We start from the raw sequence: 42,950 nt of genomic DNA, 5'->3' as shown, positions 1-42,950 counted from the left end.
TTCTGATCATTGCTTCCGCATTTGCTAGGTGACGCTCATTGTGGTTTACCCCTCTGTTTAGGTTGTAAGTTTCCCTCGATTTGTTGTTGTTTTACCAGTTTTTGGACAAGACTTTTGCTGACACCAAACGTGATGGATACTTTCCTAATTGACATTTTTTGAACCAAATGTGCTCTCACTATTTTTTTGCGGAGATCGAGGGAATATGTTTTCATTAGTTTTGAATACAAAATGATATTTTGTGATTATTTATTGTACCAAATTACAGCGGGAACCGCTGTAAATACTTGGCTTGCTGAATCCGAAATTTGATAACAATATTCCAGTCTTCGTTACGCTCTGCTAGTTGCTCAAATCCCTCCATGAAAGTAACGGCTTGTTTCCAGTAACCGTATTGTTCAAAAAAGGATTGAAGGCAGAGCCCAAAAGCATACTTTTCTTTCTTTTTCTTTTTGCTATTAGATGTTGTTTCGTGTTGTTGTAACCACTTAGCGGCCAGAATAATGTTGTTGAATTCTTCTGCAATGAATGAAGCGACAGAGCCTTCAAGTTCGCTCGACTTTACAAACTCAATCAAGAACTCAGCGTGTCGTGCTGTTGCCTCTTCCTCTAATCCTCGCTCAACCAGCAATTCACGAGCAAACAGGCGAATGAGTGGGTGAAAGACAAAACGATTTTCTCCTACTTCAGCATAATTGAGCAGCGACAGTCGGCAGAGATAATCGAGAGATTCCTGTGCGACGTACTCATCCTCACAACCACTCGCGGCCATTGCAGTCCGTCGGAAAAATCCATCTTCGGCAGAGACGCTCAAACAGGCGAATTTATCGATTTCCTCTGGCTCAAGCTGCTTCAAACTCAAAGAAAAGCAAGCCCGCAGATCCAAATGCTCGTCGCGTCGGACTTTCAACCGTGCCAGCCGCCGTTCCTCACTCAACGATGCTGCATAATCGGCAAGACTGCGCCTTTCGTTGAGCTTCAATCCCGCACCGATAATTTGCAGCGCCAGGGGTAAATTACCCACTAACTGAATTAGGTTACAAGCCACATCTAGTTCCGCCCCCACTCGCTCTTTGCCAATCAGAGTTTCCAGCAAACGCAGGGATTCCGGATCGGGCAGCGGGGGCAGGTCAATCCTGCCCTCATTCGGGATATCGAGTGAGATTGAGAGTCCGCGATCGCGCGTCGTGACAATCACCGCGCATCTGTCTCCACCGGGACGCAATGCCTGAATGCTTGACTCTTCCGCATTATCGAAAATCAACAGTATCCGACGGTAAGCAAACACCTCTTGCATGATGGTGCTGGCATCTCGTTCGTCTTCCGAGTCAATTTCCTCGCCGCACCGACGCGCAAATTCACGAGCAATCGCATCTAGATCTTTGCCATCCACGCGCAAACCAATCACACCATCTGGAAAATCATCTTTATGGATCGTGGCAAAGTGACAGGCGAGGGCAGATTTACCAATCCCTCCAACTCCAGCCAAACTGGCAATGCTGCATATTTTCGTCCCTTGGCGGTTTAACAGCAAGTCTTCGAGTTTTTGTAACTCTTCCTCCCGCCCGGTGAAGGTTGAAACATCTAACTGCGGCAACACAAATGGAATTTTCCGAACGATTGAGGTTTTTGGCTGTGTTGACTCAGCAGCATTCGCCGAACTTTTGCTAAGAACCAGTTTAATTTCGTCATCGGGTCTTCTGATTTGCGGTTGTTGAGGAATTTTGGATTCATCGTAGTATGCCTTTAATTTCTCCTCTACGGAATCAGCAAGTTTCCGATCGGTGATCCATTTATTTGGGGGCGTTATGTCGAGGTTCAGCCCTTCGATCAGCGCCCCCGATAGCACGCCATGCTTGCCATCCAACCGCTCGTAGGCGACTTCCGAACTGTGAGAAGCGGCAATTAAAAAGCGCTGGCGTCCGGGTACTCGCCCTAGTAAATCACTATCATTAAATTCCAGTAACTCGCCACTATGGCAGCTATCCAACCAAATAATCTGCTCTTGAACAGGACTTTGCCCTACGATTTCCCATAAATCTCTGAGCAGTATGCCATCCCATTTTTTGCGTATAGGGTTAGCATTGCTGGTTGCCAGCAGAATTTGTTTTGAATTTCCTAAAGGTTTGGGTAGCCCATGTCCAGCAAAAAACAGCAGCGCTGTATTTCGTCCATCTTTGGTCAAAAACAGTTTTTCAATTTCACATAACAGTTCATCAACCTCAACCAATTTATCTGGATCGACCTGTAACTTTCCATCGATCGCGCTACAAGGCAACCGTCGCACCTGGAAATTATTATTCGCTTCCAAGAGTTGCGCGATCGCCTCAGCATCTGACGCTGGGGTTCTTAGGTGTTTCGGTTGACCTGTTTTAGCATCCTCTAAAAAAGGATACTGATTGATCCCAACAACCAGTGCATTTCGCATTGTGAAGAATTTAAATTAAATTTTAAGCGCTATATCCTATTGCGAATGCACCCAAACGCGACTAAAACAGACCTGATGACAGCGATCGAGGTGAATTTCTGACTTAAACGCCTATTTTACTCTAACATAAACTTTAAATGACGATTTCACCTCCTAGGCTTTATGGCTGAATCTCCTCGAACCACTCTATTGGCGCTCCTACTCGCTCTGAAACAGCTAGAAACGCCACTGACCACTGACGAACGAGCGAAGCTGAAAACAAAGGGTCAACAACTCGCGCTAGATCCAGACGACTGGGATTATATTCAAGAAGGCTTGATGGCTGTCATCCAGCAAAACCCCTCTCTCGATCGACTTTTTCAGACTGCTAAACTTCAATTACAAGCGATCGACGGCAACATCCCGATCGAACTACTACCAACCCGAGAGGAAAAAGAAGCAGAATTATTCGTAGATGATAAACGAGAGCCTGTTTCCAGAGGCTATTTTGAAGGCGAACCCGATCGAGAAAGTGACGAAATTCTCAACACTGCTATTAATGTCTTGACTAAAGAAGATTCAGCAAAAACGGCTAAAAAGCTCAGTTTCCTTCAGCGAATGCAGAAGTATCTCCAAAAATCCAATTCCTGAAGGCTAAAGATAATGAGTGAGATTATTTATCCGACCCTAGATTTATTTCTGTACGACTTGCGCGACGGCTTGGGAGAAAATGCGGGCGAAATTGCTGATAATAAAGATCGTTTTCTCCAAAAACTACCCGCTCGAATCCGATCGGCGATCGAGCAGCGAGATGCCGCAGTGGAAGCCGAATATGTCGAATTACTAGGAAATCGAGGTAGAGAACAATTTAACAGTAGTTCCCAAAACTATACGTTAAAAGGATACTACTATCCAGTACGTTTAGGAGATAGTTACGGACTTTTACTCGATTGTTCTGTAGAACATTCTTTAGGACATCCCGATCGCAGTCAAACCGAAGCATTTCTAGTCAGTTGCTTTGCCGATCTTAAAGCAGAACTCGATCGAAGATTAGCTGACTCAAAGAGTACGATCGGGCAAGTCTGGATGGTATCGGGTCAAATTCCCAACTTTACCCCGGATCGAGCTGAATCTGTTGCCCAAGCTTGCTGCCAAATTCCAGAACTCGAACTCGATTGGGATCGGGATTTCCGAAGCAAAAGTCAGTTTGCCGGAGGAATACTATTTGAATTTTGGCGATATCGTTTCAATTCACCCGATCGCTCCTCTAATTCTGAGTCAAATCCTATTTGTAACATCCATCAGCTTCAGGATAACTACTTGGTTTTGATTGCCCTGTATCCCAACTCGGAAACCGCTAGAAAAGCCTCTGAAATTAACTTTGACTGGCTTCGCTTATTTGCCTACCGCAGTAAAATCCTCTGGGCTTACGGTCAAAGCCAATATCTGAGGCAGAAACTCAAATATCGTTTTGTTCTAATTCAGCAATATCTCAAAGATTTCGATCGAGCTAAGACTCGAAATCTCAACCTAAAACAGCTCCGTAAAACCTTGGTAGACGCTCAAAATACTCTGGCTAACTATTCGATAGACTTGAACTATCTGAATACTCAAAAACGGACGATCGAAGTGAATCTGCTCAACTACGGAAGACGCTTGAAGAGGATGAAGCAACGCTTGACAGAATTTCAGGCAGTCAGCGATATGGAATTCCTGAAGAAATTTAGCGATAATGTAGAAGCTCGATATCTAGTACAAATTGAGAGGGATTATGAAAGTTTTAGTCTAGGAGTAACCCTACTAGGAGAGTTAATTAACTCGATTCGTGGAGTCACTGAAATTGACCAATCAGAACGCGATCGCAACTTTCAAAATACGGTTGCCATTTTGGGCGTTGGACTGGCGGCTGGGTCAATTGTTGCGTCGATAGCGACACAATTTCCGGGCGCATCTGACCCCAAGGAAGCTGCCAAATATCCTCTAGGTTCCACACTGTCGCAACTAGGGATTCCAGATCCTTGGTTGGTTCCTGCTATCTCAACCACCGCCAGCCTGGGAATAGGAATTATGGCCGGACTTCTTACCGCACTGGTTATCAAACTGAGCTGGTTTTTCAGAAAGGACTAGCAGAACCCGAACTTCATATACTTTGTAGGGTGAGGGTTTGTCCAGAGCGATCGCCCAGGAGTAACAGGAGAAACAGGGGAAGGGCTTGATTGTAGTAGTCAAGGGCTTGCTGCCTGTCTGCTAATCTATTAGCAATAAAGCCCATTAGATACCTAATTAGATGGTATCATAATCGATCGCAGTTTGTCAGGTGTAATATTTTTAAATTGGCGGTCGCTCTCAACTCTACTATCTTTTCGGTACACTTTTATGAAAGCGAACAAAAAACAATTCAACATATCCATTTTTGTTTTTGCCCTGGGAATGCTCGGTGTTTTCCTCTTTTCCTTAAGTCTGCGTTTTTGGCAACTAGAGAGATTTAACACTTTAGTATTTGACGAGGTTTATTACGCTAAATTTGCCAACGATTATCTCACAAAAACTCCTTTTTTCAACGCTCATCCGCCTCTGAGCCAGTACATAATTGCGATCGGCATTTAGATCGGCACTCATCTTCCCTAATGAGTGGCGCGCTAAGCTTTGGTGCCGTTTCTTCTTAAGGAAGAAGGAAGACTGTTGAGTGTTGAGTGTTGACTGTTGTTCATGGCAAACCCAATGCCCGATGCCCGTATAGGTTTTATCAGCCATTAATCAAACTTAATATCATAACTGTTTTTCATAAAATTTATCGCCATTCCCCCTGAAGGTTAAAAGCCGCCCAATAATAAGGATAACGCCACTTTTCCTGCTTCCACATTTCCAGTTGTGCCTCCCTCAATGCCGCCGCTGGCGTTAACCCTTTTTGCAGCATTCCCTGATAGAAACTCGACATTAACATAGCTGTTCCTTCATCATCCACATTCCATAAACTCACCACAACTCGCTGAGCCCCCGCATACATAAATCCCCGCGTTAATCCTACCATGCCCTCGCCTTGAATGCTCTGTCCTAATCCGGTTTGACACGCACTTAACACTACTAAATCTGCTGCTAACTTCAAATTAAAAATATCAGTAAGTCGCAGAAATCCGTTTAAGGGATTGCCCTTTTCATCTACCAGTGACAAGATGATTCCCGATAGTTCCGGGTGAGTGCTATTCGCTAAACCGTGAGTGGCAAAATGAATGATTTTATATTGGCTTAAGTTCTGACTGGTTGCTGCGGCGCGGCTGGCGTCAAAATCCAAAGATTCGGTGCTAGAATTGGCAGGAACTAACGCTTGAATGATTTGAGCTTCTTGGCGTGTAAATTTTAAACGGCTCCACTGTATGTTATTGTCGCGACTAGAGCGGCTTAAACCGAGATTAACTGATTCTATTGCTTCCCGATTCGTGGCGGTTGACTCGTTTTTTACTCGTTCATCGTCAGCGCTAAAAACTGGATCGGCGAGCATTGCTAAAGTCCGAGTTGGGGGTTGTCTGTCATTGTAGTTTTGTCTTAAGATTCCCAAGGTGGAAGCGGAAGGCAGCAGCACGATTTCATGATCTACAATTAAAGGCGGATTCCGATTTTTAGCGGGTGTTTCGGGGATTGAGAGGGCGGCAAAGGGCAGGTAATTGAGAATGCCATCGCCAACTATCAGCAGGCGTTTTTGAGCGAGTTGTGCTGCTACGGGTTGTAAAATAATTTGACTGAGCGTGTTGTTAGCTTCAGCAACTCGATCGGGAATGTTTCGGTAGCGCGGGTTAGTCACAGCATCGCGGAAATTGCGGGCGGCTTTTTCGATGTCGATCCTAGGAGGTAATTCATAACTGGTGATGCTGGTTTTGGTGACAGCCCACAGATAGCTGCGCTTTTTCCCTAAAGAATACTGGAGTAAAATTGTATTGCGATCGAGAATTTGTTGTTGAATCTGTGCCAGGGTTAAAGGTTGCGGTTGGGTAAGGGCGGCGTACCGGGGACTGGTGGAGCGGATTTGGGCTTGAATGTCCTGATATTGTGCTATTAAAGTTTGCCGCTTTTGGTCTAATTCTGCTTTTTCTGCGGGAGTGTGGTTGGGGCGGCTTATAGTTTCGATTCGCCGTATTTCTAAGGCATCGAGTTGCTGTTGTAAATTGCGTTCTCGCTGCAATAATTCTGGGGCTACACCTTGGCGAATATCGGCGTTTGCTTCTTGAAGAAGTTCCAATAAAGTGCGGGCGCGGGAGCGTTCGCTAGCTTGAAAAGCTTTAGTATCGTAACCAGAATTGGGTTGCGTTTTGTGCAGTTGCATTAACAGGTCAATGTAGGACTGGTAATAGTCCTGCACGGTGGCAAAGTATGAGATGCGGAGCTCGTGGTTGGTAATTTTGGTGCGGAGATTTTCGATGATTTTGATGGAGGTTTCAATGTCAGTCAGGGCTGCGATTAAATTGCCTCGCTCGCCTTTGATATTAGCGATATTGTAGAGGGTGAGAGCTTCCCCAGGACGATCGCCCACAGCGCGAAACAGCGGCAGGGCTTGGTTGAAATATTTTTCTGCTTTCTGCTGTTGTCCCAATTCTGAGTAAGTAGTACCTGTATTGTTGAGGGTGAGGGCTTCTCCACGCCGATCGCCCGCTTTTTGTCTCAAATCGAGGGCTTGTTTGTAGTAGTCGAGGGCTGTTTGTTTTTCTCCCAAATCTGAATAGACTAAGCCAATATTGGTGAGGGTAGTGGCTTCCTTAGCCCGATCGCCCATAGCGCGGAATAAGGGAAGGGCTTGGTTGAAATACTCTTTTGCTTTCTGTTTTTCTCCCAAATCGTTGTAGGCTAAGCCGATGTTGTTGAGTGTGGTGGCTTCCGGACTGAGATCGTCCAAAGATGAGTCGCTGTATGCGGGTATGTTCGAGATGTTGCTGAGGTTGATACTTGCTTCAGCGCGATCGCCCATTTCCCGAATTAAGGAAAGGACTTGCTTATAGTAGTCGATGGCTTGCTGTTTCTCTCCCAAAGCATAGTAGACGGCGCCGATATTGTTGAGGATGAGGGCTTGCATATGGCGATCGGCTATAGTCTGATGCCAAGAAAGAGCTTGCTTGTAGTAGTTCAGGGCTTGCTGTCTGTCTCCTAATCTATTAATAATTAAGCCGATTTGATTCAGCGTGTAAGCTTCGTACTTCCAATTTCTAAGCATTCGATAAAGCGAACGCGCTGCATCAAACTTTTGCAAGGCCTCCTGGTAAGATGCTGCTGTTTCCTGAGCGAATAGTCGCCTAGCTTCCTGAAGCAATCGCTCGGCTTCATCTGTTTTTTGATTTAATCGTTGTTTGTTTTTCTGAATTAATCGCTCGGCTTCCCCATCCGGGATTTGATTTATACTGAGATCGAGGGTTGTCAGATTTACCAATCCCGCTAAAGGTTTGGCATCTGCGATTTGATTTCTACTGAGGTCTAGGGCTGTCAGATTTGTCAATCCCGCTAAAGGTTTGACATCTGCGATTTGATTTGATGCGAGGAAAAGCAGTATCAGATTTGTCAATCCCGATAATGGTTTCACATCTGCAATTTTATTGCCACCTAGATAAAGAAAATTTAACTCAGTCATTCTCGATAAAGGTCTCACATCTAGAATTTGATTAGATGCGAGAGACAGCCCTGTTAGATTAGTCAACCCAGCTAAAGGTTTTACATCTACGATTTGATTGGCTTCGAGGAAAAGCTCTGTCAGATTAGTCAGCCCCGATAACGGTTTCACGTCTGAGATTTGATTGAAATTGAGGACGAGAAATCTCAGATTAGTCAGTCCCGATAATGGTTGCACATCTGCTATTTGATTTAAACTGAGGTTGAGCTTTCTCAGATTGGTGAATTTTGATAAGGGTTTGATATCGACTATTTGATTGCGAATTAGGGAAAGTTCTGTGAGATTAGTCAGGGTTTTTTGAGCGCGATCGCACTCTTGTGTTTTTGCTTTTGATAGCAACACCTCAACCGTATGTCTGGCTTCCGGGGTCAAATTCTCTTTGTTGGTACAAAAATCAGCAAAACTTTCAAATGTCTGGGGATCTGGCGCGGCGGCAGATCCCATCAGGATAGTCGCACCTACAGCTAAGCCCCAACGCCCCCAAGTCGAAAGTATGGGATTCATAAGCACTCGCTCAAAAAAGACATGATTAGCTGCTATCATAATCTATCGCACCTTGTGATTCGCGCTTTTTCTTCCTGCTTGCCAATTAGATGGGGAGCATTTGGTGAAACAATAGTCGCTACTGCTTCTCGCTGCACTCTCCAAGCATTATTAGAAACCGGGTTTAAGAAACTGGGTTTTTCCAAAAAACCCGGTTTCTCCTCAAAAATTTGGTTTCTGCACAAGTCCTATTTTATGTTACTCCCAACTCAGGAATTTTAAATTAGCGATCTCTATAAAATCTAGCATCTACTATTTTCTGCTGTTTTATGAAACTCAACAAAAAACAATTCAACAGATCTACTTTGGTTTTTTGCTTAGGAATGTTCGCTGTATTCCTCCTATCTTTAACTCTCCGATTTTGGGAACTGGAGCGATTTAACACCTTAGTATTTGACGAGGTTTATTACGCTAAATTTGCCAACGATTATCTCACAAAAACTCCCTTTTTTAACGCTCACCCGCCTCTGAGCCAGTACATAATTGCGATCGGCATTTGGATCGGCACTCACCTTCCCTTCGGCAAAACAGCCGTCAACAGTATGGCTGGCTCCCTGCTTTCTCCTTGGGATTACCGCTGGCTGAATGCTCTTACAGGTTCCTTTATTCCGCTAGTTGTGGGAGGGCTAGCTTATCAGCTAGTTCGGCGCCACACCTTTGCTTTTCTTGCTGCTTTATTTATCGCCTGCGACGGTTTGTTTTTAGTTGAGTCTCGCTACGCGCTAAACAACATTTATCTGGTTTTATTTGGGATTTTAGGTCAGTTATTTATTTTAAAATCCGTAGAAGCAGAAGGCAAAAAGCGCTGGCTTTGGCTGGTACTCGCCGGAATAGGTTTCGGCGCATCGGCTGCTATCAAATGGAACGGATTGTGGTTTCTTTTCGGTACTTATCTAATTTTAATCTGTGCTTGGGCTGTTCGTGTAATCCAGGGTAACAGAGGAAATGAAGAACAAAGCCGCGAGGTAGATTCACCTCTAATTCCTGCCGAAAGTCCCGTACAAAAACTGACTAAACTCAATTTTATAGAACTCTGCTTAAGTCTAGCTATTATTCCTATTATAGTTTACAGCATCTCTTGGATTCCTCACCTGCACTTTAATCCAACTCCCAATTTCTGGCAGATGCAAACGGAAATTTTGACTTATCACCAGCGGATTAAAAGCGGCCCAGATGTACATCCTTACTGTTCCACGTGGTACAGTTGGCCTTTGATGCTGCGCCCCATAGTTTACTTCTACAAAACTGCTAGCAGCAATGCCCAACCAGATCCGGTTTTGCCACCTTTACCTGAAGGTGCAACTCAGGCAATTTTTGACGTTCACGCGATGGGAAATCCCTTCCTTTGGTGGCTGTCAACCTTAGCTTTACTGCTAGTAATAGGAGTTTTAGTTCACCGGATTTTGGTGTGGCTGCAAACGCGCAGCGAAGCTTCTGTTGACACCATAGAACAGCAGCGGCCGATTTTGTTTCCGCCGACTGCTGAAATGTGGCTGGCGTTATATTTAATAGTTAATTGGGCCGCTAATTTGCTGCCTTGGATGAAGGTAACTCGCTGCATATTTTTGTACCATTATATGGGCTGTTCTGTGTTTGCAGCCTTAGCACTTGCTTGGTGGGTTGACAGGTGGCTGCACAGCCCTCAAACTCGACTCCGAGGGATGGGGGTAACAATTATTTTTCTGGTTTTGGGTGCTTTTATTTTCTGGATGCCTATCTATTTGGGACTGCCTTTGTCGCAGTGGGAATGGAAAATTCGGATGTGGCTGCCGTCTTGGGTTTAAGTTAGGAATAATTCTTTTATTAACGGGCAAGATGCCCGTTCCACAAGAAAATTAAGTTTTGTGGAACAGGCAAGATGCCTGTTCCTAACAAAGGTGCAAGATGTAAGTTATAACATTTATTACCAAGGTGAGTTTGCAAAAGCGAGCATTATTTTTGATAGAGTGCTCGATAAACTGGTTCGCCCCGTTTCAGAGTAGCAATTTCTCTTTCTGTAGCCACAGGTAGGGGATTTTCTGCTAGCCAGTTGTCGCCGTTTTGACGTTTAAAACTAGGGTGAGATGAAAAGCGATCGCACATTTCCCTTTCTACTTCTTCAATATCTGACTGAATAAACACTTCACCGCCAATTCCCAGATAAATGGCCAATTCATTAACTAATTCCTGCTGCACCACCCGCCGTTTGTGGTGCTTTTTCTTGAACCACGGATCGGGAAATTGAATGCTAACTCGCTGCAAAGTGCCAGCGGGAAAAGTTTCTAAAATGGGCTTCAGGGAACTATTCGCATTGCAAAACAAATAGTGCAAATTTGTCAAGCCTTTTTCGTCCCGCCAAAGATTCGCCTCCTCTACCAAAGGTTCCCGAATTTCTAATCCTAGAAAGTTCCAGTCAGTTTGTACTTGCGCCATGTGCCACAAAAATCGTCCTCTGCCGCAGCCGATATCTAAATGCAGCGGTAAATTTAAGTCAGCATAAATTTTTGTCCAATCCGGGGGGCTTGCAGATGCTTGATATCTAATTGATAGGGGATTGACGTGTTCCCGCACTCTTACTCTTGCCAATTTTGCTGTCTCCTGAATGTATTTTTTAACCGCTGATGAAGGCTGATTAACGTGGATTTACGCTGAGAAATATTGAGTTTTGCGATGTTGTCTAATACTTTTTAGTTAATGAGCAATTAAAAATTGTCCCTCTGCAATTTTTAATTGCTGATTATTGCATTAGGCTTCTGGTTCAATGCCTGCTGCTCTTAACTGCGCGGCTAATCTTTCCGATCGTTCTCGTTCTTGTTCGGCTTGCTGTTGAGCGATATCCCTTTGTTGCCGTTCCCTTTCTACCATTTCAGCTCCCCACAATAACATCTCTCCGCTCTCATCCCACCACCGCAACCAATATCCGGTTCTTTCAGCTTTTGTTCCCTGCCAAACACCCAAAAATAACCCAACTCCTTCAATCCAATAACGATTGTTTGAATCCGGCTGCTGTACTTGATATCGTCCTGATGAATTCAACTGATAGACTTCGATAACTCCGGCGGCAGGTTCAAAAAGTGCATAGATTGGCACTCGCAATACTTGCTCGTAAAAAAACCATTTTCCCGGCGGATACGTGGGTTTTATTGAATATTCATCGTTGGCAGTAGCGGACAAAAATTCCATGACAATCGCCGGGACTTCTCCTTCTAAGTTGGGAGTGTAACTGCGACGAATTTCTTGACGGGAAAGCGGCTGGACGTTGCGGGCATAAAACCAATCTGGACCTTTGATTACTAGCTTGCTGTCTACTGTCGCACAAATTCCCATGTTTGGGGCAACTAATATTCCTGTTACAATTAGCCCTGCGATTTCTAAGATTTCCCGCAAGGCGGCAGCGAGCAAGGGTTGGTCGATATTTTCCACAGGTTCCTCGTCTAAAATGAAGCCGTCTGGCAATTTTTCCCAGGTAATTTTTAAGTCGGCTGTAGTGGCTGTCACGGTATTTTACCTCTTATTGAGACTGCTATTACTGAGACTGCTGGAGTGCGGTTTGCAATACTTGCTGGTGAAAGAGCGATCGCCCTACTATAAATTTTATCCTGTCTGGCGATAAGGCGTCGCCGTTGGCATAGTGTTCGATCCAGGTTTTGCTGATTAAATAAGGATCTTCTGGCAATTCTGATAATAAGTATCCCGGCATTTCTAACTCGTCCATCAATTGACTGACTTTGGGGTCGTAGCTGAGGGCAAAACAGCGGCATTCTTCGGATGCGGCCATAATTAAACTGTGGTAGCGCATCCCGATCGCCATTTCGACACCCCGGAATACTCCTTTCAATTTTCTGGGGTCGTCTAAACTGAGGATGCGACTCCTTTTGGGCAGGGCTTCGTGCAAATGTTGGGCAATTTCTAAGTCGTGAGACGCTTGAAAAGGCAGCAGCAAAATTAAGGTGCGAGTTGCTTTTTGAAAGTCAACTAAAGCTTGAGTTAAGATTGACAAACGCGCGAGAGTTAGTGTAGAGTGAGAACGCAAACAAACAGCAACTCTGGGCGCCGGTAAATCCCACAAACCCGACACAGGGGAATTCTCCAAAGCCCACACCGGATCGGGCGCTAAAGTAAAAGGAATTTTCCAATCTGCAAGTAAAGTAGCTGAACCTTTATCCCGCACGCTGACGGCGGTGCATCCAGCAAAACACCGCTGAGATAACTTGCGAGTGATTTCGTGCTTTAAAGGGCCAATTCCCTGAGCCCAGGCAACAGTTTTCAACCCCATCCGCTGCGCTATTCCCATCAAACCGCCATAATAGAAAGGGCTCGCAATGCTAGTAGCGTCTTGGATTAAACTACCGCCGCCCCAAATTAGCGCGTCGGAGGTGCGGAGTGCTTCGAGAACTTGGAACGCATTCATGCGATCGCGCGCAGCTACCCCGTAACGCTGATTTGTCTCGACAGGATTGCCAGACAGGACGATCGGCGTCACGCCATCTGGTAACATTTGCAGTAGCGATGCCAACAGCGCCTCGTCGCCGCCGTTGCCTTTACCGTAATAGCCGCACAAAATTGCTCGCATTTCTACTCTTTTCTTTGTTTGTGATGGGGAATCTAACTATTTTAGATTTTAGATTTTAGATTTTTTTGATATTTGAGATTTGATTCTACTACCAAAAAAATGCTACTGTCAGCAAGCTTCAAGGCTTTACGTCATCAGTCAGCTCAAATCGCAAATCTAATAAAATCTCAACTCGCTAATCTAAAATTGTATGACCAGCCCAAAAACAGGTACAAGCCCCGACTTAAGTCGTGGATGCTCCTAAAATTTTAGACCAAAGCTCAAGCTCCAAGATTCATCTGTGGAGTAAATCTAAAATCTAAAATCTAAAATCTAAAATCGACTGACTCATCATACTTTATATGACAGTTGCGTAAGTCCCGATCGATAAATCTTTCATCTTCGTTCACGATACAAAAAATGCACGCTTTGTCAATTCCCACCTGGATTATTCACATCTCTAGCGTCGTCGAGTGGATTGCCGCCATCTGGTTAATTTGGACTTACGGCGAAGTCACTCAAAACCGAGCTTGGTGGGCCCTTTCCGCCGGAATGCTGCCCGCTCTTGTCAGCGCTATGTGTGCCTGTACATGGCACTATTTTGACAACTCTCCCGCCCTAGAATGGATCGTTACCCTGCAAGCGGCGATGACTCTCATTGGCAATTTTACTCTATGGGCGGCGGCTTGGTGGATTTGGCGATCGGCGCAGCCAGCAGAGAAAATTAAAGATTAAAAAAGGGAGAAACTAAGTGAAAAATAGCACTACTTGGGTAAAATTTGCGGCGATTTTGCTTTTGTTGACAGCCGGATTTTTGCTTCCCAGCAAAGCCAGCAACATCCCTGTACAAGTCGCCCAACAGCCTAACTGCAAAAATCCTCAAACCACGCTAGAGATGAATGTCTGTTCCAGTCAAGAGTTTGAGGTTGCCGACAAAAAGCTCAATCAAGTCTATCAGCAACTGCAAGCAAAAATCAGCAGTAGACAAAAGCAGAGATTGACTGTGGCACAGCGTACTTGGATCAAATTTCGAGATGAAAATTGTGATTATGCAAAAGGACAGTTTGAAGGCGGTAGTTTGGCTGCTTCTACCTACGGTTATTGCAGGGCCAGAGTGACGCAAGAACGGATTAAAGATTTGGAAGGTTATTTGAAACAAGCAAATTTGTAAAAGTTCGATCGCTATTTAGGGAGGTGCACAGTGCTAACCCTAGGAGAGGGATTTTTTTGCACTTACCTAGTTAGGGAGAGAATTAGTAGCAATTAAACCTGCCTCAATCAACAATCGATCGAGACTGTCAACCAGTCCATCAAGACAATATAAAATTTGGCGATCGCCCGCAGGTAAGGAAATAGAATTAGTTAGACTGTGAATTTGGCTTTCCAAATCTTCCGGCAATTTTGAACACAAAGCTGTTGCCCTTTCTACCAGACGTTTTTCGCCCGGATGAGGGAGAGAATTAATAGCAAAAACAATATCAAAATAACTGCCTAAAAAAGCGGCTGTTCGATGGATAATACTTACTGAATCGCGGCGCAAAACAGCGGATTCTAACTGGTGGCGAAATGAAAAAATCAGGTGGCGCAAAATCGGATAATTTTTGGAAATTATCGCTTGACGGAGTTGTTCGGGATAAGGTCGATCCACATTTGCTTGCAATTGCTGAAACCAACCGTCTCTGTCATACAATGATACTGAGGTGAGAACGTTCCACCAAAAACAGGTTGAATAACCTACTGATGCTTGATGTTTGACAAGGACGCGATCGAGTTCTTCTTCGATCCATTCAGGCTGGCGGTACATAATATCTATACCGTATCCAGTGTTAATATCTATCCACTCGTCCCCAGGTTCCCAAAATTGATTGTTGATTGCGATGCGATCGGAAAAGTGTCTAGCTATCGTCTCCCGTATATCAACAGGAATTTCCTCTTCAACATATACGTAAAAATCAAAATCCGACGGCTCATCCGTAACTATAGTTGTTCTAGAACCTGCTAAAACGATGGCTACAACTTGAGGCAAACTGCTAAACTGCTCCCCAATAGTTTGAGCCAGTGATGGAATTTCTTCGAGAGCTAGTTGATAATTGTGCAGCATTTAATTACCTTGTTTTGCACTTAAAAAATCATAGCAAATGCTTAGCTCTAGCACTCAATATTTTAACGCATAACTTTGAACTCGTAATTCAACAATTGATAATTGTTAACAAATACGGCGGAGGCGAACTGATGCGCTGCTACATCAGACCTCCAACCTAAACCTGCTCAAAAGTGATATAAAGCTTTGTTTTTTATTTGACGCTTTGACACGCCAATGGTGTAGAATCTAAAATCTAAAATCTAAAATCTAAAATCGCTATGTCCTTCGTTGGTTTGCACATTCACAGCGATTATAGCCTGCTGGACGGGGCGTCTCAGCTACAGCAGCTCGCAGAACGGGCGGTGGAATTGGGGATGCCCGCGATCGCCCTTACAGACCACGGGGTGATGTACGGGGCGATCGAGCTAATCAAAGTTTGCCGAAATAAAAATATCAAGCCGATTATTGGCAATGAAATGTATGTCGTCAACGGCGACATAGAAGTCAAAGTTCGAGGTAGAAGAAAATACCATCAAGTTGTTTTAGCTAAAAATACCCAAGGTTATAGAAACCTCGTCAAACTAACCACAATTTCCCATTTAAAGGGAATGCCTGAAAGAGGTATTTTTGCTCGACCTTGCATCAACAAAGAACTGCTAAAACAATACTCCGAAGGTTTAATTGTCACCAGTGCTTGTTTGGGCGGCGAAGTTCCCCAAATGATTCTCCAAAACAAGCTAGATGCTGCCCGTGAAGTAGCCACATGGTATAAAGAAGTATTTGGGGAAGATTATTATATAGAAATTCAAGACCACGGTTCCCCGGAAGACCGGATTGTTAATGTTGAAATCGTCAAAATTGCCCGCGAACTCAACATTAAAATAATTGCCACCAATGATTCTCACTATATTTCCTGCAACGACGTAGAAGCACACGATGCTTTGCTGTGCATTAACACCAACAAACTGATTGAAGAAGACAAGCGGATGCGCTACAGCGGTACTGAATACCTTAAGTCCGCAGAGGAGATGGCGCAACTGTTTCGAGACCATTTGGATGATGAAACAATCAAAGAGGCGATCGAAAATACCCTAGAAGTCGCAAATAAAGTATCGAGATACGAGCTGACAGGAGAAGCTCGGATTCCCACAATTCCAATTCCCCCAGAACATACAGCCGATACTTATGTAGAAGAAATATCCTGGCTGGGACTGTTAGAACGCCTCAAAGCCCGCACCAGAACTGAAATTCCTCCAGTCTACAAACAAAGACTAGAATACGAACTGAAAATGCTTCAGCAGATGGGCTTTTCGGAATACTTTTTAGTAGTTTGGGACTACATAAAATATGCTAGAGATAACGATATTCCCGTAGGGCCAGGACGCGGTTCTGCCGCAGGTTCTCTAGTTGCATACGTCCTCAAAATCACCAATATAGACCCAGTACACCACGGACTACTATTCGAGCGATTTCTCAATCCCGAACGCAAATCCATGCCAGATATTGATAGCGATTTCTGCATAGAAAGGCGGGACGACATGATTAAATACGTTACTGAAAAATATGGTAGCGAGCGCGTAGCGCAAATTATTACTTTCAACAGAATGACATCAAAAGCGGTCTTGAAAGATGTTGGGAGGGTGTTAGGTATTCCCTATAAAAAAGCCGACGAAATGGCCAAACTAATTCCCGTGTCTAGGGGAAAACCGGAAAAACTTAAAGTGATGATTTCCGATGACACACCTGCACAGGAATTTAAAGACAACTATGAAAATACAATTTGCATAAATGCAGAAACTGGTACTGAAGTCCCCGTTCGTCAGTGGATTGACATGGCAATTCGTATTGAAGGAACCAACAAAACCTATGGGGTTCACGCGGCAGGTGTGGTAATTTCTTCAGAGCCGTTGGATGAACTTGTACCGCTGCAAAAGAATAATGAGGGTGCTGTGATTACCCAATATTTCATGGAAGATTTGGAATTTTTGGGGCTGCTGAAAATGGACTTTTTGGGATTGAAAAATTTAACAACGCTCCAGAAAACTGTTGAATATGTTAAGCAAACCCAAGATATAACCATCGATGCCGAAGCCCTGCCTTCTGAGATGGAACGCAAAGCTCAAGAGACATTTACTAGAATCAAAAAGTTGCCCGCTGATGTAGCCAAAACTTATAAACTTTTAGAAAAAGGAGATTTAGAAGGTATTTTTCAGTTGGAATCTTCCGGAATGCTGGATGTAGTAAAAAAAATCAAACCTTCTTGTCTGGATGATATTTCTTCTATTTTGGCACTTTACCGACCCGGCCCGCTGGATGCAGGTTTGATTCCTCAGTTTATTGACTGCAAGCACGGTAAAGCAGTTGAGTACGATCATCCGCTATTAGAGCCGATTTTAAAAGAGACTTACGGAACGCTTTGCTTTCAAGAGCAAATTATGCGGATGGCTCAAGATTTAGCGGGCTATTCTTTGGGTCAAGCTGACTTGCTGCGGCGCGCAATGGGCAAGAAGAAAGCTGATGAAATGCAGAAGCAAAAAGAAACGTTTATCGACGGGGCTACTAAGAATGGAGTTAGCCAAAGAATAGCTGATAAACTGTTCGCGCAGATGCTGCAATTCGCCGAATATTGCTTTAATAAATCCCATTCAATGGCCTATGCCTATATCACGTATCAAACTGCCTATTTAAAGGCGAATTATCCTGTAGAATACATGGCTGCACTGCTGACTGCTAACAGGGGCGATCAGGATAAAGTACAGAAATATATTGCCAATTGTCTCAAGCTGGGTATTGAGGTTGAGCCGCCAGATGTTAATAGCTCTCAACTTACTTTTACACCGCTGCCTAAACAGATGACTGGAGGTGCAAAAGATAAAATTTTGTTTGGGGTTTCGGCGGTTAAAAATGTGGGAGAAGCGGCAATTGAAAATATTTTGGCGGCGCGGCAGGAAGGGGGTAAGTTTAAATCGCTGCCGGATTTGTGCGATCGCGTAAATCTCCATTCTGTGAACCGCCGCGCTCTAGAAGCTTTAATTCAATGCGGAGCTTTTGACAAAATTGACCCCAACCGTCATCAATTAGTAAACGACTTGGAAGGGGTAATGAAATGGGCGCAGGACCGCAAAAGAGATCGAGAAAGCGGGCAAGGTAATCTCTTTGACTTGTTAGGTACGAATAGCTTTGGCAAGTCGGTCAATACCTATGAGTCTGCGCCCAAATCTAAATTGGTCAAAGATTTTGACAAACAGGAGAAATTGCGCTTAGAAAAAGAATTGCTCGGTTTTTATGTATCAGAACATCCCCTAAAGTTTCTGATTCAAGTAAACCAAGACCCCGATGTTGTGACTCTAGAACAGTTAGCAGATAAAAAGGGGAAAGTATCAGTTATTGTCATGCTCAGCGCTATTAAACTTGTAGTAACAAAAAAAGGCGAGGCGATGGCAATTTTGCAATTAGAAGATTTGACACATCAAATAAAAGCTGTTGTGTTCCCCAAGGCTTACGAACAAGTGAAGCCTTACATTGTAGAGAATGCTATCTTACAGATTAGTGGAAAAATTGAGAAAGATGGCGAGGAAATTCAGATAATTGTAGACACTGCAAAGCCGGTTGAAACAGTACAGGTTGCAGAGGAAATCGAGAGGGCGGAACCGGAAATAAACAACCCTTGGCCGGCGGAACCAGTCAACATTGTACGATCGACAAAACCTGTGGAAGTTTTAGAAATGGTGATTGTCAAGCTGACACCGCAGCAAGTACAAGACGGGAAAAAACTCAATTCTCTCAAAGCTATTTTGCAAGAACTTTCCAATCGTGGAGAAGGTGCTAGCGTTTCTTTGGGGGGAATTGTTGTCGGTGAATATTCCTGTCAACCTCTTCGCATTAGCCCTCAATTGTGGGTGCAAGATGGCGAGGGAACTGTTAGCCGTCTCAAGTCGGCTGGATTTGATGCTTGGGTTTTTCCTCTAGACAATCGCGGGGATGCTGCGGTGTTTCGAGAAATGCGATCGCAACTTAATGTACACTCTTGGGCCAGTTGTTTACTTGACACTGACGCCGATCGCCTTCACAAGTATCTCAAATATCTCGCCCAATTAAACAGACGCCCGCCAAACTAACACTTCGCCGCCATCGCCACCGGTGACTAAAGTTTGACCGTCAGGACTAAAAGCCACCGGATTGAACCCAGCCAGACTGCACAAACATTCTCCTGTTTCCAGGTTCCAGAGTTTAACCGTACCGTCTCGACTGCCGCTAGCCATAGTTTCGCGATCGGGACTAATCGCCACCGAAATCACCGCATCAGAATGCCCCCTCAAAGTATTAATCAATTCCCCTGTATCGGCATTCCACAATTTAACAGTAGCGTCGGCACTTCCACTGACAATCGTCTTTCCATCTTGACTAAATGCGATCGCATAAACCCAATCGGAATGACCGACAAAAGTCCGTACACTCTCTCCAATACCTACAAGCCACATCTTGATAGTTTTGTCAGCACTACCGCTGGCAAGCATCATACTTTGAGGGCGAAAACTAACAGATAAAACCTTGTCAGAATGTCCCGACAGTTTTTGAACCAATGCTCCGTTGCGCTGGTTCCACAATTTAATACTCTGGTCGCCGCTAGCACTCGCAATCGCTCCAGAGTCGCAACTAAAAGCCACCGAGTACACGGAGCCGTAGCGATGACTGTACGGCGAACCAAAATCGCTGTAAAATTCGCGAATCATCGCCTTTTTATCCAGCTTCCACTCAATGACTTTTCTGTCAAAACTGCCGCTAACCATCATTCTCCCATCTGGGCTGATTGCCACAGCATCAACCCTAGCGGAATGGCCGAAAAAAGTATGGATGAATTCACCTGTTTGCAGGTCCCACAGCTTAATTGTTTTATCGTCGCTGGCGCTCGCGAGAATATTGCCTTGAGGATTAATAACAACAGCATTAACCGAGTCTGAATGACCGTGGAGAATGTGCGCGCACCGCCAGTTATTAGACAATAATTTCGGATTGCTAGCGGATGGCGCAACATGAATATTTTGGGCCGGCGCGGCCGATACGGCGGTTGCTGTATTTGGCTGCGAGTTAGTTAAGGGCGAATTTATAGCTATTTTGGTTCGATAATTATAAGAAATTTGAGAGCGGGGATATTGCCCAAATTTTACCAAGTCTTGCAGCACTTCACCAGCGGACTGATATCGATCTTTTACCGAATCTTTGAGCAATTTATTCAAAATAGTTGCTAATTTTTGGCTGACTTTTATGCCTTTTTGCGCCAAGTGCGATCGCCAAATCCATTTGCATTCCAAAGCATCGAACAAATCATTCAGTACCGCCCCAGTTAGCAGGTGAATGCAGGTAACGCCCAAACTGTAAAGGTCGCTCGCCGGATACGCTTTGCCGCTGCGAATTTGTTCGATCGGCGCATAGCCAGCAGTTCCAGTTATCGTCCCTGTTTTCGCCTCAGAAATGCCGGTAATGTGCTTAGCAACTCCAAAATCTACTAGCACAAACTGACCCCCCCTCGCCTTCCCCTGTACAGCAGGAGATTCAGCAACAATTATCCCTTCTATACCAGCAGAAGATTGAGGTAAATTTGCCCCTCCTTTTCCTTTACCAGGAGTCGAGCTGCCATATCCTGCCGCAGCCCACAAGGTTTGGGGAGTTCTTCGCACAATATTTTCCGGCTTAATATCCCGATGAATCACCTGCTGCTCGTGAACAAATTGCAAAACAGGCAACAAATTGATCAACAATTCCCAAATCTGTTCCTCGCTAAAAGCACCCCGCTGCTGCAACTCCTGAAACAAATTATTTCCCTCGATTAACTCTTCCACAAGATACAGACGTTTGGCTTGTTCAAAAGAAGCCAGCAAACTTGGAATCTGCGGGTGCTCTCCGAGTTCGTGCAACCGGTGAGCTTCTTGTTTGAACAGTGCAGTTGCCTTTTCTAATTCTTCCTTCTCTTGAACTTGGGGGAAAAATTGTTTGATGGCGCAGCGAGTTTTCAACCTATCTTCATCGACAGCTAAAAAAGTTCTGCCAAATGTTCCTTCACCGATAGGTTGAATGGCGCGGTAACGCTCTTTCAGTAGCAATTTAGAGCCGCACGCCAGACAAAAATTGCTTGAGTCGGCATTCTGCGGCTTTTGGCAATGGGGATTGAGGCAATAGCTCATCTTTTTTCCGGCCTGGAGATTCCCACCACAGCTAAACTTAGCAACATGGTAGTCTGTTTCCACTCACGCCCAGAGCACCATTCTCGATAATACCTGAGAAACTGGCTTTCTAAACCCAAAATCTCAGCTCTCAGGTTGAGCCAGTGCCAAGAAACCAAGGCGATGACACTAGAAGTGCTTGATGTGAGTTTCCATATATTCTAATGCTTTCCTAAAATTTTGCAGGTTGGCGGAGCACCAACTGGTATGTCAACAGTTAACTGTTAACTGCGGCTATTCGGGAGCATTTCTGCCGAGAGCAAATACAAAGCTGAGATGATCCCGGCTATTCTCCCCCATCTAGAAGACACTCTTGCTCCCCGCCGCCATTCTGTGAGGATGCTTTGGCTTTAATCACCGCTTCCCTAAAGCCTAAAACTACTAAAATATTGGCAATTGTTAAGAATAATTCCGCAGAACCGTGCAGCCAATCGACATTTGCTAGCGACTCGTTGTAGGCAACTTTTGCGTAAATTGCGGCGGGAATAGTCACAGCCACAAAAACGAGAGTGCCGTAAAATCCCATCAGAGCTAAACGGGGTGTTTTTCCCGATCGAGTCAAAAACCAGAGAAATCCCAAGTAGGGAAATAGAGACAGAACAAATAAAGTTTCTTTGGAAATCATTAGTAATTGGTGAGCAACCAGATACTATGATAAATTAAAAAATCCCAAATTAGTGTGAATAATTTTGAACTTTTAATTTTGAGTTTTTAATGTTTAATTCGACAGAGGCACCGGTTGCTCTCGAACCGCTAGAGAATCACCCAAGCCCATAGCTTTTAAGCAAAGGCGCAGCAGGTCGGAAGTATTCAAAACCCCTCACGCACAGGGAGACAAAACCCGGCACTCGTCCCCTCACACCGTTTTTAGCATAACACTTTTTCAACCGTGCCAGTCTGTTAATTGTCCCTCACTCCAAAGCTATCGAGCAATTATAAACTGAGACAGTTCCCAAGTTTTCGGTCTGCTAGGCATTAAGCAAGGATGGTTCAAAACCTCTAAATCCAAGCAGCGTTTTCTATCTGCTGCGATAGTTTCCTTCAGCTTAGCATCAAAATCAAAATACGGGCCACAATCTAAAATTTTGAGTTCCAACCGTCCCTTAAACACCATAATTTCCAGTTTAACAGGAGTTTCAACTGGCAGATTTTTGTGAGCGTGGCGAACTGCATTAGTGAAACCTTCAGCCAAAGCTAACTGAAACTTCCACCAAACCTCATTAGGTATCGATAAATCTTTCAACTGCTCAAACCACTCCAAAACTAGAGTTAAAGCATTCACATCTGTGTTGACTTGCAGGCTAATGTGTTGAACACAACTGTCATCCAGTTCTTGTTCCTGCTGTATTTCATTCTGCCAATCCCAGGTATTTAAGCAATTCATTAACTCATCTAAAATGCTAGAATTTTTTATATTTTGCGATCGATTGCGAGCTTCTACTTCGTAACTTTTGCTCAGGGACAAACAATTTCGACCGTCGAGAGTCCGGGTGTAACTTAGCTCGTCTGCAACCTGCCACATGAGTTTGATCCCCCTGCCGCCTTCTGCAAGTTGATCTATGCTGTTCGACATCTATTTTCCTCGTCTGAAAGTGTTAGCTGTACCCAATTTTATCACCCGCCGAGACACGCGGTATTTTTTTGATACTTCTTGGCTCGGTATTATTTCGGGGGTCACACCAGAATGCTATCTTTTTTACAAAAGGCAACGCATCAGCAATAAGTCTTAAAAGTCTAAGCCAATTGGCTTATTTACCGATCGCCTGTACGGAGAACGATCGCCCTACCCAGCACAATCCAACTGCATCGAGTACAAATACTTATCCGCTGTCGGAGCCAGCCACTTGCTGCAGCCGTCGCAAGCTCCAGAATCCCTGCCATTCAGCGCCGGCTTCCTGCCGTGGGAAGCTGCAAGGGAGCCTGGAAGTGCGCGATCTCATCCCCAAGGCGTAGGTAATATCCGTAAGCGCGAGCGCGATCGAACCTTACACCGTCGAGCCGCGTCAATTCACTCTATTAGGACTTGCGCAAAAAACCCGGTTTCTGCTAAGAATATTGGGTTTGACAGCGAGGAATTAACGAGGAAACTGAGTTTTTAGTGCCCCGCACGTAAGTCCAGCAGACAAATCGGTGATGAAAGGCAGTTACAGGACTTACCCAAACTATGACCAAAATCAACCTGAAAATTCTCGCTGCAGCAATACTGCTACTCCCATTTTGCGCCGCACTTCCCTTACAATCTCAAAATCTGTCTCTAGTCAAGCGGCTGCTAGAAACAAGAGGATGTCCCGGATGCGACTTATTTGGCGCTTCCTTGAGCCGTGCAGATTTGTTTGGCGCTTCCTTGAGCCGCGCCACTCTCAGCAGGGCCGACTTAGTTGATGCCGACTTGACTGCGGCTGACTTAATGGAAGCTAATTTAAACAACGCCAACATGAGAAACGCCTTTTTGGCCGACGCCGACCTCAGCAAAGCCGACATGAGCAGGGCCGACATCAGGGGAGCCAACTTAGAAAATGCCAACCTCAGCGAGAGTTTTCTTCGAGACGCATCCCTCCAGTTGGCTAACTTAAAATGCAGTAATTTGAGCGCCGCCAAACTCAGTCGAACCGATCTGAGAAATGCCGATTTAAGCGGTGCAAATCTCACCGGTGCAGACCTCAAAGAAGCCGATTTAAGCGGTGCAAATCTCAGCGGTGCAGACCTGAGATCTGCCGACTTGAGGGATGCGAGATTGAACAAAGCTAATCTCACAGATGCCAATCTTTGCGGTGCCCGGATGCCAAACCAAAAAATATCTCGGCGAGGCTGCGAAGTTAAGAAAGAACAAGCGATAAGCACGAACAATTACTGTAATTACTGCTATGCCTTGAATGACTGGTGGCTTAATGTATTAAGGTTCTACTAAGCATTATCATCGCGATAAATGCTCTATTTCAGATATGTAGTGTTAGAAAGAAGTGCGAGCAGGCGGTACAGATATTCAACTGAACCTGTTACCGCCAACAGTTTTTATCTAGTTTGAAGAACCTAAAAATTGGCTCACTATTTGCAGATATTCTGCGCCCCCGATATGTGCCACATTAGTGTGACCTCCATCAGGAACTATGTAAAGCTGTTTGGGCTCAGGTGCTGACTCAAACAGTTTTTTGCTCATTTCCACTGGAACTACATTGTCAGCAGCCCCGTGAATAAACAGCACAGGCATTTGCAGGCGATCAACTTTTGAAAGAGAATCAAACCGCTGTGTCAGCAAAACATCGATCGGAAACATCCAAAACAGCCCTTTTTGGAAATTCACCATCGCCCGTGTCGAAGTAAAAGAGCCTTCTACGATTAACCCCGCCGCCTCCGGGTGACGCACGGCTAGATCGATCGCGATCGCCCCTCCCAAAGAATGACCGTAGATATAAATTTGATTCGGGTTAATCCCCCGCTGTTTCACCAAATAATCCCAAGCAAGTTGAGCATCCTCATAAACCTGAGATTCACTCGGAAAATCGCCCTGGCTTTTTCCATAACCGCGATAATCCATCACAAATACCGACAAACCTAATCGATGAAATCGATGAGCGTGTTCGACATTTGATCCCACATTTGAAGCATTGCCGTGCAGGTACAAAACTACCCCCCCTAACCCCCCCTTGTTAAGGGCGGGAACCGCAGCGATGACCCGTTTGTCACTTTGGGGCGCAGCCAGAAACGATTCCCCCTTTCTGGCTCCACCCCTTGCTAAGGGGGGGCTGGGGGGATTTTCCGAGGCAGGAATCCACCACCCGTGTACGCTTTCCACCGCGCCTGTTTTAGTTGAAATTCGCAGCCAGACATCTTGATATTTCAACTGAAAATCATCTGGCGTAGTTTCGATCGCGCGCGCGGGAAAAAAGATAAACTTACCTTGTGCTACAAATAGGAATACACAAGCAGCAGAATAAGCAACGGCCAAAACTATCCCAAAAGCTATTAGCGATTTAGACAAAAGGAATACTAGCAACTTGTTCATAGATAGAGCACGCGGGAAATTAGAGATCGCTCAAAAGCTAATGGCAAATGATTAATTCAGACAATTAGCCAAGATCGATTACTAACTTCCGCCGCCGCATTCCGCCGAATTTCAAAAATTAATGCAATTCAGGGTGGTGCAAGTGCCAATTCGTAGACTGTTCGTAAGCGTGAGCCACTTGAAACAGCCGAGATTCTTGCAAAACATTACCAATTAGTTGTATACCCACTGGCAGTCCTTTATCATCAAATCCGCAGGGCAAACTCAAAGCTGGTAAACCAGCAAGATTCACCGGAATAGTCATCAAATCTGACAAATACATACTCAGGGGGTCATTAAATTTTTCCCCTGCCTTAAATGCGGTAGTAGGAGCAGTGGGACAGACTAAAACATCAACTTGAGAAAAAGCTTTTTCAAAGTCTTCTTTAATCAAAGTCCGAACTTTTTGAGCTTTTAGATAATAGGCGTCGTAATATCCAGCAGACAACACGTAAGTACCGATCGCAATCCGGCGTTTAACTTCCGCACCGAACCCTTGAGAGCGAGTTTTGGCATACATATCCAAAAGATTATCGGAGTCTGGAGACCGAAAACCGTATTTGACTCCATCATATCGCGCCAAATTTGCCGAAGCTTCCGAGGGAGCAATAATGTAGTAAGTGGGCAAACCGTAGCGGAACCGGGGACAAGAAATGACTTGAATTTCTGCGCCCAATTGTTGAAATTGCTCGATCGCCTTAGTAACAGCGTCTTTAACCCCCGAGTCCAACCCGACACCAAAAGTTTCTTTAATTACACCAATTCTAATCTGACCCTTCGGTCGCAAACTGGGTCTTAAAGCTTGGGCGTAGTCAGGAATTGGGACATTAAGACTCGTGGAATCTCTCGGATCGTAACCCGCGATCGCCCCCAACAAAATCGCCGCATCCTCAACAGTCCGGCCAAAGGGCCCGATTTGATCGAGAGAAGAAGCATAGGCGACCAAACCGTAGCGAGAAACCAATCCATAAGTCGGTTTCAGCCCCACCAAACCGCAAAAAGCAGCAGGTTGGCGGATTGAGCCGCCTGTATCCGAACCCAAACTCACGACACATTCTTCGGCGGCTACCGCTGCGGCAGAACCGCCAGAAGACCCTCCGGGCACGCGCTCCAAGTCCCAAGGATTCGCGGTAACTTGATAGGCAGAAGTTTCTGTCGAGCTCCCCATTGCAAACTCGTCCATATTCGCCTTACCCACAATCACCGCACCGGCTGCTTGGAGTTTCGAGACGACGGTTGCATCGTAGGGAGGCACAAAATTCTCCAAAATTCGAGAGGCGCAGGTTGTGGGAACGCCCTCGGTACACATATTGTCTTTAACGGCGATCGGGATGCCGGCCAACAGGCCAATTTGCTCTCCGGCTGCGATTTGGGCATCCACTTTGTGGGCCTGCGCCAATGCGCTGTCTGCTGTCACGCACAGAAAGCTTTTCAACTTCGGCTCTAGCTGGGTAATTCGGTCTAATGCTTCTTGAGTAATTTCCACAGCCGAGCGTTCTTTATTGACCAGTTGTCGGTGCAACTCGCGGATGGATGCCATGCTCGTACCTTTATCATTTCTACTTTGAGACAATACAGTTAATATAACTGGCAATTGCACGCACTTACAGCTATTCGGCAAAGTCCGCTATTTTTGTGGCTTTGTTCGATCGCGCGATCGACCCTTTTACATACAATAGATTAAATTCTCAAAATCGCACCAGACAACAAATATCGCTAGAGCTTTTTACCTAATGTTTTAAAAAACAAAGAATGCAACTTTATTCTGACTTAGCTAAAAAGTGGTTTGACGTGCCAATTATAAGGGTAAGGCGCGCAATGCGCAGTCTACATAATTAGGTTCTGCTTCCACAACTGTGTATGCAAGATTAAAATCCTTAGAAAATCACCCATTCCGAATTCTTTAATCTAAAATATAAAAGCAAATTAGCCCTTTCCAAATTTTAAAATTTCTCACCCAGGTTATATTCGACGCAACCAATGATTTAGCGTATAAAATATCAAAAAAAATAAATTCCTTCCCGATTGTTGCTGCTACCCTTTATGGGGAATATAACCAGGTAATATTGGCAAGATTGCTCCTGAACTCTTACCCCTTTCGCTAGATACAATTAATCCATCGTTTAAAAGCATATTTAGATATCAAGCGGATTTCAACTTGGATTACCCTCCTGATAGCCCTGAAAAAACTGAAGAAGAAATAGAAACTTATTAGCCAATATGCTTGGGTCAACACGTTTATCGCCCGGAGATCCCCCTCGTATACCCCCAATCGTTGGGGGATGCAAGATCGAGTTCTTGTTGCCTCCTTGGTTCGGGGGGCTAGCAAGGAGCGGGCTTAACTGAACCGTATTGACTTATGAGCAACAAAATATTAGCTTGTTGCTGCAACTTCAAAAAGAATTATCCCCCGATAATGAAGTGCACTACTTTAGCCAAAAATTACGAAAAGTTATCAGTCATCCGACTGAATTAATGGGTGCAGCGTAATTACAGAAAAGATCGAGGTTTTCGCATCCACGCCCATTGTGCCACGGGTCAAAAAGCCGATCGGAAAAGTGGGGTTCACAAAAAAGCTCGGAACGCTCACCGCCACGCCGAGGTCTTTTGTTAGGCGCACCTGCAAAAAAACAGCAGTGCTTCCTCACCTGCATCTATCTGCGTGCATCAGCAGCAAAAAAAGCTACTTATTTGCCCGAACGATCCCCAGGAAAATAATTTCATCCGGAATTATCCCCAAAACCAAAGATATATGGTAAGAAGTTCCCGATGCCCCGTTGGAGGAATGCCACCTAAAGCTCACTTAGAATCCCACCTGACGGCAGAGGAACTCAAAATTCGCTACCGGCAGGCACAAAACACCACAGAGTCGCGCCGCTGGCACTTGCTGCTCTTAGTTTCCCGAAATTGGACTATCAAACAAGCAGCCCAAGTCGTAGGTCTCAACTACGACTACGCCAAAGAAATTGTCCAGCGCTATAACCGAGAAGGCCCTAACTCTGTCAGGAACCGCAGCGGAGACCGCCAGCCCCCTCCTGCGAAATCCTTGCTGAATCCTGAACAGCAAGAAGAACTGCGACAAGCGCTGCAAGGATCTGCCCCCGACGGCGGAGACTGGACAGGCCCCAAAGTAGCTCGCTGGATTGCCGAAAAAATCGGTAGCGATCATGTCTGGCCCCAACGCGGCTGGGATTACCTCAAGCGGTTGGGTGCTGACTGGCGACGGCGGCGCAGAAAGTAGATAGTTCGCAATATTTAGAGGGGGTTGATTAGCTTCGTGCGATCGCTCCCTTTATTTTGGTTATCTTAGCGCAGTGGCGCGATCGAACGATTTTAGATTTTAGATTTTAGATTTTAGATTTTAGATTTTAGATTTGTTCTCCTATCTAAAATCTTAAACCGTTTGACTGATGTAACAATAGCTGCTTATATTGAATTTGGTTGTGTTGAGGACGTTAAATATGCGAGGGATCAGGCCTTTTTTGTCGATCGCTAACAAGACTTTGGCAGTAGTAGCTGGCATCGGACTGGTTCAGATGTTAACCATCGCAACTTCATTCTCTCAATCATCTAACCCGCGTTCCTTAGACGAACTCTACAAAATTCGCGATCGGCTCGTCAGCGAATTAGAACAGCCCCCCTCTCCCTCCCCAGAACCAACCCTCCTCTCCCGCTTAGTTCCCGTCGCCACAAATCCTCAAGAACAAGTCCTACAGCAGTTGCAGGCGGTGGAAGCTCAAATATTAGTAGAACAGAGGGCTAATGACAACTTACAGCAAGCAGTCCGTTTAGCCAACCGAGCCGTAGAAACTAAACGCGAGCAAAATCAGTCGATCGAATCTTCGCAGCAAACTCAATTTTTGTGGCATCAGGCCCTCAACAACTTGCAGGAAGTTCCTCAAAATTCATTTTTAGCTTCCCTCACTGCCTCAAAAGCTCAAGAATACCGGGAAAATTTAACGGTAGCAACTTCTCAAGTGCAGCAAGCAAAATCTGATTTTTTGGCTGCGGTTGCCCGGGAAAGCGGTTTGTCTGGGCAAGCTTCGATCGGCATTTGCCACCTTTCTAGAGAGTGCGTGCACCTGCGGGGCGATGTGCCTCCGGTCAGTCCGGCCAGCTTAATTAAATTGCCAATTGCTGTCGCCCTGATGCAAAAAGTCGAAAAAGAAAAAATTAGTCTGAACCAGGAAGTATTCGTCAGTAGCGGTAATTTCACCGAAGACTCATCGGCGAAGATTACGTCCAATCGCAATTACCCGCTACAGCTACTGTTAGAAGAAATGATCTATCGCAGCAGCAATATCGCCACCAATCAACTGATCGATTATTTGGGCTCGGATTACATCAATCAATTCTTAGATAATCGCGGCTACGAAGTCACCCGCGTCAACTTCAAATTAATGGGGGAAAAAACTATGCCCACCAACCCCGGTTCTGGTCGCAACCGCGTGACTGCTAACGAACTCACCGAAATGATGGTGCAAATTTACAACGGGGAAACACCCGGTGCTAAACTGTTAATAGAAACTCTCAACCGCCAGTACGATCACGCTCTGGGATTTGCCGCCTTGCAAGGAACTAAAGCTCAGTGGTTGGGGGAAAAAACAGGCCAAAATTCCTGGGTGCTCGGCACAACTTTAGCCATGAGTATTGACGACGAGGCCTATGTGATGACTGTGATTGACAGCCGCAGCAGCGATCTACAAATGCGCCAGTCTATTTCTAAAATTGCCGATTACATTGTCCGAAACCCCAGCTTTTAACGGCTGGAATATAAAATTTATAGCTGGGGAAAACGCACCGCCCAAATAGTTAAAAAATGCCGCATCAAAAACTCAGTGTTTCCGTCAAAGGCAAAGGGTTTCCCATTCTCTGCTTGCACGGCCATCCAGGTTCCGGCGATTGTATGTCCGTCTTCACAGAACACTTATCAAAGCGGTTCCAGACGATCGCACCAGACTTGCGCGGATATGGCAACAGCCGCACCTCAACTTTCTTTGAAATGACCGACCACCTCCTCGATTTAGAAGCTCTTTTAGACCGATTGGGAGTCGATCGGTGTTTGGTGATCGGATGGTCTTTGGGAGGGATTTTAGCCCTGGAATTAGCCATGAAATATCCCCAGCGAGTCACGGGTTTGATTCTACTTGCATCCGCAGCCAAACCGCGCGGAAGTCACCCTCCCATCTCTTGGCAAGATAACCTTTACACCGGTTTAGCCGGAATTATCAATTGGGCGATACCCGGTTGGCAGTGGAATATTGATACTTTTGGCAGGCGATCGCTCTTTCGCTACTTGATACAGCAGCATACAGCCACCCCTTACCGCTACTTAGCACAGGCAGGTACCCCCGCCTACCTCAAAACTTCCAACACGGCCACCAAGGCTTTAAATACCGCTCTGAGGGCTGGATACGATCGACTCATCCACCTCGGCGACATTCAATGTCCGAGCTTGGTGTTGGCCGGAGAGGGCGATCGGCACATCACCTCGGCATCGAGTTTAGAAACAGCCCGCCACCTTCACAATTGTCAGTGGCAGTGCTATCCAAATACAGCCCACTTGTTCCCTTGGGAAATTCCCGATCGGGTACTCGCAGACATCGATCGTTGGATTGAGAAATTCCCCCAAGCAGTTGGTAATTGCTAGTCTTAAGTTTGGAGTTTGTCAGCAGCAATTAATCACCCAACAGTCAAGAATTTTGAATTTATATCGTTGCCGTTTACCTCCGAATCATAAATTTCCGAGTGCAGTGCGAGCTTCCCGCTCGCTATCAGCGCTCGCAAGCAAGGTATAATTCCGCAGTTACCGGATTTTAATTTACAACTCAAAACTCAAAATTTGCCGTGCTTCTACTGACCGCTCAAAACAGGCCACAGCCCTCCCTCAGTCAGCTTTCCCAAATCATCTGCAACCGTCAAAGTAACAGGTTTGCAGCGAAGAATTGAAACACGAAGACCTTCTGCCCCTTCATTTTCTATGTCTTCTACATATCCTGCTTTTGCAGCTTCCGCTTCTGGAGCCGTCAAAAACGGCCCAAAATAGTAAATGCACCGCGGCGCTGAAGTTTTCACTTCAACCCACCAAGCCAATCCGAAAAAATTGAGCAAGCTAATCAAGAATTCTTTCATGTGCTTTTCTAACGTATTTGACGGTGTTTTCAGGGTGCTGCGAACACGCCTAGGCTTTCGTTATTTACACGTGGCTGACTGCTACCAAGAACCTATCCAAACCTATTTAAAGCTGATATCTAAATAGATTGGTATTGAATTCCTGTTTGAACGTAGAGGGAAAGCCCCTTGTACTTTCGCCTGTCCGTAACGAAAGCCGATCGGCTCTCCTTACTTGTTCAAGGTGTGGTGCCGCTCAATTCTGGGCGGCACCCACAATAAACTACTCTGTTGTGCTCTTTTTTTCAAGCACCTTTACGATCAGTGTACGTGAAACTTTTTGGGCCCGCGCTGGCGGTAAATTTCGTATAAAGCCATCCCCGTTGCTACCGAGACATTGAGGCTAGGAGTCTTCCCCCTTAAAGGAATTGAAACTAATCCGTCACAGCCGCGCTGTATCAAAAGGCTCAAACCGTCAGCTTCACCGCCCACCACTAAAACAGTGGGCCCAGAGAACTTGATTGTCTCTACCGAGTCACCCACGCCTGCGGCAGTGCCATAAATCCAGAATCCAGCCTCTTTCAATTCTTCCAGCGCCCGGTTAAGATTGACAACCCTCGCCACTGGCAGGCTTTCCAATGCTCCTGCTGCCACTTTTCTCACTGCCGAGGTAATCCCAACAGCCCGCCGCTGCGGAATCACCATGCCCTGAGCTCCCAATGCTTCTGCGGTGCGAATGATCGCCCCTAGATTGTGGGGGTCGTTGAGTCCTTCTGCAACCACAATTACTGGATCTTCGCAAGCAGACTTAGCGTTTGCGATCAGTTCGCCCAAATCCAGGTATTCGTATGCTGATACTTGAGCGGCTACGCCTTGGTGGTTGGCTTTTCGCGTGATGTAGTCGAGGCGCAAATCGTCAACTTCATCAATGATGCTGCCGTTAGCCTTGGCTTCGGTTAGCAAGCTGTGAAAGCGGGGATCGTACCGCAGGTGCGGGACAACCCAGATCCGGTTGAGGACTTGGTTTGTTTCTAAAGCTGCTTGCACCGCATGGCGGCCGTAAATCATGTCGTCTGTGTCTGCGTCTGGTTGCACGACTGTATTTGAGGCAGTGTCAACAGGGCGAGTGTCTCTGTCTTTGTCTCTGTCTCTGAAATGGTTGCCCCGGAATTCCTGCGGGCTGCTGTCTCTGTCTCTGTCTCTGTCTTTGTCTTTGTAATAATTGCCCCGGGATTCCTGCGGGCTGCTGTCTCTATCTCTGTCTTTGTAATAATTGCCCCGGGATTCCTGCGGGCTGCTGTCTCTGTCTCGGAAATTGTTGCGAACCGGCTGCGGGCTGCTGTCTCTGTCTCGGAAATTGTTGCGAACTGGCTGCGGGCTGCTGTCTCTGTCTCGGAAATTGTTGCGAACCGGCTGCGGGCTGCTGTCTCTGTCTCTGTCTCTGTCTTGATAATAATTGCCCCGGGATTCTTGGGGGCTGCTGTCTCTGTCTTTGAAATGATTATTTCTGCGAATTTCCGGTTGGCTGTCGGAATTGGCTCTCCGTTTGAAAATTGCTCGCACGGGCATTTCTCGGGATTGGGGGGCGAAGGTCGATCGCTTTTGAGGCGCATCTACTCCGCGAGTATCGGGACGGGGCTTGCGTTCAAAGCGGGGAGAGGACGGTTGTGAGTCCTGACGGCGGCCTTCGCTTTTGAATGGCTTGCTATCGGAATTTGAGCGCGAGGAGCTTGGTTTGGTAAATTTTCTCATGGGTTTTTTGTGGCAGTCAAAACGATTTTTGATTTTCGATTTTTGATTTTCGATTGAAGAATTGACGGAGCAATCTTGTTTGGGGCTGTGAGATTTTAGTTGGGCTGGGGAGGAAGCATCGATTGAATAATTGAAGAATTGACGGATCGATCTTGAGGCTGTGAGATTTTAGATTGGCTGGGGAGGGAGCAAGGATTTTGCTGTGCTAAAGTTGCTAATTAATGGCTGATAAATCCTGTTTGCACGATCGAGATTTTTGCAGTTTTAGGTTTGTCGCCGTGCAAGGGTTGTTAATTAATCCCTCCTCATTCCCAACTCTTAACTGCTAAATCATTTCATTCTCAAGTTCTAAAAGTGCCAAAAGTTCGGACAATCTTTCGGGATCGGTGAGGTACAAATATCCGATCAAGGTTTCTAAGCTGCTGGCTTGTTGGTATATTTCTGGATCTGCTCGCTTAGAACGGCCCGATGCGGCATTGCGGCCGCGCTTGACAACTGCTAATTCTATACTGTTCAAGTAAGGAGAGATCGATCGCAAGTGACGCGCTTGAGTTTCGGCTCGTACTTGCCCCACCACCAATTCATGATAAGCTTGCAATCTTCTGGGCGGCATTAAATACAAACTCCTAATGTAGAGTTCGTATACTGCATCCCCCAAATATGCCCAGGCTGCGGGCGAAATTCTTTCTATTTCTGCTGGTGTAGCCCTCGCAGGATGCACTCGATTTAAACTGATATCCGTCAGACTCAGTTTGAGCCCGTCATCTGCGATCGGCAACATACTTTTTTAAATAAAACTTCCGCACAGCTTGGTTTTTCTAGTCACTGACTTATTTCGTCTTTCGTCACTTCAGCAATTATAGCTTTCACAGGAGTGTTCGCTCTCAGAGCACGAAGCGAGATATACAGGCAAAGCTTTGCGCGACGCTCGCAGTCCTAAAAAAGGCTTTTTACACTCATCGGGATGCTCTACTTCTTATACCATTTTTCCGCGTTTTTGCAACACATATTTTACTGCCCTGCCACCGGAGTTCAAAGCATAGGGGGAAATAGCGGCAATACTTGTCGCAGCTTCTGGGAAAATCGGTATTGCTTTACCAGCACAAAAATAAAAATTTGCTATCCAGCGCTGAGAACCGGATAGCTAATTTAATCCACTTTGGCGTCAAGCATCCTTGACGTTTTTTACCGCCTCATCAACCGAAGGCTGCAAAGACAAAAATTTCTCTAAGCGAACCAGTTTAACAGTCTGAGTTACGCGGGGATTTGAGACAATTTGCAATGTCCCCTCCAAGGTTTGGGCTTTTTTGACAAGTTGCACAAGCGCACCCAAGCCTGAACTATCCACAAAGTCTATCTGAGACAAGTCCAAAATTACGTGTTTTGGGCCCTCGTCAATACATTTGCTCAGTACCTTCCGAAAAGTTGCCTCAGAAAAAGCGTCCAGCAGGCCAGTCAAGCGAAATAACTGATAGTTATTCTTGACTTCGCGAGTGCCTCTGAGGCTAACGGTCAGGGTCAATGACTCAGGAATGACACCCTCCTAGCTAGATATGGCTTAAAGTCGAGGCTTCATTATAGGAGTTTTTTGGTCTGTTGTCTACAGTTTTTTAGTCAGCGGTTTTTAGCTTTTTTTTGAGGCAGCAGTCATTAGCGGACTGCTGACTGCTGACTGATGACTGCTGACTAAGGACTACTTTCTGCTGGCTACTTTCTGATTGTCTCGCATTGACTGCACGAATCGATCGAACAAATAGTCAGCATCGTGCGGGCCGGGACTGGCTTCTGGGTGGTACTGGACTGAAAACAGCGGCAGAGTTTTGTGCTTCAATCCGGCTACGGTGCGATCGTTCAAATTGAGATGAGTAATTTCTACTTCCGGGACTAGGGAATCGGGGTCGATCGCAAAACCATGATTTTGGCTAGTAATTTCTACTTGCTGAGTTAAACCCGCTGGATGATTCAATCCCCGGTGGCCGAACTTAAGTTTAAAAGTTTCTGCACCCAAGGAAAGTCCCAAAATCTGGTGTCCCATGCAGATGCCGAATACCGGTTTGTCCGACTTTAACAAAGCTTTCGCAGTCGCGATCCCTTCCGTTACCGCCGCCGGATCTCCGGGGCCGTTGGACAGAAAAATGCCGTCCGGGTTGTATTTGAGGATTTCCTCTGGCGACGTGTCAGCCGGTACAACGATGACCCGACACCCGTAACTCGCCAGACGCCGCAGGATGTTGCGCTTGATCCCAAAGTCTAGCGCCACCACCGTCCACATTTCGCCGCTAGCAGGTTTGACTGTAGGACTGAACTCCCAAACCGAGTCCGTGGCTTCAGACCACTCGTAAACCTTGCGGGTGCTGACTTCCTGAACCAGATTCAGCCCGTCCATGCTGGGGGCATCTTGCACTTGCTCCAAAAGCTCCGCCTGGTCGAGAATCGCGGTCGAAATGCCGCCGTTGATCGCTCCCACCGTGCGAATTTTGCGAGTGAGGGCGCGGGTGTCGATGCCGTAAATTCCGGGGATATCGTACTGTTTGAGGTAGTCTTGCAGAGATTGCGAACAGCGCCAGTTGCTGGGGCGGCTGCATACGTTCCGGGCGATCGCACCCCGAATTTGCGGGCGCGAAGATTCTTCGTCTTCGAGATTTACCCCGGTATTGCCCAATTCTGGATAAGTAAAAGTTACAATTTGCCCACAATAGCTGGGATCTGTCAAGACTTCTTGGTAGCCCGTCATTCCGGTATTGAATACTACCTCCCCGACGACGGTAGCGTTAGCGCCAAAGGACCAGCCGCGGTAAGCAGTACCGTCAGCCAGGACTAGGAGAGCGGGTTGTGCAGTTGAAAGTGACATGGCATCCTTAATTACTTTCGTTTGGTTTAATTCTTACCACTGCCAGAGATTTGATGCTAGCCGGCAAGATACAAATATTATTTTAATTTGTGCAAGAGTTCGGCAAAGCAAGGCACTTATGCCGGAGGCAGAAGCAACAGGTAATCAAAAAGCTGCAACAAGTGCAAATTGTCCCACTCCTCACCCCCGGCATCTTCTACTCTCTCCATCTCCCACTCGACCAGCAATTTATCTACCAGCAGCTTGTGAGGGCGGGCGGAAAGTCAAATCTATACCAAAAGGCAGTTGTCGCTGTTACGATCGAGCTACACCGTTTAATCAAACTATGGCTAGCAAATCTCCCTTGCCTTTACTCTCAAACTTATACAAGCATCTACTGAACGCTCAAAACCTGCGCCAACCGTTACTGGTGTTAACAACAGTTATTTCTCTGAGCAGTTCAATTTTAGTAGGGACTGTTGCCAACTCCTCGCGAGCAGTGGCTCAAGAAAGTGAGGGATGCTTCATGCGCAGCTCCTCAGGCCGAACCCTCAACCTCAGCCAATCAGTTTGCGGTTTTCTCCCCGAAGCATTGAATCCCGCTACTTCGCCCGCGGCGGCCAAGTCAGGAGTATTTCAGGCAAAAATCAAACGCCGAGAGGCTAATATCCCCGTCATAGAAGTCACATTTAACGGCAAACAAAAGTTCGAGATGATGGTAGATTCTGGAGCTAGTGGCACAGTAATTACACCAGCAATGGCTAAAGCCTTGGGCGTTGTTCTTCAGGGAACAGTGCAAGCACAAACTCCGAACGGAGTTGCTACTTTTCCCCTCGGTCGCCTGACTTCTATTGAAGCTGGGGGCCTGGCAGTTCAAAATGTAGTTGTTGCCATCTCGCCATCCCTAGATATCGGACTGTTGGGTCACGATTTTTTTGGTAATAAAGACATAACGATTAAGCAAGATGTGATTGAATTTCGACCGCGCTCTTAAAAAGAGGGAAGAAGGAAGAAGGAAGAAGGAAGAAGGAAGAAGTAAAGAAAAATTGAAAATTCAATAATTTTTCTTGTTGGTTAGTTAAAACAAAAAATTCCTTCTTCCTTCTTCCTTCTTCCATCCGTTACATCCGTTACAAAATCCGTTGCCGAACTTCCTTCTTCCTTCATTTCAAAAACTCAATCAACTGCTGCAACTTCAACCAAGATTCGCCGCTCAATAAAATGTCCTTAGCCAGAGAAACTCCTGCTGCGTGAGAACCCATAGGAATTGCACCTCCCACCTGAAAAGCCAAAGACGCATTCAAAGCTACAACATCCATTTGTGCTCGCGTACCTTTGCCTTGCAAAACGTTGCGCAAAATCTCGGCGTTTTCCTCAACATTTCCGCCTTTTAACGAGCCGATCGCACTTGGTGTCAATCCTACCTTTTCAGGATCTAAAGTAGTGAGTTCGACTTTGCCATCCGACAAAACCGCCAAATCAGTCACATCACCCAAACCCGCCTCGTCCAATTTTTCTCTGCCGTGAACGACTACAGCTAACTCAGTCCCCAACTCGCCCAAAGCTTGAGCAATAGTTGATACCAGACTGGGATCGAACACCCCAATTACCTGCCCTGTAGGGCGCATAGGATTGACAAGGGGCCCTAAAAGGTTAAAAACAGTGCGCACCTTCAAAGTGCGCCTGAGCGACGCTACAGCCTTAAGTGCTGGATGCCACCCCGGCGCAAATAAAAAGGTGATACCCACGGAGTCTACCGCAGCTCTTACCTTCGCGCCATCGGCGTTGAGGTTGACTCCGAGTGCTTCCAACACGTCAGCAGAGCCCACTTTGCTCGATGCCGATCGATTTCCGTGTTTGGCAACTCGAACTTTGCCCGCGGCGGCCACAAAAGCTACAGCAGTGGAAATGTTAAACGTGGAAGCGCCGTCGCCGCCAGTGCCGCAAGTATCAATTAATTGGAGATTGGAGATTGAGGATTTGGGATTGAAAACGCTCTCGGATTCGCCTGCAAGCGACTGAGAATGCAATACCTGAGCCATTCCTGCCAATTCTTGGGCAGAGATGCCTTTGGCTTGGAAGGCCACTAAAATTGCTCCTGAAAGGACGGGGGGAATAGCTTCTGCTAGCCATCCCTGCATCAAGTCGGCTGCTTGGGCGCGTGAGAGAGATTGTCTGTCTAACAGTTGTTCCAGCAGGGCCGGCCACAGAGGAGAATCCGCCGTGTGGGTTGAAGCAGGAGATAACTCTGGCGTTGCTAGTAGAGGGGAATCTGTCATTTATTAGTTCTAGTCAAATTTAGCCCGATCGAGCTTTTCGGCCAAACCGAGAATCGATCGGGATTTTACCAGACTTGCCGACCAAATTTTGCGCACCTGCACCCAGATTTTTGCCCAAATGCCAGCAGCGCAACAGAATTTGTCCCCCCGCAGCAGCCGAATATGAATTTTTTGATACAACAATTACCCTATTGTTGTGCCAACTTTACAGAGAAACCCCCGATCGTACAACTGCCAGCAGTCTGCTGTATTATCTATCAGAAAGAATACTTAACAGTAACTCAGAGCACCCAAAGACCGATAAAAGTTTCCGACAGGAGTTGTGGAGACCAAAAAATTTTAGACATTAGGGAGCCCCAGATTCATCTGTGGAGTCAATTCTTTAATCTAAAATCTCAAATCTCAAATCGACTGACAGCACGGACAGGGAGCGTTTAGCTCATACAGGCAGGTTAGTTGTCTTGGGTAAGAGTCGATCGCACTCTCCCCCAAATCATAAAAATAGACTTTTGCGGTTCTAGAAGTCCCTAATTTTTATTGTAACAACAGCCTTGCCGCTAATTTATATCAGGGTATTCAACTGCTAATATATTTCAGGGAGATTTCAACGAGCGGGTTTTCTTCCGATACCTGCACCGCAGGCCGATCGATTTGGCGATCCGATTGTGACAGCCAGTCACGGCTCAAAGAAAGACAGACCGGATAAACTAAACTTCGATCTGCAACAACTAACAACTAACAGCCCTGTATGACAGATGAATAAACACATTTGTGTCCGGCTGTGCCACAGCATCTTTCTGCCTCATTAACGGCTCAAGTTTAACAGGCGGTAGACCAAAAATATTCAACTCACATCCAAGAGCAGGGTATTCACAAGTGGGAAATCAAAAATTAGAAAATAAAGCGATAGAATGCCTGAATGTCGCGGAGGCACTGCACCAAATGGAAGCAAAATATTATAGTATGTTTGAAAATGCTGTGTCGGGCATTTTTCAAACAACCGAATCCGGTCGCTACATCAGCGCTAACCCAGCTTTGGCTCGTATCTACGGATATAATTCCGCAGCAGAATTGATGAGTTGTCTGACTGATATCAGCGATCAGCTTTACGTCAATCCCGATCGGCGCGATCAGTTTGTTTCTGCTTTGCAAGAACAGGGCATCGTATCTGATTTTGAGTCGCAGATTTATCGCCGAGACGGAACAATAATTTGGATCGCTGAAAATGCGCGGGCTGTCTGCGATGAAGCAGGTAAATTGCTATACTACGAAGGTTTTGTAGAAGATATCACCCAGCGCAAGCAGGCAGAATCTGGACTTCGAGAAAGCGAGGAACGCCTGCGCTTAATAATTGAAGGCGTTAAGGATTATGCTATATTTATGTTAGATACTGAGGGGTATGTAGCTAGCTGGAATTCGGGTGCAGAACGCATTTTGGGATACAGAGCTAATGAAATAATCGGCAATAACTCGGAGTGTTTTTTCACGAAAGAAGATCTTGAAATCGGCAAGCCCCAAGAAAAATTAATCGGGGCAGTGGCAGAAGGTCGATACGAAAATGAAGGCTGGCGGCTTCGCAAAGACGGATCGCGATTTTGGGGGAATATTATTGTTACTCCTTTGCGCGATGAAAGCGGAAAGTTGCAGGGCTTTTCTCAAGTAATGCAGGATATTACCGAGCAAAAGCGGGCGGCTGAGGAAAAGATGCAATTGATTGCTTCTTTGCAGGCGTCGGAAAAAAAGTTTCGCACTTTGTACGAATCGACGACTGATGCGGTAATGCTGCTAGACGAAGAGGGTTTTTTGGATTGCAATCCGGCTACTTTAAAGTTATTTGGATGCAGCACTGAGTCGGAGTTTTGCGGCAAGCATCCTTCGGAGTTCAGCCCGCCCCTGCAACCGGACGGGCAAGATTCTATGAGTCTTTCTCAAGATCGAATTAATACGGCTCTGCGATCGGGAAATTGCCGTTTTGACTGGCGGCACTGCCGTTTGGATGGTTCTGAGTTTCCGGCGGAAGTGCTGCTAACTTCTATGGATATCGGTGGCAAAATAGGGCTGCAAGGCGTGGTGCGCGATATCACTTATCGGGTGCAGGCTGAGGAAGCCCTGAAGCAGGCTAATGAGGTATTGGAATGCCGGGTTAAAGAGCGGACAAGTCAGTTGGAAGAGGCTATTAAAAAGTTGAGTTTATCGGAAGAAAAGTTTTCTAAGGCTTTTAGATCGAGCCCAGATCCGATGATTATTACTACTTTTGCTGAGGGTCGTTTTATTGAAGTTAATGATAGTTTTCTGTCGATGATTGGTTATGCTTTAGAAGAAACGATCTGGAATACAGTACCGGGGTTAAATATTTGGGTAAGGTCTCAAGACCGAGTTAATTTTAGACAAAGTTTGCACGAACAAGGTGTTGTTCGCAATCAGGAATGCGAGTTTCGGATGAAGTCGGGATCGGTGGTGGTGTGTTTGCTGTCAGCGGAATTGATTAATTTGGACGGCGAACTCTGTATGCTGGCGGTGATGACGGATATTACCGATCGCAAACACGCCGAAGAAGCCCTACGGGAAAGCCAGCGGGCCTTGGCGACGCTGATGAGCAATTTGCCGGGGATGGCCTACCGTTTTCGCAACGATGCCGATCGCAGTATGGAGTTTGTCAGCGAAGGTTGCTATCAGTTAGCAGGCTATTCTCCTGAAGAATTTATCGGCACTCGGCAAATTTCTCTCTCGGAATTGACTCACCCGGACGATCGCGATAATTTGTGGAATGCCGTGCAAGTTGCCTTGCAAGAAAATCGACCCTATCAGCTAAATTACCGAATTACTTCTAAAAATGGCGAATTAAAATGGGTTTGGGAGCAAGGTTTGGGAGTGTTTTCCGACTCGGGAGAATTGATAGCTTTGGAAGGGTTAATTACTGATATTTCCGAGCAGAAACGCAGTGAAGAAGCTTTGCTGCGATCGCAAACAGAGTTAACCCAACAAAAACTTCAATTAGAAAATACTTTGCACGAATTGCAGCAAACTCAAGCTCTATTGATTCACACTGAGAAAATGTCTACTCTCGGTCAAATGGTAGCTGGTGTCGCTCACGAAATTAACAATCCCGTTAGCAGCGTCTGCGGCAATCTCGTCCACGTCGGCCACTACACGGAAGATTTGCTGAATTTGATCGATATGTACCAGAAGCACTGCCCGCAGCCGCCGGCAGCAATTAAAGGTAAAATTCAGGATATCGACCTAGAGTTTCTGCTAGAAGATTTGCCGAAAGCGATGTCTTCAATGCAGGTTGGGGCCGATCGCATTCGGGAAATCGTGCGATCTCTCAGGAATTTTTCCCGCAAAGATGATTCTCAAATGAGCAAAGTTAACCTGCACGAAGGGATTGAAGGAACGCTGCTGATCCTGCAAAGCCGCCTGAAAGCCAGAGGCAACTATCCGGAAATTGCGGTAATTAAGGACTATGGAAATTTGCCTTTGGTTGAGTGTTATGCGGGAAAAATCAATCAGGTATTTATGAATTTGATCGGAAATGCGATCGACGCGATCGAGGAATACAACGAAGGGGATTCAGTTCCAGAAGTCAAAGCTAACCGCAGCAAAATTAAAATTAGGACAGAAGTCCAAAACTCCCATGCTGTAATTAGGATTTCTGACAACGGCCCCGGTATGCCAGAAGAAGTTTCCCAGCAGCTATTCGAGGCTTTTTTTACCACCAAACCCGCCGGCAAAGGCACCGGTTTAGGCTTGTCAATTTCCTACAAAGTTGTTCAAGAACACGGTGGCAAACTGAGCTGTGTGTCTGCACTGGGCCACGGAGCCGAGTTTATCATAGAATTGCCTATCGAACAGCCGTAAAGTGCGATAGAGTTTTTAGGTCGGAAATTCAACTTTCAAATTATGAAATTCAACTCCACAATCTCAGTAGCATGATAGCGGCCTTCATTTCGGTAAGGTAGAGGCTTAAAATCTCAAGGGAACTTTTAAGTCGAAACTTGGAACAAAAAAAAAGGGAAGAGTGTTTGTAAAGCAGGCGGTTGCAAACCGCTGTCTCAATCACGAATAAGGTGCGGGCGGAGGATAAGGGAATTAGTATATTCTTTCTTTCCCTAGTCCCAAGTCGCTAATTCTTAGCAAGAGAACCCCTAGCCGATTGCTCGTTCCCCATGTCCCGTTCCCTCTTTCTTCTAATAACTGGGTTCGCAGTTGCGAGGCGGCGCTAATTGCGCTAAATAGCTATTACGAACTGCTCACCCCGGAATAGAAATCAGAAACTCCGAACCCTGCCCCACGGAAGAATTCACGAGTAACGTACCTCCATGTTTTTCCACCACAATTTGGCGGGCTATAGACAATCCTAATCCAGTTCCTTGACCCACAGACTTGGTTGTGAATAAGTGGTTAAAGATGTTTTCCTGGACTGAGTTCGACATCCCCACTCCATTATCCTTAATGCGAATCAAAACCTGATTGTTGGATTCGCTCAGAGCAGTTTGAATCG

General features: G+C 45.9%; 33 protein-coding genes. 13 read left to right on the top strand and 20 right to left on the bottom strand.

Annotated features, from left to right (window positions below):
* Positions 1-262: 262 nt before the first annotated feature.
* Positions 263-2,428, bottom strand: a complete 2,166-nt coding sequence (locus tag QUA13_RS20625) for an NB-ARC domain-containing protein (protein ID WP_333201458.1) — start codon at positions 2,426-2,428, stop codon at positions 263-265.
* A 162-nt stretch (positions 2,429-2,590) separates the two neighbouring features.
* On the opposite strand from QUA13_RS20625, the gene QUA13_RS20620 reads away from it, so the two are divergent.
* Positions 2,591-3,058: a hypothetical protein gene (locus QUA13_RS20620; protein WP_333201456.1), complete on the top strand. Its 468-nt coding sequence runs from the start codon at positions 2,591-2,593 to the stop codon at positions 3,056-3,058.
* A gap of 12 nt (positions 3,059-3,070) precedes the next feature.
* A complete protein-coding gene (locus QUA13_RS20615) occupies positions 3,071-4,534 on the top strand; it encodes a hypothetical protein (protein ID WP_333201454.1) in 1,464 nt (487 codons plus the stop codon).
* A 13-nt stretch (positions 4,535-4,547) separates the two neighbouring features.
* Here QUA13_RS20615 and QUA13_RS20610 read toward each other — a convergent pair whose 3' ends face one another.
* Positions 4,548-4,679 carry a hypothetical protein gene (locus QUA13_RS20610; protein WP_333201452.1) on the bottom strand — a complete coding sequence of 44 codons (132 nt, stop codon included), beginning with the start codon at positions 4,677-4,679 and terminating at the stop codon, positions 4,548-4,550.
* Between the two features lie 104 nt (positions 4,680-4,783).
* On the opposite strand from QUA13_RS20610, the gene QUA13_RS20605 reads away from it, so the two are divergent.
* A complete protein-coding gene (locus tag QUA13_RS20605; RefSeq protein ID WP_333201450.1) occupies positions 4,784-5,014 on the top strand; it encodes a phospholipid carrier-dependent glycosyltransferase in 231 nt (76 codons plus the stop codon).
* A 184-nt stretch (positions 5,015-5,198) separates the two neighbouring features.
* Here QUA13_RS20605 and QUA13_RS20600 read toward each other — a convergent pair whose 3' ends face one another.
* Positions 5,199-8,561, bottom strand: a complete 3,363-nt coding sequence (locus tag QUA13_RS20600; protein WP_333201448.1) for a CHAT domain-containing protein — start codon at positions 8,559-8,561, stop codon at positions 5,199-5,201.
* 308 nt (positions 8,562-8,869) lie between these two features.
* On the opposite strand from QUA13_RS20600, the gene QUA13_RS20595 reads away from it, so the two are divergent.
* A complete protein-coding gene (locus QUA13_RS20595) occupies positions 8,870-10,384 on the top strand; it encodes a phospholipid carrier-dependent glycosyltransferase (protein WP_333201446.1) in 1,515 nt (504 codons plus the stop codon).
* 148 nt (positions 10,385-10,532) lie between these two features.
* Here QUA13_RS20595 and trmB read toward each other — a convergent pair whose 3' ends face one another.
* The 3 genes from trmB to csaB form a co-directional block, all read right to left on the bottom strand.
* The gene (trmB, locus tag QUA13_RS20590; protein ID WP_333201444.1) at positions 10,533-11,165 is read right to left on the bottom strand and encodes a tRNA (guanosine(46)-N7)-methyltransferase TrmB; all 633 of its coding nucleotides are present in this window, start codon (positions 11,163-11,165) and stop codon (positions 10,533-10,535) included.
* 159 nt (positions 11,166-11,324) lie between these two features.
* A complete protein-coding gene (locus QUA13_RS20585) occupies positions 11,325-12,077 on the bottom strand; it encodes a Uma2 family endonuclease (RefSeq protein ID WP_333201442.1) in 753 nt (250 codons plus the stop codon).
* A gap of 28 nt (positions 12,078-12,105) precedes the next feature.
* Positions 12,106-13,152, bottom strand: a complete 1,047-nt coding sequence (gene csaB, locus QUA13_RS20580) for a polysaccharide pyruvyl transferase CsaB (RefSeq protein WP_333201440.1) — start codon at positions 13,150-13,152, stop codon at positions 12,106-12,108.
* 399 nt (positions 13,153-13,551) lie between these two features.
* Between csaB and QUA13_RS20575 the strand changes: the two genes are divergently transcribed.
* Both QUA13_RS20575 and QUA13_RS20570 read left to right on the top strand, forming a co-directional pair.
* Positions 13,552-13,866, top strand: a complete 315-nt coding sequence (locus QUA13_RS20575) for a DUF2499 domain-containing protein (protein ID WP_172186134.1) — start codon at positions 13,552-13,554, stop codon at positions 13,864-13,866.
* Positions 13,867-13,882: 16 nt separating this feature from the next.
* On the top strand, positions 13,883-14,302 hold the full coding sequence (locus QUA13_RS20570; RefSeq protein WP_333201439.1) for a lysozyme inhibitor LprI family protein: 420 nt from the start codon (positions 13,883-13,885) through the stop codon (positions 14,300-14,302).
* Between the two features lie 66 nt (positions 14,303-14,368).
* On the opposite strand, the gene QUA13_RS20565 is transcribed toward QUA13_RS20570, so the two are convergent.
* Positions 14,369-15,232 (bottom strand): DUF4037 domain-containing protein, encoded by an 864-nt coding sequence (locus QUA13_RS20565; protein ID WP_333201437.1) that lies wholly within the window; start codon positions 15,230-15,232, stop codon positions 14,369-14,371.
* A gap of 260 nt (positions 15,233-15,492) precedes the next feature.
* Here QUA13_RS20565 and QUA13_RS20560 point away from each other — a divergent pair, with 260 nt between their 5' ends.
* Entirely contained in the window at positions 15,493-19,332 is a 3,840-nt protein-coding gene (locus QUA13_RS20560; protein ID WP_333201436.1) for a DNA polymerase III subunit alpha, read from the top strand.
* Here QUA13_RS20560 and QUA13_RS20555 read toward each other — a convergent pair.
* The 3 genes from QUA13_RS20555 to QUA13_RS20545 form a co-directional block, all read right to left on the bottom strand.
* Complete coding sequence (locus QUA13_RS20555) at positions 19,309-21,396, bottom strand: protein kinase domain-containing protein (RefSeq protein WP_333201434.1); 2,088 nt, start codon at positions 21,394-21,396, stop codon at positions 19,309-19,311. The genes QUA13_RS20560 and QUA13_RS20555 overlap by 24 nt on opposite strands.
* Before the next feature lie 325 nt (positions 21,397-21,721).
* Positions 21,722-22,060 carry a DUF3593 domain-containing protein gene (locus QUA13_RS20550; RefSeq protein ID WP_172186139.1) on the bottom strand — a complete coding sequence of 113 codons (339 nt, stop codon included), beginning with the start codon at positions 22,058-22,060 and terminating at the stop codon, positions 21,722-21,724.
* Positions 22,061-22,357: 297 nt separating this feature from the next.
* On the bottom strand, positions 22,358-23,008 hold the full coding sequence (locus QUA13_RS20545) for an ATP-binding protein (protein WP_333201432.1): 651 nt from the start codon (positions 23,006-23,008) through the stop codon (positions 22,358-22,360).
* 591 nt (positions 23,009-23,599) lie between these two features.
* Here QUA13_RS20545 and QUA13_RS20540 point away from each other — a divergent pair.
* The gene (locus tag QUA13_RS20540; RefSeq protein WP_333201430.1) at positions 23,600-24,343 is read left to right on the top strand and encodes a pentapeptide repeat-containing protein; all 744 of its coding nucleotides are present in this window, start codon (positions 23,600-23,602) and stop codon (positions 24,341-24,343) included.
* A 108-nt stretch (positions 24,344-24,451) separates the two neighbouring features.
* Here QUA13_RS20540 and QUA13_RS20535 read toward each other — a convergent pair whose 3' ends face one another.
* Together QUA13_RS20535 and gatA are read right to left on the bottom strand one after the other, a co-directional pair.
* Positions 24,452-25,438, bottom strand: coding sequence for an alpha/beta fold hydrolase (locus QUA13_RS20535; protein ID WP_333201427.1), 987 nt, complete (start codon positions 25,436-25,438; stop codon positions 24,452-24,454).
* A gap of 118 nt (positions 25,439-25,556) precedes the next feature.
* Positions 25,557-27,017, bottom strand: coding sequence for an Asp-tRNA(Asn)/Glu-tRNA(Gln) amidotransferase subunit GatA (gatA, locus tag QUA13_RS20530; protein ID WP_172186143.1), 1,461 nt, complete (start codon positions 27,015-27,017; stop codon positions 25,557-25,559).
* Positions 27,018-28,262: 1,245 nt separating this feature from the next.
* Here gatA and QUA13_RS20525 point away from each other — a divergent pair.
* From QUA13_RS20525 to QUA13_RS20515, 3 genes are all read left to right on the top strand, one after another.
* Positions 28,263-28,718 carry a helix-turn-helix domain-containing protein gene (locus QUA13_RS20525; RefSeq protein WP_015176621.1) on the top strand — a complete coding sequence of 152 codons (456 nt, stop codon included), beginning with the start codon at positions 28,263-28,265 and terminating at the stop codon, positions 28,716-28,718.
* Between the two features lie 220 nt (positions 28,719-28,938).
* Positions 28,939-30,240, top strand: coding sequence for a serine hydrolase (locus tag QUA13_RS20520; protein ID WP_333201425.1), 1,302 nt, complete (start codon positions 28,939-28,941; stop codon positions 30,238-30,240).
* A gap of 56 nt (positions 30,241-30,296) precedes the next feature.
* Positions 30,297-31,127 (top strand): alpha/beta hydrolase, encoded by an 831-nt coding sequence (locus QUA13_RS20515; RefSeq protein WP_333201423.1) that lies wholly within the window; start codon positions 30,297-30,299, stop codon positions 31,125-31,127.
* Between the two features lie 203 nt (positions 31,128-31,330).
* Here QUA13_RS20515 and QUA13_RS20510 read toward each other — a convergent pair whose 3' ends face one another.
* The 5 genes from QUA13_RS20510 to carA form a co-directional block, all read right to left on the bottom strand.
* Positions 31,331-31,609: a DUF1816 domain-containing protein gene (locus tag QUA13_RS20510; RefSeq protein WP_172186147.1), complete on the bottom strand. Its 279-nt coding sequence runs from the start codon at positions 31,607-31,609 to the stop codon at positions 31,331-31,333.
* A gap of 300 nt (positions 31,610-31,909) precedes the next feature.
* Complete coding sequence (rlmB, locus tag QUA13_RS20505; protein ID WP_333201421.1) at positions 31,910-33,340, bottom strand: 23S rRNA (guanosine(2251)-2'-O)-methyltransferase RlmB; 1,431 nt, start codon at positions 33,338-33,340, stop codon at positions 31,910-31,912.
* Between the two features lie 325 nt (positions 33,341-33,665).
* On the bottom strand, positions 33,666-34,121 hold the full coding sequence (locus QUA13_RS20500) for a ribonuclease III domain-containing protein (protein WP_333201419.1): 456 nt from the start codon (positions 34,119-34,121) through the stop codon (positions 33,666-33,668).
* 384 nt (positions 34,122-34,505) lie between these two features.
* Positions 34,506-34,862 (bottom strand): STAS domain-containing protein, encoded by a 357-nt coding sequence (locus QUA13_RS20495; RefSeq protein WP_172186150.1) that lies wholly within the window; start codon positions 34,860-34,862, stop codon positions 34,506-34,508.
* 171 nt (positions 34,863-35,033) lie between these two features.
* Positions 35,034-36,191, bottom strand: coding sequence for a glutamine-hydrolyzing carbamoyl-phosphate synthase small subunit (gene carA, locus QUA13_RS20490; RefSeq protein ID WP_333192063.1), 1,158 nt, complete (start codon positions 36,189-36,191; stop codon positions 35,034-35,036).
* Here carA and QUA13_RS20485 point away from each other — a divergent pair.
* Positions 36,190-37,164, top strand: coding sequence for a retropepsin-like aspartic protease (locus QUA13_RS20485; RefSeq protein ID WP_333201417.1), 975 nt, complete (start codon positions 36,190-36,192; stop codon positions 37,162-37,164). The genes carA and QUA13_RS20485 overlap by 2 nt on opposite strands.
* A gap of 169 nt (positions 37,165-37,333) precedes the next feature.
* On the opposite strand, the gene trpD is transcribed toward QUA13_RS20485, so the two are convergent.
* On the bottom strand, positions 37,334-38,449 hold the full coding sequence (gene trpD / locus QUA13_RS20480; protein ID WP_333201415.1) for an anthranilate phosphoribosyltransferase: 1,116 nt from the start codon (positions 38,447-38,449) through the stop codon (positions 37,334-37,336).
* Between the two features lie 9 nt (positions 38,450-38,458).
* Entirely contained in the window at positions 38,459-38,629 is a 171-nt protein-coding gene (locus tag QUA13_RS20475; RefSeq protein ID WP_333192069.1) for a hypothetical protein, read from the bottom strand.
* A gap of 696 nt (positions 38,630-39,325) precedes the next feature.
* Between QUA13_RS20475 and QUA13_RS20470 the strand changes: the two genes are divergently transcribed.
* On the top strand, positions 39,326-42,307 hold the full coding sequence (locus tag QUA13_RS20470; protein WP_333201413.1) for a PAS domain S-box protein: 2,982 nt from the start codon (positions 39,326-39,328) through the stop codon (positions 42,305-42,307).
* A 392-nt stretch (positions 42,308-42,699) separates the two neighbouring features.
* Here QUA13_RS20470 and QUA13_RS20465 read toward each other — a convergent pair.
* The coding region (locus QUA13_RS20465; RefSeq protein WP_333201411.1) for a HAMP domain-containing sensor histidine kinase at positions 42,700-42,950 on the bottom strand (251 nt) is incomplete at its 5' end.

The organism is Microcoleus sp. S28C3, from assembly GCF_036700785.1.
GTDB classification, from domain to species: domain Bacteria; phylum Cyanobacteriota; class Cyanobacteriia; order Cyanobacteriales; family Microcoleaceae; genus Microcoleus; species Microcoleus asticus.
This window is presented reverse-complemented; position numbering and strand designations above follow the sequence as displayed.

What these genes read in the sequence shown, in the direction of transcription:
- QUA13_RS20625 (WP_333201458.1), bottom strand. Translation starts at nt 2,428, where the DNA reads ATGCGAAATGCACTGGTTGTTGGGATCAATCAGTATCCTTTTTTAGAG.
- QUA13_RS20620 (WP_333201456.1), top strand. Translation starts at nt 2,591, where the DNA reads ATGGCTGAATCTCCTCGAACCACTCTATTGGCGCTCCTACTCGCTCTG.
- QUA13_RS20615 (WP_333201454.1), top strand. Translation starts at nt 3,071, where the DNA reads ATGAGTGAGATTATTTATCCGACCCTAGATTTATTTCTGTACGACTTG.
- QUA13_RS20610 (WP_333201452.1), bottom strand. Translation starts at nt 4,679, where the DNA reads ATGGGCTTTATTGCTAATAGATTAGCAGACAGGCAGCAAGCCCTTGAC.
- QUA13_RS20605 (WP_333201450.1), top strand. Translation starts at nt 4,784, where the DNA reads ATGAAAGCGAACAAAAAACAATTCAACATATCCATTTTTGTTTTTGCC.
- QUA13_RS20600 (WP_333201448.1), bottom strand. Translation starts at nt 8,561, where the DNA reads ATGAATCCCATACTTTCGACTTGGGGGCGTTGGGGCTTAGCTGTAGGT.
- QUA13_RS20595 (WP_333201446.1), top strand. Translation starts at nt 8,870, where the DNA reads ATGAAACTCAACAAAAAACAATTCAACAGATCTACTTTGGTTTTTTGC.
- csaB (WP_333201440.1), bottom strand. Translation starts at nt 13,152, where the DNA reads ATGCGAGCAATTTTGTGCGGCTATTACGGTAAAGGCAACGGCGGCGAC.
- QUA13_RS20575 (WP_172186134.1), top strand. Translation starts at nt 13,552, where the DNA reads ATGCACGCTTTGTCAATTCCCACCTGGATTATTCACATCTCTAGCGTC.
- QUA13_RS20565 (WP_333201437.1), bottom strand. Translation starts at nt 15,232, where the DNA reads ATGCTGCACAATTATCAACTAGCTCTCGAAGAAATTCCATCACTGGCT.
- QUA13_RS20560 (WP_333201436.1), top strand. Translation starts at nt 15,493, where the DNA reads ATGTCCTTCGTTGGTTTGCACATTCACAGCGATTATAGCCTGCTGGAC.
- QUA13_RS20555 (WP_333201434.1), bottom strand. Translation starts at nt 21,396, where the DNA reads ATGAGCTATTGCCTCAATCCCCATTGCCAAAAGCCGCAGAATGCCGAC.
- QUA13_RS20550 (WP_172186139.1), bottom strand. Translation starts at nt 22,060, where the DNA reads ATGATTTCCAAAGAAACTTTATTTGTTCTGTCTCTATTTCCCTACTTG.
- QUA13_RS20545 (WP_333201432.1), bottom strand. Translation starts at nt 23,008, where the DNA reads ATGTCGAACAGCATAGATCAACTTGCAGAAGGCGGCAGGGGGATCAAA.
- QUA13_RS20540 (WP_333201430.1), top strand. Translation starts at nt 23,600, where the DNA reads ATGACCAAAATCAACCTGAAAATTCTCGCTGCAGCAATACTGCTACTC.
- QUA13_RS20535 (WP_333201427.1), bottom strand. Translation starts at nt 25,438, where the DNA reads ATGAACAAGTTGCTAGTATTCCTTTTGTCTAAATCGCTAATAGCTTTT.
- gatA (WP_172186143.1), bottom strand. Translation starts at nt 27,017, where the DNA reads ATGGCATCCATCCGCGAGTTGCACCGACAACTGGTCAATAAAGAACGC.
- QUA13_RS20525 (WP_015176621.1), top strand. Translation starts at nt 28,263, where the DNA reads ATGCCACCTAAAGCTCACTTAGAATCCCACCTGACGGCAGAGGAACTC.
- QUA13_RS20520 (WP_333201425.1), top strand. Translation starts at nt 28,939, where the DNA reads ATGCGAGGGATCAGGCCTTTTTTGTCGATCGCTAACAAGACTTTGGCA.
- QUA13_RS20515 (WP_333201423.1), top strand. Translation starts at nt 30,297, where the DNA reads ATGCCGCATCAAAAACTCAGTGTTTCCGTCAAAGGCAAAGGGTTTCCC.
- QUA13_RS20510 (WP_172186147.1), bottom strand. Translation starts at nt 31,609, where the DNA reads ATGAAAGAATTCTTGATTAGCTTGCTCAATTTTTTCGGATTGGCTTGG.
- rlmB (WP_333201421.1), bottom strand. Translation starts at nt 33,340, where the DNA reads ATGAGAAAATTTACCAAACCAAGCTCCTCGCGCTCAAATTCCGATAGC.
- QUA13_RS20500 (WP_333201419.1), bottom strand. Translation starts at nt 34,121, where the DNA reads ATGTTGCCGATCGCAGATGACGGGCTCAAACTGAGTCTGACGGATATC.
- QUA13_RS20485 (WP_333201417.1), top strand. Translation starts at nt 36,190, where the DNA reads ATGGCATCCTTAATTACTTTCGTTTGGTTTAATTCTTACCACTGCCAG.
- carA (WP_333192063.1), bottom strand. Translation starts at nt 36,191, where the DNA reads ATGTCACTTTCAACTGCACAACCCGCTCTCCTAGTCCTGGCTGACGGT.
- trpD (WP_333201415.1), bottom strand. Translation starts at nt 38,449, where the DNA reads ATGACAGATTCCCCTCTACTAGCAACGCCAGAGTTATCTCCTGCTTCA.